Here is a 43408-nt window from a genome sequence, read left to right on the forward strand (position 1 = left end):
CAACCTCGGCAGCGGCAATCTCGGTGGTGGCAACATCGGATTCGGAAACCTCGGCACCGGCAATATCGGGTTCGGCAACAAGGGTAACGACAACATCGGCTTCGGGCTTACCGGCAACGGTCAAATTGGCTTCGGCGCGTTGAACTCCGGCAGTAACAACATCGGTTTATTCAATTCCGGTGACAACAATATCGGCTTCTTCAACTCCGGCAACAATAACATCGGCTGGATAAACTCCGGCAACGGAAATACCGGTTTCGGTAATGCTGGCGACTTCAATACCGGTTTCTGGAACGCGGGTAGCTCAAATACCGGCTTCGGCAGTGCGGGTAGCGGCAACTTCGGTATTTTTGACGCGGGGAACGGAAACTTCGGCAGCTTCAACGTAGGCACCCATAACACTGGCTTCGGAAATTCTGGTGCGGGAAATACCGGCTTTATGAACGCGGGCAACTCGAACACCGGTGCCTGGAACGCGGGTAATGTCAACACCGGCTCTTTCAACGGCGGCAACACCAACACCGGCGGCTTCAACGGCGGCAACCTCAACACCGGCTTCGCCAGCGCGGTAGACCAGCCGGTCTTGAACTCCGGATTCGGCAACCAAGGCGCCGGAAACTCGGGCAGCAACAACACCGGGGCAACCTTCGGAAGCTCGGGCAGCACCAATGCCGCGGCCGGGGGAAGTTCAGGCACCGGCAACAACGGCAGCGCCGGCAACTCCGGCTTCAACAACAATGGCAGCGGCGGGCAGTCCGGCACCGGAAACAACGGTGGCGCAGGGACTTCCGGCTCCAACAACAACGCCTCCGGCGGCAGCTCCGGCTCGGGCAATAACGGAACCGCCGGCAATTCGGGCCGGGACAACAACGGCAGCGGCGGTAACTCGGGCTTCAACAATAATGGCAGCGCGGGCAACTCGGGCACCGGCAACAATGCGGTGACCTTCGGGAGCTCGGGGACCGGCAACATCGCGGCGCAGGGCAGCTCGGGTTCGGGCAACTCGGGCACCGGCGGGGACTCGGGCAAGGACAACGCGGGAAGCGCGGGAAGTTCGGGCTTCAACAACAACGGATCAGCCGGCAGCTCGGGCCGCAGCAACATCGGCGGCGGCAATGCCGGCACCGGCAACATCGGCTTCGGCAGCTCCGGCACGACCAACATCGGGGCCGGCAGTTCGGGCACCAACAACCCGGGTGCCGGTAACGCGGGCACCGGCAACATCGGCGCCGGCAGCTCGGGCACCGACAACCCGGGCGCGGGCAGCTCCGGCAACCAGAACCTGGGCTTCGGCAGTTCCGGGAGCTACAACCCCGGCGCCGGAAACTCTGGGACGCTGAACCCGGGCGCGGGCAGCTCGGGGCTGCTCAACATCTACGCCGGGGACTCCGGCTACCTGGCGTTCGGCCTGGGCAACTCGGGGTTGCTGACGCCGGGTGCGGGCAACTCGGGCCTGTTGACACCGGGTGCGGGAAACTCGGGTGGCCTGCTGGCCGGTTTCGGGAACTCCGGAGCGCTGAGCCTGGGCGCAGGGGTTTCGGGCTTGCTGGACTTCGGTGCGACCAATTCCGGCCTGCTCAACTTCGGCACCTTGTTGTCCGGCGTCAAGAACCTCGGGATCTACACCTCGGGTACCGCGGACATCGGTTATGTGCCCCGCGCCCTCTACGTCGCCAACCTCATCTTCGGTACGCTGACGGGTCTGTGAATAAGCCGCACAACCGGTGCGCAGCCAGCCCAATTCCCTGTACTTTGGCGTAAGTGTCCGCGATGATGACCACGCTCGACGGATTTCCGGTTCCGGTAGCGGTATCGGGTCCGGCAACGGGCGTCGTCGTCACCATTCTGGGCGACGAACAGCGTGCGGTCGCGGCCTACGGCGCCATTTGTGAGCGCCTGCACACCGCATCGCTTCGGACCGTCGTTATCGGCGCTGACCCGCGGCTGACCGCCAAGTCCGTGATCGGCATCCTCGACGTCCTGGCTATCGGCTGGGCGGTGGTGGTCGGTGACCGGGCCGGCGGTGAGCTCGCTTGGGAACTGGCGGCGACCAGGCTGGGGCGGTTCGCCGGTCTGGTGGCCATCGATCGGGGGCATCCACGGGTGGCCGATGTCAACGGCGTGGTCCGTGACGACCACTGCCCACCGGTGGAGATCAGCACCACCGTGCTGGTGAGTTCTCCAGCCGCGCGCAAAGTTGCTCGCGACAGCCAGCGACTGGTCTACGCCGATTACCGCGTCGTGGACCTTCCGGCGAGGCGCAACGCACAAGACTCGACCGCGCAATTGGCCACCGAGATCGTGCTGCGCACCAGCGGCTGGTAGCGCGGCGTCGACCAGCGTGCCGTGACGCCGAGTTCGGCGCAAATGGTCGAGGTGCCCGGTGCAGCGGTCCGCCGGCGGTCCGGTTAGCATGTCCCACAATGCTTTCCGCTGACGTGCTCGCCACCGGCAGCCGAGCGGGCGGTTGTGTGGGTGTCTGCGGTGCCTGCCCCCGGGCTACACGGTAGGCCGGCAAGGATCCGTCGTGCACCACAATGCTCGGATGAAGCTCGCCGCATTTCACCGCGGCGGTGATCGATTGGGGAGCCAGCGTGGTTTCGAACAGCTCGTGGGGCCGGCGGCCGGTGATCGGACTAACGATGTATCGGGAACAGGTGCAGGCCGGAATCTGGGACGTACCCGCGAGCTACCTGCCCGCCGACTACTCCGACGCCATCATCATGGCCGGTGGTAACGCGGTACTGCTGCCGCCGCAGCCGGTGGACCCGGAGAATGCCGACCGAGTGCTCGATGGCCTGCATGCTTTGGTGATCACCGGCGGCTACGACATCGATCCCGCCACATACGGCCAGGACCCGCATCCGGCCACCGACCGGCCGCGAGCCGACCGCGACGCCTGGGAATTCGCGCTGTTGAAGGGTGCACTGGCCCGCGAGCTGCCGGTGTTGGGGATCTGTCGTGGCGTGCAGCTGCTCAACGTAGCGCTCGGCGGCACGCTGCATCAGCACCTTCCCGACGTCATCGGCCACGGCGGGCATTGCGCGGGCAACGCCGTTTTCACGCCGTTGCCGGTCCGCACCGTGCCGGGCACTCGGCTGGCCGGGCTGATCGGCGAGTCCGCCGACGTGCCGTGCTATCACCACCAGGCGGTCGGCGAAGTCGCTGCGGGCCTGGTGGTCAGTGCGACGGACGCCGACGGCGTGGTCGAAGCGCTGGAATTGCCGGGAAACGGATTTGTGCTTGCGGTGCAATGGCATCCGGAGAAGTCTCTGGACGACTTGCGGTTGTTCGCCGGACTGGTGGCGGCGGCCCGCGGGTACGCGGACCGGTAGCTGCCGGGACCGGTTTTCGCCCGCTGTCCGGGCTGCTATCCGGCGGCCGGGGGATGCACCATCACGGTTGGCCGGAACCCGTAGCGTGGGGCTTCGGCAAAGCTGCGCGCGCCCAGGCCGCTCAACGGCATCCCACCCAGCATGCTGGGCGTTGCTCCGGCAATTCCCGGTGCGGTGGCGGCGGCGTTCGGCAACGCCGACGCAGCGGCACCGAGCGACGACGTCGCGGTCCAGGTCGGCGGCACTGACAGCGGGCCGATCGTCGCCGCATTCCCCACTGTCGCCGACACGGCGCCACCGACTCCGCCCGCGGCGGCGCCGAGCTCGCTCGCGGCGGCTTCGGCGACGCCGGTAGCCGCCTCCTCGACCGCCTCGGCGCCTTGCAATCCGACAGCGTCGGCCAGCGTCCCCAAGAAGTTGCCGGGCGTATAGAAACCGGAAGACAGGGCGTTGAAGTAGACGCTGCTGAGCGCGACGCCAAGTGGCGACCCATCGGTTCCCGACAAGAAAGCGAGAATTCCCGCTGGGCTGGATAGGTCGGCTCCGCTGAGGCCGATCCAATCCTGGACGCCGGACCCCAGCAATCCGAACAGATCGGCACCGGTGGTGCTCGCCCCGGCGGGGGCGGCCAGGCCCTGCAGTGCGGTGGGGACGGTGTGCATGACTTGCGACAGCCCACCCTGGCTCGCCGCGCCGGTAGCCGAGCCGGCCTGGACCAGGGCGCCCGCGCCGGCGCTGGTGGTCATGGGTGCATCGGCGAACGGGTCCAATTGTGATGCCGCGGCCGAGGAGGCGGCGTAGCCGTACATGGCTGCGGCATCTTGGGCCCACATCTGGCCGTAGAGCGCCTCGGTGGCAGCGATCGCCGGGGTGTTTTGGCCGAGCAGATTGGTTGCGACTAGGGATGCCAACTGGGCGCGGTTGGCCGCGATCACCGCCGGGGGCACCGTCATGGCGAACGCAGCTTCGTATGCCGCCGCGGCGGCTGTGGCTTGGCCCGAGGCCTGAAGTGCCTGCGAAGCGGTGGTCGCCAGCCACCCGATATAGGGTTCGACGGCCGCGGCCATGGCGAAGGATGCCGGACCCCGCCACGGCCCGCTTGTCATGCCGGCGATAACTATTCCGTATTCCTTTGCAGCCGAGCTTAATTCACTGGACAAGCTGTCCCAGGCCCGGGCGGCGGCCAGCATCGGGCCGCCGCCCGGACCGGTGTACATGCGTGCCGAGTTGACTTCCGGTGGCAGCGCTGCGTAATCCATTGCGACACCTCCTCATGCGGCGGCGGCCGCGGTAACCCCGAGTGATTGCGTTGCTGCGGGCGGTGTTTCGGGTATCATGTGGGCGAATGGCATGGGTTGCTTCCTTCGAATGTGGTTCCGGTTCTTAGGGTGCCGGCGTCTGTGCGGACGGCTGGAGCGCACGGCTGTACGCACGACGATGACAGGTCGACGCGCGTGAAACATGACGCACTGAAAGATTTTTCAGCTCAGCAGGCAGTTGAGGCCAATTCATCCCGCGGCGGGGCGACGTGTCCGTTCAGCGGGTTTCTGCCTGAAAGTCCCTGGTGTGCAACGGTTGCCAGGCCAACCTGTCGTCAAACCGGCGACAGCGCGGTGGTGATCGCGGCTTGAGGCAGACCCAAGCCGTTTGGTCGACACCGCTCAGCCGGGGCGTCGGGACCAACCGGCGCGGTGGCTTACCCGTCGGCCCGCTCAAGCATCGGCATGGGCGCGGCGGGCGCCGGCGAAACGGAGCACCGGCCATGGCTTCACCTCAAGTGTCGGAAGCATGCTCTTAGAAAATACATAACTACAGTCGCCGTCCAGATGCAATCGGTTCGCAGGACAAATTTGCCAATGGTTGTCGCCAGGCGGTCAGACCCCGAAGGCGATCAGCGGGATGGCCGTCTCCGCGTCTGTCGCCGCACCGTGAAAACCGATGAGCCGAGCCGTTTCCGGAGGCTCGTGGGCGGTTGCCAGCACGGCCGTTTCGCCGCGGCAGATGACCACGATGTCGCCGATCCGCGGCAGGTGCCGCGGGGTCACCGGGCCGAACAGTCCCGTCGCCACCGCCTCCTGGCGGCTGTGCACGTCCGCCAGGCCGGCTAGTAATTCTCTCCAGGTGGCCAGCACATCGGCGGTGGCGCCGGGTTGGGTGTGCAGGTAGCGCACCCGCGGTTCGCCGGCCACCACCCGGATTCCCGCCGTCAGCCGCGGGTCGGCATCGAGGTCGAGCCGCGCACCCGCGGGCACGTTGAGCCCGCCATGGTCGGCGGTCACCAGCAGCGCCGCATCCGTGGGCAGCGCCTCGACCAGGCGGGTCAGCAGCTTGTCGACGTTGCTCGCCGCGGCGTGCCATTGCGTCGAACCGATGCCGAATAGGTGCGCCGCGGTATCGAGTTCGGCGGTGTAGCCGTAGACCAGCCCGGGCGCCGCGGCCAACTCACCGACAACCTGCTCGACGTAGTCGTGGTCCTGATGCGCGGCGCGAAGTTGCGCCCCCCGATACGCCGCGGCGGTCAGCCCGCTGCCGACAAACCACTGCGGCAACACGGCGCGCACCTCGACGCCGGCCCCGGTGAGTCGCTCGAACCAGGTCGGCAGCGGTTGCCATTGGGTGTGCGGCGGATCGTCGCGCCACCGGATGTGATTGAGCACCGTGCCGGTGCCCGGGATGTTGAGCGTGAAGCCCAGGATGCCATGTTCGCCGGGCTGGGCTCCGGTGGTCAAAGAGACCAGGTTGGTGGGTGTGGTGGACGGGAACGCGCAGTCGAGCCGGTGGAGCCGCCCGGCGGAACCGGCCAGGACGGCGGCCAGAAGTGGTGCGTCGCCGGCCAATTCGGGCAGCAGGTGCCAGCCCAACCCGTCGACGAGGATCACCAGGACGCGATCGACACGGCCGGCGCGGTCCACCAACCCCAGCTCGTCGATCGCCCCGGGGATCCCGAGCAGCGTGCCCGCGGCGGGCAGCACGTCGCAGATCGAACCGGTCGCCACGCTACACCGGCGCCAGGCGCCGGCTGGTCACCCGCAGTTGTCGGTCGGTGCTGTCGGCCAGCGCGCGCACCTGGTGCGGCCGCAGTCGCCCGCACAGCCGACCCCAGTGCACGGCGACGTCGTCACCGGCGGCGACGTCGGGCACCGCGCTGTACCCGTCCGCCCAGACGTCCAGCACCCGTGGCGAGGGTTCGGACAAACCCAGCGTCGCGCCGTCCCAAACCAGCTTTCGGCAGTGGATTTCGACGGCATCGCCGGTGTGGGAAAGGACTGTGCCCCAGGTGATCCGGCAGTTGTCCAAGACACTCACCGGGTGCTCGTCCATGCCCCGGCCCAGAAACCGGGTCCACGGATAGACGCCGAACACATGAAAGCAGTGATTGGCGGCGGCCTCGTCGGCCAGCTGCGGTGTGAGGTGCGACCAGTAGCGTCCCGCCTGCGGCCCGATGATGGCCAGCAGTTCCGCGAAGAACCGGGCGGGATCGAGTTCCGCGCCGACGCCGCCGCCGAGCCAATACGATTCAACCAGCCGGTAGTCCAGCGGGTCGGTGATGCCGGTCAGACGTGACAGCACCCGCAGGTACGGCCAAGCCCCGGAGAACTTCGTCGCCGCAACGCGCACGTCGTCGGCCGAGCCGTCTCGCAGGGTGGCTCCCAGAGGGGGACCGCAATAGCCCAGTGCGTTGGGGGCATAGGCGTACCGGGCGAACATCTCGGTGCCCGACTCGAGATCGCGGCTGATCGCGTCGGCCACCGTCACCCCCGCCCCGACGACCCCACCAGCTTGACGGCGTCACGGTGCATGCGACCGAAGTTGTAGTAGGCCGCACATGCTCCCTCCGGGGACACCATGCAGGTGCCGATCGGTGTCTCCGGGGTGCACGCGGTGCCGAAAACCTTGCATTCCCAAGGTTTGAGCACACCCTTGAGCACCTCACCGCACTGGCACGCCTTCGGGTCGGCCACCCGCACCCCGGGCATCGCGAACCGCAGCTCGGCGTCGAAGTCGGCGAAATCGTCGTGCAGCCGCAGCGCGCTTTGGGAGATGAAACCCAGCCCGCGCCATTCGAAGTGCGGACGCAATGCGAACACCTTGCCCATCAGCGCCAGTGCGGCCGGGTTGCCCTGCTCAGGCACCACCCGCTTGTACTGGTTTTCCACCTCACAACGGCCCTCACGGATCTGGCGCAGCAGCATCGCGACCGACGCCAGGATGTCCAACGGCTCAAACCCGGAGACCACCAACGGCTTTCCGTACACCTGCGGCACAAACCGGTATGGTCGGTTGCCGACGACGGTCGAAACATGGCCGGGGCCAATGAAACCCGACAGTCGCAGGTCCGGTGATTCCAGGATGGCCTTGATCGGCGGCACGATTGTCACATGGTTGCAGAACACAGTGAAGTTGGGCAACCCGAGGTCGCGGGCCCGCACCAGGGTGACCGCCGTCGACGGCGCCGTGGTCTCGAAGCCGATCGCGAAGAACACCACCTGCTTGTCCGGGTTGTCGACCGCGATCTTGAGCGCGTCCAACGGCGAATAGACGAAACGCACGTCGGCGCCACGAGCCTTGGCGTCCAGCAAGCTGCCGGCCGAGCCGGGCACTCGCATCATGTCGCCGAAGCAGGTGAAGACGACGTCGGGCTGGCCGGCCAGCCACATGGCGTCGTCGATACGGCCCATCGGGATCACGCACACCGGGCAGCCGGGGCCGTGCACCAGTTCGACGTTGTCGGGCAGCAGATGTTCGATCCCGTGCCGGTAGATGGTGTGGGTGTGCCCGCCGCACACCTCCATGAACTTGAAGTGTTCGGGGCCGGAGCCGGCCAGATGCTCGATCACCGTCAGCAGTTTGCGCGCCGCGGCCGGGTCGCGGAATTCGTCAACGAATTTCATGGTGTGGCACCCCTGTTCAGATGATCGCCGACGAATCGAAGGCTTCCATTTCGGTGGTGTAGGCGTCGCCCAGCTTCTGGATCGCGTCCAGGGTGAGCAGCGCCTCGGTCTCGTCGATCTTGGCCATCGCGAAACCGACGTGGATGAGCACCCAGTCGTCGGGTTCGGGCAGGTCGTCGTCGAGTAGTCGCACGCTGATCGTCCGCTGCACTCCGCTGACGTCGACTTTCGCCAGATAGTTTGCCGGGTCGGTGATCTCGACGATCCGCCCCGGAATGCCCAAGCACATATCGGCTCCTTCAGGTCAGCAGATTCGCGGCAACGGATCGCCGACCAGCATGTCGACAATCCGGGTACCGCCGAATCCGGTACGCAGTACTACGGTTTCGGCCGGTTCGGCGACGATTTCGCCTACTTCGGCCGCATCGGCGCCCAGCGGATGCGAGCGCACCGCGGCCAGCGCGGCTTCGGCTTCCGCCGGTGCGACGACGGCGACGAACTTGCCTTCGTTGGCGACGTAGAGCGGGTCAATGCCGAGCAGCTCGCACGCGCCGTTGACCATCGGCGCCACCGGAATCCGTTGTTCTTCCAGCAGCACCCCCAGCCCGCAGCCCTGGGCCAGTTCATTGCAGACGGTGCCCACTCCGCCGCGGGTGGCATCGCGCAGCCAGCGGGTCGACGGCGCGGCCGCCAGCAGCAATTCCACCAACGGGCTGAGCGAGGCGGTGTCGGAACGGATGTCGGCCTCGATCGCCAGATCGCCGCGGGCCAGCATGACGGCCATGCCGTGATCGCCCATCGACCCCGACAGCAACACCTTGTCGCCGGCGCGCACCGCGTCCGCGGACAGCCGCCGCCCGGCGGGAATGATCCCGGCTCCGGTGGTGGTGACGAACAGGCCGTCGGCGGCGCCCCTGGGCACCACCTTGGTGTCGCCGGTGACGATCTGCACCCCGGCCTTTGCGGCGGCGGCCGCCATGTCGGCGACGATTTCTTTGAGCTCGGCAATAGGGAAGCCCTCTTCGAGCACGAAGGCCACCGAGATCCAGGACGGCACGGCACCGGCCATCGCCAGGTCGTTGCAGGTTCCGTGCACGGCCAGCGCGCCGACCGAGCCACCGGGAAAACGCCTGGGCGCCACCACGAATGAATCGGTGGACATGGCAACCCGTTCGCCGCTAGGCAGCGGGAGCACCGCGGCGTCGCCCAGCGACTCCAGTGCCGGGTTGCGGAACGCCTCCACGAACACCGCATCGACCAGCGCCGCCGAGGCCTTGCCTCCGGCTCCGTGGGCCAGGGTGATGTGCTCGTCGAGCAGCCGGGGCCGTCGCCGGCGGAACGACTCGATGCGCTCGATGACCTCGCCCTCGGCGAAACGCGGCCCCGACGAACGGTATTCGCTTGCTGACGTGCTCATGCGGCCCCTCGATCCCGGCCGCCCCGTTCGTGGACCGCCACCCACAGTTGATAGCCCAGCAGCGCCTGCGATTCCTGGATCCGGTGCACGCTTTGGGACCGAACGATGAAGCAGGTATCCACATTGGGGTTGTCGGCGAAGGCGCCGCCGTCATATCCGGCGAAGCCGATGGTGTATAGGCCCCGTTGGCGCGCCTCGGCGAGCGCGGCCAGCAGGTTGGGCGAATTGCCGCTGGTCGACATGGCGATCGCGATGTCGCCGGCCTTCGCGCGGGCGATCAGCTGGCGGGCGAACACCAGGTCGAATCCGACGTCGTTGCCCAGGGCGGTCAGGATCGCCTGGTCGGCGGTCAACGACCAGGCCGGTAGCGGGGTGCCGATTGGCGGCCGGGCGAACAGCCGCGCCAGGGTGGTGGAATCGGTGCAGCTGCCGCCGTTTCCGAAGGTGAACAGTCGCCCGCCCGCCGCGAATCGGCGCGCCATTTCGGTGGCGGCCGCCGTCAGCAGGTCGGCGTTGGCGTCCAGGGTGGCGCGGCGCAGGGCCAGGCTTTCGGCGGCCTTCGCCCGCGCCGACGCGGCCAGGTCGGCCAGCAGCGATTCGGGGTTTTCCTCCTGTGCGTCGATGAACGGATACAGGAAGTTGGTCGGCTCGTCGCTCATCAGATGTGCTCCTCGAGCCGGCTGAGGGCCGTGCCGGCGTGCACCAGCACCAGATCGCCGGCCGCGACCGGGCCGACCAGCGTGGTCACCACATGCTCAACGCCGCGGGCGGTGCGCACGGCGGCCAGCCCCTCAGCCGAAGCGGTCACCACCTCGCCCAGGCGTCCCTCGTCGCTACAGGTGACGCAAACCTCTTCTGCGCATTCAGGTTTGAGTAGCCCTGGATGCTCGAAACATACATGGGTCAGTTCCCACAACACGTGGTAGAAGAGCACGAAGCCACCGGTTGCGGGCACCCGCGGGTCGGGGTCGTCAAGCCACAACACGTGATCGGCCGCACCGGCTTTCGGGCGCTCACCGCTACCGATCCACAGCGTGGTGGCACCCCAGGCCGGACTGCGTCGCATGATCGAGAGTACGTCGGGCTGGTCGGCGCCGGCGACCCCGACGACGATGTCGCCGGGCCGCACCGATACCCGCACCAGATCCACCAGGTCGGGTCCGGTCAGGGCCACCGCGGGCAGGGCGCGTTTGCCCATGATCACCGGATGGACGAACTCGACCGCGATGTGCAGGGCATGCGGTTCCCACGACGGCGCGATCGACCACAGGGTGGCTCCCGCGGCGAACCGCTTGGCCAGCGTGAACGCGGCGGCTGCCAGGTCGGCGGCCAACTCGGCAGTGAGTCCACGATCGATGCCGGTGGGAATGGTCATTGCTCGGCCGCCTCCGCTCCTATCAGCATCGAAATCACGGCCTGACCGAGCGCCAACCCACCGTCGTTCGGCGGCACTGTGTGGTGGGTCAGCACCTCGAAACCCTTGCGCTGCAACCGTTCCCGGCACGCACGCAGCAGCAGGACGTTCTGGAACACCCCACCGGTCAGGCCGACCAGGCGAACGCCGCCGGCCACTTGGGCGACCACCGTGGCGACGGCGTCGGCGACCGCCTGGTGGAAACATGCGGCCAGCAGCGCCGGTTGGGTGCCGGCACGCAGGGCCGACACCAGGGTTTGCACCATGGTGGCCGGATCGATGACCCCGTCGGCCCGTACCGTCAAGGGCAGCGAGGGCCCGGGCCGGTCACCGGCCGTCTCGGCCAGCGCTTCCAGTTCGATGGCGGCCTGGCCTTCGTAGTCGATCCGGTGACGCACCCCGAGTATCGACGCGACGGCGTCGAACAACCGGCCCATGCTCGAACACGGCACACAGCCGGTGCCGCTCTCCAATTGCGAACGGATGAGCCGCAATTCGTCGGGTGTCGCGGCGGCGACCGGCGCCAGATCCGGGGTCCAGTCGAGGTCGGCCAGCCACAGCTGCGACAGCGCCATCCGCCAGGGATTGCGCACCGCGGCGTCGCCTCCGGGCAGCGGCGCCGGCAACAGGTGCCCGGCCCGGACGAAGCGGTGGCTGTCGCGGCCGAGGACCAGGATCTCCCCGCCCCAGATGGTGGCATCGCAGCCGTAACCGGTGCCGTCGAAGGAGACTCCGACGACGGGTTCGCCGAGGCGCCGGTGGTCGGCCAGCAGCGACACCACGTGCGCATGGTGGTGCTGGATCAGATCGAGCGGCCGATCGCCGGCGTGCCGCTCCGCCCAACCCCGGGTGTGATACCCAGGATGCAGATCGGCGGCCAAACGCCTTGGCGCACCACGTATTTCGCTGAGCTGGCGCACCGCGCGCTCGAACGCGCACAGCGTCTCCCAGGTGCCCATGTCGCCGATGTGAGCGGACAGGTACGCGCGCCGGCCATCGGTGAGGCAGAACGTGTTCTTCAGTTCCCCGCCCACCGCCAGGACGGCCGGGCCGTCGCAGCGGAGCTCGACCGGCAGCGGCGCGTAGCCGCGGGAGCGGCGGATCGGCAGCTCGCGCCCGGACCCTCCCTCGCTGACCACCCGCACCACCGAGTCGTCACAGGGCACCTGGATGGGACGGTCATGGTCGAGCACCGCATCGCAGAGCGGCGAAAGTCGCTGTGCCGCATCGGTGTCGGTGAAACAGATGGGCTCGTCGGAGCGGTTGGCGCTGGTCAGCACCAGCGCGGTGGGCACCGGGCCGCCGCCACCGGGCACCGGCGCCAGCAGCAGGTGATGGATGGGGGAGTAGGGCAACATCAGCCCCAGCAGCGGACTGCCGGGCGCAACGGAATCGGCGACCGCGGCGGTGTCACGCCGGCGCAGCAACACGATGGGCCGGGCCGGGCCGGACAACACCGCCGCCTCGGTGTCGTCGACGTAGGCGTAGCGGCGGGCCACCTCCAGATCGCGCACCAGCATGGCAAACGGCTTGGCGCCCCGCGCCTTTCGTGACCGCAGCGAGCGCACCACCGCGTCGTCGTCGACCGCGCAGGCCAGGTGGTAGCCGCCGATCCCCTTGATGGCGACCACCGCTCCAGCTGCCAGCGCCTCGTGGGTGGCCGCCAGCGCCGCGTCGGAGCCGGTGACCCGCCCGGCCGCTGACCGGAACCACAGCGACGGCCCGCAGTCCGGGCAGGCGATCGGCTGTGCGTGGAACCGGCGATCGGAGGGGTCGTGATATTCGGCGGCGCAGCGCTCGCACATGGCGAACCCCGCCATGGTGGTACCCGGGCGGTCATAGGGCAGCGTGCGGATGACGGTGAACCGTGGCCCGCAGTTGGTGCAGGTGATGAACGGGTGCCGGTAGCGGCGGTCGTGCGGGTCGAACAATTCGGCGATGCAGTCGTCGCACACCGCGACATCGGGCGGAATCGGTGTCGTGGCACCGCCGACCGTCCGGCTGGCCACGATCCGAAATCCGGATGCGCTTGTCTCGGTTGCGATCTCGGTCACCGAGACCGAGCTGATCCGAGCCAGCGGCGGCGCCTGCGCACCCAACCGGCGGGCGAACTCGTCGAGCTGGGCGCGCCCACCCTGCACCTCCACGAAGACCGCGCCGGAATCGTTGCCGACGAACCCGGCCAGGCCGAGCTCGGTGGCCAGCACGTGGACGAACGGACGAAAACCGACCCCTTGGACCACACCGGTGACGGTGATGCGCCGCCGAAGGTCGTCGGAGCGCTGCAACAAGGGCGTGTCGGTCATGTCAATCGCCATCGGGATCGCGGCCCCGCCCCATCAGCTCCAGGCCGGCCATCGCCTGCTCGGCTCCGGCCCGGTCGGTCTTCTCGACCACGAAGCCCATGTGAATGATCACCCAGTCACCGGGTGCGAACGTCTCCTCCGGAAGCATGCCCACGTTGACTTTGCGCTGCTCGCCGGCGACATCGATCAGTGCCAGCTGCCCTTCATACCCGTCGAGCATCCTGATCACCTGACCGGGTATGCCCAGACACATGATCAGCACTCCTCTCGGATCGCTTCCGGGGCCGAGGTCGTTCGCAACGCCGCGACAATCTCCTCGACCGCGCGGGCGGCGCGGGGGACGGCCTTGGCGACGGGTTCGCTGAGCCCCATGCCTTCTTCGACGCTACCCGCCTCGCACCCGACGACGACGGTGTAGGGCGGCGTGCCCCCCAGCGCCCGCAGGTTGGCGAAGACGGTGGCCGGGTCCATGTTGTGCGCGTCCAGGCTCGTCGGGTCGGACCACCAGTCATGATCGGCCTGGAAGACGTGCAGGGCGCCCGGATTGCCGCGGCTGGGCACCGCGTCGACCAGCACCAGGGTGTCCCAGCCCTCGAGCAGGTCGTAGGCCAGATGCATGCCGCGGATGCCGTAGTCGACAACACGCACCTGCGAACCGTGCTGCGGAATCTCGGCGTGGCGCAGCACCTCGGAGCCGAAACCGTCGTCCCCCAGGAAGATGTTGCCGATTCCGGCGACCAGGATGCGCGCTGTCATGGGTTGACCGGGCCGGCTACATCCGCCGCAGCTTCAAGTAGCGGCGGGCATCTGGTAGTGATGTCACACCCAACGCCACCGCGACGGCCACCACCAGCGCGATGAGGGCAATGAACACCCAACCTAAGACGTCCATGGCGAACTCCTTTCACATGTTGTGAGTGTGCAGCGGTTCCACCTCGTCGGGGGAGAAGTACAGGTAGCGGCCGTACCACTCGTGCAGTTCGGCCGCCGGATCGTCGTCGACGACCACGGCGACGTGCGTGTTGCCGTCGACGTCCTGGTGCACCGACGCGACGCGGGCGGCCTTGCCGGCGACGAAGATGTCCTGCGCGTCGGCGTTGCGCCTCGGCCGTAACCGGACCCGGCTGCCCCGGGCGATCCGGACTCCGTTGACCAGCACCGCGTCGATCTCGGGACGCACCGCGTCGTCGGCCAGCGGATCCCACCAGTCGAGCCCCACGGGCACCTCCGGGACCAGCCCGGCAACCCCGTGCGGATCCCGCAGCACGCCGTGCAACCGGGCCATGTCCTGCGCCGACATGGCCTCGCACCGGTCGATGATCCGGGCGGCCCGCGGATCGGTGGCCCGCGCCTGAGCCTTTTCTTCGTCGGTCATGGTCATCACGCGCAGCGTCAGGATCTCGTCGATCTCGGTGCAGTCATACAGCTCGGTGCTGCTCTGTTCGGCGACTTCGGGGTGGTCGTAGAGGATGATCGGCGAAATCAGCAACAGGTCGTGGCTGCCCGGTGGCCCGGCCAGCACCGGGAAGCATCGGTGCTGGGTGCACCGCGACACCGCCCCGGATGCGGCCGGCGGTGGTTCGAGCAACGAAACAAACTGGCCGCCAACGACTTCGACGATAATATGAGTACCGATCAGCGACCGCGCCATCGCATCGTTCTTGTCGCAAGGGCTGGGACCGACGTTGGCGATATGTACCGAGACCCGGCGTAGCTCACCGTCGGGTTCGCTGCAGACGCTGAGCTCGCCACGCACCGCCCGGCGGTGGCGAACCAGACGGCCGCCGTCGACGGATTCGACGTCGGTCGCCTGCTGCGCCAGCACCGGCAGCGTCCACGGCTGGTCCTCGAATGCCAGCGGGCCGAAAGACCTTTCACATTCGACGGCTTCGTCCCAGGACAGCCACGATCCCGACGCCGTGGTCAGTTCGGCCACGGGTTCGAAGCCGCCGCCGGCACCTGCCCGCTCGGCGCGGCGGTGCTGCAGCTGCAGGAATCTCACCACCAGGGTGATCGCCCGGGCGCTGTCGACCAGGAACTGCGCCGCCATCGTGTCGTCTTCGCCCAGCCCGGCGCCGGCCGCCCCGGGTGGTCCCAGAACGCCGAACTGCCAACGGGATTGGTTTTTGCTCGACGTCCCGCGGTACGGGTAGAGCAGGTAGCCTTCGTAGAGCACTGCGTCGGCGACGGCGCGGGCGCGGTCCCAGCTGGAGGTCACGGGCTCGCCTCCCGTTGCGATGCCTCGGCCAATAGCGCGGTGAGAGCGTGGTCGAGGTCGAGCAGGCCGCGCTCCGACTTGTAGTGGGCCAGCGCGCTGATGGTGTCATGGCTGAGCCGCAGCCACCCGGTGTTCGGGTAGTGCTGGGCCATCAGCTCGCGCCAGACCGCGACCGGCATGTCGTAGCGGTCCTCGCAGTCCCAGGACACGTGCTGCACCGAGAAGCCGCGCTCAGATTTGACGAAAACCGTTCCACTGAACAGGAATTGGAGGGGGATGGCGCCGCCGCGCAGCGCGTGCAGGTACTTGGCCGCGGCCACCTCGAAGTCGTAGGTGCAATCCAAGGGCAGCGCCGCGGTGGTGTGGCCGGTGAAACCCGGAACCATGGCGGTGCAATGCTGCCACAGGAAGGTGCGTTGGGTGTGTGCCCAGCGTTCCCGGGGTCCGAACAAGTCGAGCAGTCCGGCGGCTTCGTCGTCGCAGTAGGAACGCCGCAGCGGTTCGATGCGGACCTGGCAGCGCAGCGCGATGGCGTGCACCGGGTCGTCGTAGCCGGCGGCGACGTCGATGCGGGCGGTGAGCACCGGGCTGACGGTGTACGGCTCCGGCGCCACGTCGAGTACGGCGAACATCAGGTCCATCGGCTGGGTCACCGCGGCGTCTCCCGTGCTTGCGCGGCGACCCGCTCGAAGAAGCCGTCGATGAATTCCCGCGCCTGCTGGCCGCCGTCGAAGCCGCGCCACAGCAACCGCAACCGGCCGACGAATTCATAGCAGGCGTCGATCGGCACCAGAAAGCTTTGCGGGGGGCCGGATTCGGGGACCCGCACCAAGAGCGCCTCCACATCGTCGGTCACTAGGCTGAGCCGGGGGTCGGCCCCGCCGAGGGCGTTCCAGGCGTCGAGGTCCAATTCCGATTCGGTGGCGCCGGCCGGACCCGGGTAGAAGGCGACGGTGCGGCCGAGGGCGGAGTTGGTGAAGAAGAAGGCCACCCCGACCGGAATCTGCAGGGCCTCCCAGGTGCGCCGGCCCAGCGCGAAATCGGGGAACGCCAGATACCGGTCGGGCACGGCGCGGTAGCGCAGCTCGGCTTCGGAGTCGGTGAACAGCAGATAGCAGCCGCGGCAGACGCACATCAGTTGTCGCCCAGCCACATTCACCACATGCTGATGCTCGTCGGGTATCGGCTCCGAACACATCTCGCATCGTTCGTCGGCCGGCTCGGGGGCCCGCTGATTGGTCCTGATCCGGGCCAGGACGTCATAGGGACTCGTCATGCCGGAGCTCCCATGGCTTCGGTCACCGCGCAGGGTAGTGCCACCGAGAGCACGCCGTCGCGGGGCAGCAGCGGCACCGGGTCGAGGTGGGCCCCGTTCGCACCGGCACCCGCGCGCACCACGTCGAATCCGGTGTCGCAGCGTGGGCAGCGCAGCAGTGCGTCGCACAGTTCCGCGCCGGCCAGCGTGTCGTCACACACCGGACAGTGGTCGCGATAGGCGAAGGTTTGGTCGCCGACCCGGCACGCCAGCAACGTGGTTCCGTCGACCAGGAAACCGCCGGCCTCGCCGGGCGCCAGGTCGTCCAGCTCCGGCACCGGGTGCCAGGAGGTGGCGTCATGGCCGTTGGAATGCACTCGCGCCAAGAGGGTTTCGGCCGCAATGACGGTGCCGGGCTTGGTGCTGGCGACCACCTCGATCGAGCAGATCTCCGGGGCGGCCGTCCGGATAGCGTCCTGCACTGCCAACTCGAGCGTCACCGCAGACGACGGGCAACTCTTGCAGCTCCCGGTGAACGCCAACCGGACGACGGTATCGGTGACCTCGAGCAGGTCGACGTCGCCACCGTGGGAACCCAGGTAGGGTCGCACCCGCTCCAGCGCGTCGGTCACCCGCCGGTGCACGTCATGCGGGTGCAGGCCGTGTACCAGGAGCAGGCTGGCCACCAGGTCGTCGGTGGCCAGCCGCTCGGCCGAACCGGGGTCGTCCAGCACGTGCATGATCCGCTCCAGCCCGGCTCCGTAAAGCCCGACCACCTCGCGGACCAGCTGTTGGGCGCGTTCGTGCGCGGCCGTCCCGCCCGCCGCGCACGAATCCAGCAAGGTCTGGATTCGATCGCCCGCGGTGCGCCAATGTGTGTCGTTGTCGGGGGTATCCGGGCGATCGGCCATGCGTCACTCCTTTTGATGGTGATGACCCGGCCCCCGCAAGCCGGAGGTGCCCCCAGCGCCCGGCTTCGCCGCGCTATCGATCATCGCGCCTCGATGGGTGACTGCGTCGGCGTGTGCAGTTTCTCCAGCGTCTTGCCCTTGCCCAGGTACATGTGCACGCCGCAGGGCAGGCACGGATCGAAACTGCGCACCGTGCGCATCACGTCGATGCCCTTGAAGTTCTCCCGGCTGTTCTCCTCGAAGATCGGCTGACCCTGCACCGCGTCTTCGTAGGGGCCCGGTGTGCCGTAGCTGTCGCGCGGGTTGGCGTTCCACGGGGTGGGCGGATACGGGTGATAGTTGGCGATCTTGCCGTCGCGGATCACCATGTGGTGGCTGAGCACGCCGCGCACCGCTTCGGTGAAGCCGCAGCCGATGGCCTCGTCGGGCACCTCGAAGCGCTCCCAGGTCTTGGTGCGTCCGGCGCGGATTTCCGCCAACGCCTTCTCGGCGAAGTGCAACGCGCACGCGGCGGCGTAGGCCTGGAAGTAGGTGCGCGCCCGGTCACGTTCGATGGTGTTGCTGCCGTGCCTGGGCACCTTCCACTCGAATTCGACCGGACCCTTCAGGGCGGTCTTGGGCAGGTTGATCTTGACGCTGTTGCCGGTCGCCTTGACGTAGCCGATGTCGACCAGGCCGGCCAGCGCCGTGGCCCACAGCCGGGCCAGCGGGCCGCCGCCGGTGTCCAGAGCCAGATGGTCCTTGCCGTCGAACCAGCGCGGCGACATCACCCAGCTGTACTTGCCGCCGTCCATATCCCGCTTCTGCGGATGGGGGTTGGTGTGCTGGTTCCACGGGTGGCGCCGGTCCACAGCGTTGCCCAGCGGGTCGGTCCTGACGAACATCTCCTGGTCGGTCCAGTCGTCGTAATACGAACTGCCCAACAGGATTCGGATGCCCAGGTTGATGTCCACCAGCGAGTGGGTGACCAGTTTGCCGTCGACCACCACGCCCGGGGTGACGAACATGGCGTTACCCCAACGCTCCATGTCCTTGTACGCGAAGTTGCACACCTCGGGATCCTGGAACGAGCCCCAGCAGCCCAGCAGCGTGCGGCGCAGGCCGACCTTCTCGTAGCCGGGCAGGGCGTCGTAGAAGAAGTCGAACAGGTCGTCGTGCATCGGTACGACCTTCTTCATGAACTCGACGTAGCGCATCAGCCGGGTCATGTAGTCGGTCATCAGCTGGACCGTGGCGGTGGTTCCGATGCCACCCGGGTACAGCGTCGACGGGTGTACGTGACGCCCCTCCATGAGGCAGAACATTTCGCGGGTCCAGCGGCTGACTTGCAGGGCCTCCCGGTAGAACTCGCCGCTGAACGGGTTGAGCGAGCGCATGATCTCGGCGATGGTCTGGTAGCCGTGCGCGTCAGCGTGCGGCGCCGCGGTTTTCTCCGCCTTGGCCAGCACCCCTGGATTGGTTTCGGCGACCATCTTCTCGCAGAAGTCCACGCCGACCAGGTTCTCCTGGAAGATGTTGTGGTCGAACATGTATTCGGCGGCCTCGCCGAGGTTGATCAGCCATTCACCGAGGTGCGGCGGCTTGACCCCGTAGGCCATGTTCTGGGTGTAGCAGGAGCAGGTGGCGTGGTTGTCGCCGCAGATGCCGCAGATGCGGCTGGTGATGAAGTGGGCGTCGCGGGGATCTTTGCCCTTCATAAATATCGAGTAGCCGCGGAAGATCGACGAGGTGCTGTGGCACTCGACGACTTCTTTGTTCTCGAAGTCGATCTTGGTGTAGATGCCGAGGCTGCCCACGATCCGGGTGATCGGATCCCAGGACATTTCGACGAGCTGGCCGGGTTCGCGCTTGGCGGTGGTCGGCTCGGGGACGATAGTGGTCATCGAAATCTCTCCGTCCGAGATGCTGAGTTGAGTTGCGGCGCCGCGCCTACCAGGTTCTCCGGGCTCCAGTGGTGAGTTGGGTGCCCTTGTGGCGCCAGCGTGGTTCCTTGTCGACGGTGCGCGCCGTGATACCCCTCAGGTTGCGAATCACGGTTCCGTACAGACCCGACGCGGTGGTGGACACCTTGCCGCCCGGCGGCTCGTCCATGAACGGCATAAACTTGTCCGGGAAGCCCGGCATCGTGCAGCCGATGCAGATGCCGCCGACGTTCGGGCACCCACCGACACCGTTGATCCAGCCGCGCTTGGGCACGTTGCATTTCACAACGGGACCCCAACACCCAAGCTTCACAATGCATTTCGGCGAACCGTATTCGGTGGCGAAGTCACCCTGCTCGTAGTAGCCGGCTCGGTCGCAGCCCTCGTGCACGGTTTGGCCGAACAACCACTTGGGCCGCAGCGCGTCGTCGAGCGGAATCATCGGCGCCTGGCCGGTGGCCATGTAGAGCAGGTAGGTCAGCGTCTCGGAGAGGTTGTCGGGATGGATCGGACAGCCGGGCACGCACACGATCGGGATACCGGCCTTGCTCTTCCAGTCCCAGCCGAGGTAGTCGGGAACACCCATCGCGCCGGTGGGGTTGCCGGCCATCGCGTGGATGCCGCCATAGGTGGCGCAGGTCCCGACGGCGACGACCGCGGTGGCCTTGGGTGCCAGCCGGTCGAGCCACTCGCTGGTGGTCATCGGCTGGCCGGTGGCCGGATCATTGCCGAACCCGCACCAATAGCCCTCGTCCTTGATCTTTTCGTTGGGTATCGACCCTTCGACAACGAGCACAAAGGGCTCCAACTCGCCGCGATCGGCTTTGAAGAACCAGGCGAGGAAGTCGTCGGCCCCGCCGGTCGGTCCGCATTCGAAATCGATCAGCGGCCAGTGGACGGCGACCTTGGGGAGGCCGGGAAGCGCTCCCAGGGCGATTTCCTCGACGCTGGGCTGGGTGGCGGCAGTCAACGCCACCGAATCGCCGTCACAGCTGAGACCTGCGTTGATCCACAGAACGTGAATCAACGTTTCTTCTGCTTTGACTGCTGCTTCTGTAGGCATAGTGCAGCTTTCCGGGGTGAGCTGAAGCCCCTGACGCTGCCGGAGTCGACCGTCGGCCCACTTGCGCAGCGCTATTTCTGGGTCTACTCCGTGTCGTTGTGCCTTGTCAATGGTTCGCAGGTGGCAACCGATTCGGCATTTGGTCGACGGCTGTTGCATAGCCTGTCTTTGTTCTTTACCGTCAGTGCCAGAACGGAATTCGCAATTCGGCTAGGCGCTTGATCGTTGCGAATAGTTTGCAGTTGACGATTCGTCAACGCGTTAGGCCATCCTCTCCAGGGGGCGCGCCGCGGGCGAACCGGCGTAGCCAACCGAACCAGGCGGCCATCCCCGCACCCGTGCGCGCACTGACCGGCAAGATCGCCGCGGTGGTATTCACTTGGCGAACATGGGCGATATAGGCCTCCACATCGGCGTCCAGGTAGGGCACCAGGTCAATCTTGTTGAGCAGCACCACATCCACCGAGCGAAACATCACCGGATACTTCAGCGGTTTGTCCTCGCCTTCGGTGACGGAGTAGACCATGGCCTTCGCGTGCTCGCCGACGTCGAATTCGGCAGGGCAGACCAGGTTGCCGACGTTTTCGATGATCACCAGGTCCAGGCCGGGCAGGTCCAGACCCGGCAGGGCGCGGTTGACCATGGGTGCGTCCAGATGGCATTCGCCGCCAAAACCGTTGCTGGTGTTGAGCAGTGACACCTGGGCGCCGCGGCCGCTGAGTTTGGCGGCATCCAGGTCGGTGGCGATGTCGCCCTCGATGATCCCGATTGCGAACTCGCCGGCGAGCTCGTCGAGCGTGGCCTGCAGCACGGTGGTCTTTCCCGACCCGGGGGAGCTCATGAGGTTGAGCGCGCGGATGCCGTTGCTGTCGAATGCCACCCGGTTGATAGTGGCGCGCGCGTCGTTCTCGGCGAAGATGTCTTCGAGGACGTCGATGCGTGCAGCGCCGGTCTGGTATCCGGTGTGGTCCCCGTGGTCATGGTCATGGTCATGGTCGCCGTGGTCATGCTCGTGGATGTGCACAGTGCCGTCGTCGTGGCGGTGAAATCTACCCATTTCCAACACCTTTCACGAGACATCGAGCGACGTCACCAGAAATTCGTTGCCGCGCACCACCTCGACGTCGGGACTGTCGCAGTGCGGGCACCAGATCGACCAGGCCGAGGTGATTTCCGACTGCCGGCCGCAGGCACCGCAGCGGACCTCGGCGGTGACACATTCCAGTTCCAGCTCGGCGTCCGGCATGTCCGCCGAGTCGCGGACCAGCGTCCAGCAAAACGACAGCGACTCCGGAACCACCTGCCGAAGCGCGCCGACTCGCACCCGGACGACGTCGACGTGGCGTCCGTCGGAATGCGTCTTGACCACGCCGGCGATCGCTTCGCACAGGGCGAGTTCATGCATGACCGTGCTCGGCGCAGCGTCGACGGGGGGGCCGAAGCACCACGGTGCTCATGAGCATGTTCTACACCGTCCACGGTCAATCAAGCTATCGCCAATGGCGAGGACCGGCTTTCAGATCGACGCTGACGCCGGAGCGACATCACGTACCGCAAAGGATTGCGCCTGGTCAATGACCTGCGAGGCCGTCTCGCCGAACCCCATCGATCCAATTATTCGTCTTCACTGCTTCTGATTGTGGTGTGGATCGTCTGTTCCGTTGTCTGCCTTAGCATTCCAGGTCCCGGGGATCATCGGCGTCCGTGCGCCGTCGCCGAGGCCGCTGCCGTCAAGCGTGGCGAAACCCGCCGCTTCGACGAGTGTCTGGGTGCGGGCGGTGCCGCGGGATCCCAGCGGCCCCGCACCCCACGCCGACTCACCCGAAACCTGCAGTTCGTCGGGTCGGGGAGCGGCCAGGTTCCCATCGAGCTCCATCTCGGCGAACTCGTCGCGATGTCCCCGTTCGTTGGTCGGTGTCCGTCGGCGCCGACGAGCGCGAGCCTCCCGCCGATCCGATGCCTGCGCGGCCGCGGCGGCCGCGGCCGAATCGGAAGCTGGCTCCTTCGTCTGGGCACGGGTCGAAAGTCGCGAATCTGACCCGATGGTCGGGCCGCCGACGACGAAGGGGGGAAACCCTTCGATACCGGCCGCTGGTGTCGGCGCAGGGGTCGACGCGGCGATGCCGGCAGGTGGCGCTGGCGCCGAGGCCGGAGCCGTTGCCGAGGCGGTGGCCGTCGGAAGCGTTGGAGCTATCCCGGCGACCGGCAATGTCATCGGTAGCATCAGCACCGGCTCCGGACCGGGTACCGGGATCGCGGCAACCTGGGTGGCAGCCAGGCCGGCAAGTCCGGCGAAGCCCGTTGCCGCCCCCAAGGTGGCGATGGTTTGGCCGAGGGCAACCGCCAACAGCTGCGGGGACTGGGCTAGCCAGGTGACGATCTGCATGATGTGCGTTGGCAAATCGAACACCAAGATACTGAACAGGAACTCAACCGCCGCCACCGGATTGGTGAAGAGGAGCCGCCAAAATTCCTCGCCGTCCTGAAAGAATTCGAGGGCGCGAGCTAACCACCAGATTGGTTGTCCGGGGTTCGTGTACGCGTCGTAGGGCAACCCGTTGAGGGTGCCGTTGGCGGGGTCCCAGATGATGCGGCCGCCGCTGATCACTTTCAGAATTTCGGCGATGAGGTTGTCTATCGGGGTGGCGTGGCCTGAGTCGCCGGCCTTCCCGGACTCCTGGGCCGGTGTGTTCGATTTCAGGATCGGCGGGGCGGGCCCAGTCTGTGGGATCGATGTCACCGCGCTTCCGGATATTGCTTGATAGGTCGCCATAGTCGTTGCGGCCTGAATCCACATACGCACATAGTCGGCCTCATTGAGCGCAATGGGGATGGTGTTGATCCCGAAGAAATTTGTCGCCACCAAACCTGCGTGGCTGACATGATTGGCGGCTAATTCAGGCAGAGTTGGCATGGCCGCCAATGCGGCCGTGTATGCCGCGGCCAGGGTCTGGTGGCGGGCGGCCGCTGTCGCGCTGTCGGCACTCGCCTGCGTCAACCAGGCCAGGTAGGGACCGTAGGCGGCCACGAATGCGTCGGCACTGGGCCCCCGCCACACCCCGGCCTGCACCGCGGCCAACAACGTTCCCAGTTCTGCTGCTACCGAGGCGTATTCGTCGCTCAGTGAGGACCATCCCGCCGCGGCCGTCAGCAACGGCTCTGGACCCGGGCCGCTATTCAGCAACGCTGAATGCACCTCCGGAGGAGAGGCCAGCCACACCGGCGCGGTCATAGTCCCGCGCTGAGGTAGGAGACGGCCGCCACCGTGTCGCCGGTTGCGTAAGTGGTAGCGGACTCGGCTACCGCGACACCTGAGCGGCCGAGATCCTCGACGCCCTGCGCCGCCACGGCAGCGTGTGCGCTGCCACGAACACCGGCCTCGACTGCGCTTTGCACCGACACCGGATCTGCAGCCGGCGCGGCCACCACGGTGATCAGCGGAACCGCGGCTGCATGCGCCGCTGCCAGCCGTGTGGTCAGTGCTTCGATGGCCGCGCTCGCGGCGATCAGCCCTTCCGGAACAACGCTCAACGTCACGACGTTCCCTCCATCTTCGCGCATCAACTTCGCGTAGCCTACTATTGAACATGAAAATCATTACCATATAGTTCCCGGGTTAGGCGGGCTCCGCGGTGGATCTGCGTTCCCCGATGCGGGACGCCGGCGAGCAGGACCACGGCAGGGTGAGCTGCGAGACGCACGGGGCCCAGCCGGGCCGCCGCGGGCGGCATGATGGCGCATCCGCCGGGGCGGACAGACCTTCCCATGGCCCAGGCGCAGGGTTTAACGAGTGGACACGTGGTGTTGCACCGACAAGACGGCGCTTGCCGTCAGTTTCCGAATCCCCAGGGTCCTACGACAGGCGTACAACGTTGGGTCGTAACTCGGGACGCCGTTTGCATGACGTTTACTCGGACTGGCCGCGGCGCCGCCGAGGCGCCACACTACGCACGGAATCACGTTGCGCTGCTGGCCGCGCGCTCGACCGCCGGCGCCCACTTTTCTTCGATGCGGCCGAGGCGCCATACCAGCAGAGCGACGGCCCAGGTGACCACGAACATGGCGACGACCGCGAAGCCCACCACGTTCAGGTCCAATCCGGCGATCCACCTCCAGAACGGGCCCCGCCAGCCGAATTCGTCGGCGACGAGGCCGAGCAGTTCGACGCTGCCGATCAGCAACGCGACCGCTACCGACAGTGCGGTGATGGTGATGTTGTAGTAGATCTTGCGCACCGGATTGGAGAATGCCCAGCCGTAGGCGAAGTTCATGAACGAACCGTCGATGGTGTCCAGCAGGCACATGCCCGCGGTGAACAACACCGGCAGGCACAGGATGGCGTACCAGGGCAACCCGGCTGCCGCGCTGGTGCTCGCCAGTACCAGCAGCGCGATTTCGGTGGCGGTGTCGAAGCCCAGCCCGAACAGCAACCCCACCGGATACATATGCCAGGACTTGGTAATCGCCTTGGTGAACCGCCCGAGGAATCGGTTGATCAGTCCTCGGCTGTCCAGCTGCTGCTCCAGCTCGGCTTCATTGAACTCGCCACGACGCAACCGGGCGAACACCCGCAGGATGCCGGCCAGGACAATGACGTTGAGCACGGCGATCAGATACAGGAACACTCCGGACACGCCGGTGCCGATCAGGCCGGTGTAGTGGTGCAACGACGACGAATCTTGCCGAACCGGTCCGACGATGGTCTTGACTCCGGTCGCCAGTAATACCGCCAGAGCGAAGACGACGGTGGAGTGGCCCAGCGAGAAGAAGAACCCCGCGGCCAGCGGCCGCTGCCCGTCGTTCATCAGCTTGCGGGTGGTGTTGTCGATGGCGGCGATGTGGTCGGCATCGAAAGCGTGCCGCATGCCGAGCATGTATGCAGTCAAGCCGATGCCAATGCCAAATGCCTTGCCGCCCAAGGCAAGTTGTGCGGGCTCCACCAAGGCGACGAGGGTGATCCAACCAACCAGGTGCAGTGCGACGATGACGGCCAACATCGATCCCAGGCGCCACCACTCCGCTGGCGCCAGTACGCCGAGCACCCGGGAAAAACCTGTCAACTGTGAGGGATGTGACGGGCCCCGGTCGAGTTCGCTACGGGCCATGTTGGTCCTTGCAACGGCGGGCGGAACGCAACAGGCACGACTGTAGGTGTCGCCCCGCCTTATTGCAAGTCACTTGCAGAAGCACCGGGGTGGTTGCCGGTGAAAAGCGCGGTGCGTGCTACGCGCTGGCTGCGCCGGTCCCAGATGCCGCGGCGCGGTGGTTGCGCCGGGCGGCGATGAACGCCGCCCAGGACTTCACCTCGGGGTGCTGCTTGAGGAGGGCACGTCGCTGGCGTTCTGTCATGCCGCCCCAGATCCCGTATTCGACGCGGTTGTCGAGAGCATCGGCCGCGCACTCGAGAATCACCGGGCAGTTCCGGCAGATCGTCGCCGCTTCCCGCTGGGCGGCGCCGCGCACGAACAATTCCTCCGGGTCGATGTCGCGGCACCGGGCTTTGGACACCCACGCGGCCCGGGCGTCGGCGTCCGAGCCGCAGGGAAGGCGGTGAACTGCAGTAATGGCGCCGGTTTGGGCGGCGTCGCTCCGGATTTTTGGCACGAGATTCCCCCAACGCTTGCGACCGGCGTCAACAGATGAACTTTTCGAACGGCCTGTTGTGCCCGCGACCAAGTGCGCGTCCGCGCCAGATTCGCCGACGACTCAACCCCTGTCATGCACGTCCCGCTGGTGCGGGGATAGAGCGGTGTCGAACAGGCGTTGTCGCGACACTATGAAAGGGCCGCAGGTAGCGCCTAGGGCCCATTGTCACCACCGGAGAGGCTTCAAATCCCTTGTGGCTGTGACCATCGTCCTTGCCTCGCGTCGGATCTGCCCCGCGGGCCCGGGTGCGCGGCCCCGCGAGATCGCCGGCCCCCGGCAGTCGGTGTCGGCATCGGGCCAAGCCGGGGCCGTGGTGGCGGTTCCGCCCGACGCGCGGGCGGTGTCGCGATCAGCTGACTCCTCGCCACCCCGAGCCGGACCGGATACTGGCGAACCCGGCCTTGCGGCGCGACACTGAACGGGTGACGTCAAAGCCGTCGGGCCTGGACCCGGCCGTCACTGAACGGATCGGTCGGCTCCTGCGTGCCCACGGCCTGCGGCGGATGCCCTCGCGGATTCAGGTGTTGGCCGTCCTCGAACCGGTCAACGGCCACCTGTCGGTGGCCGAGATTCATCAACGGCTGATCGCCTGCCTGCCCGCCGAGACCCAGCCGCCCGACCTGGCCACCGTCTACCGCACCGTGACCACCCTGGTCGACCAGGGAGTGTTGCACGCGTTGACCCTCGATGGCGGAGTAACCACCTACGGGCTGGCCACGGCGCCACACCACCATGCGGTGTGCACCCAGTGTGAGGCGATCATCGAAGTGCCCGCGCGGCAGCTGAGCTCGGCGCTGGAGCACGCGATGGCGGGCAGCTCGTTCGCGCTGTCGGAGCGGGCCGGTCTGACGTTGCGCGGTCTGTGCCCGGCGTGTCAGGACATCGTGCAGGATCTCGGCGACGCCACCGATCCGCGCCCTCCCCGGCGGCGCGATCCTGCGCAGCGCCGGCGCTGACGTCAGCGCAGGTTCAGCAATGCGTTTTCGACGACCTCGGGCAGCGCCGGGTGAATCCAGTACTGGCCGCGAGCCATTTGGGCTGCGGTGAGTCCGAAGCTCATCGCCTGGATCAGCGGCTGGATGATCGACGATGCTTGGTGGCCCATGATGTGAGCCCCCAGCAGGCGCCCGCTGCCGCGTTCGGCGATCAGCTTGAGGAACCCGGTGGTGTCTTCCATCGCCCAGCCATAACCGACGTCGCCGTAGTCCTGTATTGCGACGCAAATGTCGAAACCTCTTGCCACGGCTTCGTTTTCGGTCAATCCCACAGCAGCCAGCTGGGGATCGGTGAACACCGCCGCCGGTACGTAGCGATGGTCGGTAACGACCATCGACGCGGTATCGTCCCAGTCGCACAGCAGGTTATGTTGCACGACGCGGGCTTCGTGGTTGGCGACGTGCTTGAGCTGATAGGGCGACGAGACATCACCGAGCGCGAAGACATTACGAGCGGAAGTCCTTTGGTATTCGTCGACCACCACCCGGTCGTCGGCCACGTCGACGCCGGCCCGGTCGGCGTCCAACAGGTCGGCGTTGGACCTCCGGCCGGTCGCCACCAGCAGCAGATCCGCGTCGATGGTGGACCCGTCGTCGAGCGTGAGCGACAGGCCGGTTGCGCCATTTTCCCCGGCCACCACATTGCGATGGGTGCGCAGTTCCCATTTCGTCGACGCGATGCGGGTAAACCGTTCGCACAGCGTGTCGTCGCAATGCCGCAGCATGCAGCCGCCCCGGATCACCAAGGTGACGCGAACCCCGAACGCCGAGAAGACATGCGCGAATTCTGCTGCCACAAAACCACTTCCGACGATCACCAGATGCTTCGGCAACTCGGTGATGCGCATGACGGTGTCGCTGGTGTGGTACCTGACGCCGCAGGCCAGGATCGCCGGCGGAATCACCGGCCGCGAGCCGGCCGCGACCACCACCTGATCGGCGGTGAACTCGTCACCACCGTCGGTGCGCAACAGATAGCGCCCGTCGGCCTGGACACCGCCGAACCGGGTATGGGCGGGGTACACGTCGATGTTGCGCGCCGAGCGCCGATACTGCTCGCCGCCCATCGCGATCGGATCGATGCGCCCGAATACCCGGGAGACGATATCGTCCCAGCGCACCCCGTCGATGTGCGCGTCGACGCCGTACCGGCTGGCACCGCGGATGGTCTTGGCCACGTCTGCGGCGTAGACGAACATCTTGGTCGGTAGGCACCCGACGTTGAGGCAGGTGCCGCCGAAGGTGCCCTGCTCGCAGATCGCCACCCGTTTGTGCGCATAACGGTCGTCGAGAATGCTGTTGCCCGAACCGGTTCCGATGATCGCCAGGTCGTAGGTTTCCATTGAGGCGCTCACCCTTTCCCCGACGATGCCGAGGCGCCGGCGTCATCCAGTGTGCTGAGGTAGTGGTCCAACCAGTTGTCCAGGTGGCGATAGGCTAGCCGGCGCGGCTCCGGCAGCGACAAGAACACGTCGTGTTTGGCGTCCGGCACTGGAATGATGGTGCTGCGGTTGCCGATACAACCCGCCCAGCGTGCGATATGGGTGACGTCGAGCACCGCGTCGCCGCGTTGCAGGGCTGCCGGATCGGCGTTTTCGCGCACGGTGTGATCGGAACGAAGGATCAGGTTGGGCACACCGACGTCGAGCCCGCGATGTAGCCGTGCCTGGCCGCGACGGGTGGCATGGACCCAGCCAAAGGTGATCGGGAAGCCGCCCACGGGCTTCCACTGCAGGTTGTAGTCGAACTCACCGTCATAGTCGCGGTGCAGGGTGGTGCCGTATCCGCTCTCACGCGGTAGCCGGATCACCCTCTTGGGCCGCATCCGCGAGACGGCGGCGACCGCAGCCGCGGTGAGGCCCGAACGCAGGATCGCCGGCCCGTGCAGGTCGAGGAAGGGGCTGTTGAGTACCAGGCCACCGACCGCCGCGTGCGCTGTCGTGCTGCCCCGGCGCAACCGGTCCAGCCACAGCGAGACGATCAGCCCGCCGGCGGAATGTGCGTACACCAGAATCCGGGCGGTCCGCGTTTGCTCGCCGATGATCCGCAGGGCGTGCTCGAGTTCGGCGTCATAGTGAGCCAGATCGGTGGTGAAGTGCGGGGTCTGGCCGCCCTGGCGGGAGCGGCCGCACTTGCGGAGGTCCAGCGCATAAAAGGCGAAGCCGCGGCGCGCGAAGTGATCGGCCAGTTCGGTGTGGAAGAAGTAGTCGGTGTAGCCGTGCACGGCCAGGACAGCGTGATCGGTCTGGACGGGATCTCCGCGGCGGATCAGGGTCGCGACGACGTCGCCTTCACCGTCGGGGTCCGGTCCGAGCGGGATCGGGTGCTGCCAATAGCCGGGCAGGACGTCGGGCATCCAGCCAGTCACGGGGTCAGCTTAGAGCGTGGTCGGCCGAGATGTCGTGTGGCGCTGGACGGGACGGCGCGCCGGAGTTGCCCTCGCAGGTTGCTCCGGTCCCGGCCGCTCCGCACGCACCAGCCGCCGATACCGCCGCTGCCGCCCGCCCCACCATCGCCGGCCGTTCCCGGCATCCGCGGCACTCCCGTTCCGGCCGGGACCTGCGGAGGCTTTGCCGAACCGGTGGTGACCTCGGCTTGGCCGCCGCTGCCGGCGATTCCGCCGGAACCGAACCACCGGGCGTTGTCAGTTCCCCGCTCCCGGCGCTGCCACTGTTGACGTCGGGTCACCGCGGCCCCGCCGTGCCGCCGGCTTCGCCCGATGCCATCGAGCGCCCGCCGGAGCCGCCGGTGCCGCCGGCCGCGCTGATTTTCCCCCGCGGTTGCCGATCAACCCCGCGCGGCCGCCCGCGCCGGTGGCCTGGATAGGCCCGCCGCCTGGCGGTTTCGTCGGCGCCCTTACCCTTCAACGGCCGCCCCAATCAGCGCCCGGTGGGTGCGTTGACCGCGCCGAGCAGCTGCTGCTGACGAAGCGGCAACGGCGAGGGGCTCGTGCTTTCAGCGCTGGCATAGGCGCCTGCACCGGCGGCCAGGTTTGCATGGGCTGGTTGTCGAACGTCGTCGCCTGATCGGCCCTGGCCGGGTGCGTCACACGGCGGCGCGATGGCGGCCGAACTTCGTCAGCGCCGGCCGTGACCAGCTCCGTCGTTCGGGCCGCCTCCTCGGCGTTGGCGGCGGTGATCACCGACCCGATACTGGCGACGTCTCTTGCAGCGGCGTGACAATCACTTCCGCCGCGGCCGTCGGACCGACGGTTACGGCCAGCTCAACCGCGTGGTACAAGCGATGCCCTTTCCAAAAGTATTGGAGGTCAAGTGTTTTGGCTCATCTGGCGGAGTTGCGGTGCTACCGCGCCGCCTGTTCGTTGGTGGGTTATGCGGGGAGCTGGCCCGGAGTGCGGGCAAATCCCGGTATGCCGGCAACCTCGTGGTAGATCTTTCGATCCCTGCGCAGACCGGGACGCCGGGTAACGGTATGTCCTCCAAAATTCTTGCAGCGCAATGGCTTTCACGCGATCGAGGTCGCACCACGGCTTGGCGGCACGGGCCACGTCGTCACCGCATTGATCATCATTCGCAGCTTAGCTACGATCCGCTTACCGATCCGGTGAAAGGCGTGACATGCGAGGCATCTGGCTTCTCCCGGCGTTTGTTGCCGCATACTCCCGGCTTGCCGTTTTCAAGGCCAGTCCTGCCGGGACCGAGGGCGGCATGCGAATCTCCCGCAATAGTGATCGCCCGGCTGGTCCCGGACCGCAGAAATACTTCACCGGCGACGTCATCATGAAGCAGTTGTTCGGGCCGGTGGGCTCCTCGAACACGTTGGGTGGACAGATGACCTTCACCGCCTGTGCCCGGACCCTCTGGCACACTCATCCCGCCGGACAAACGCTGATCGTCACCTCCGGCACCGGTTGGGTGCAGGAATGGGGTGGCGCCAAACAGGAGATCCATGCGGGTGATGTGGTGTGGACCCCGCCGGGCGTCAAGCACTGGCATGGAGCCACCACCAGCGGCGAGATGACCCACATCGCCATCCAAGACATGGTCGACGGGCGCTTCATCGACTGCATGGAGCAGGTGAGTGACGAGCATTATCTGGGCTGATGTAGTTCGCGAACGAGTTGCTGCTCGCCACCCAATCGCTATCTGGCGGTAAGCAACCGGCTACAGCAGACCCCGGATACCATTCTGGCTGAACACCTGCCCACTGGCACCGGCGGCACCCGCCGCGGTGGCCACCAGCTCACCTTCGCCGCGGGTGCCCGCCGTATATGGCGCACTCATCCGGCCGGGCAGACACTGATTGTCACCTCCATCACCGGCTGGGTGCAGCAACAGGGCGGCGTTAGGCAACACATCGATCCCGGCGATGTGATCTGGACGCCGCCGGGAGTCAAACACTGGCATGGAGCTACCCCAAGCGTTGAGATGACCCACATCTCTTTGATGGGGCCATTCAAGAGGAAGTCGATGGGCGCTTCGTCGACTGGCTCGAGAAGGTAAGCGACGAACAATATCTAACTTGATTAGCGGGTTGATCGCCTCTTGCTGTTCTACACTGGCGTCCGGTCCGCTTGTCTTTGGGATAACCGTCCAACCGCGCGAGGTGAGGATCACCGCTTGTGACTGTGTTCACCGACGTCGAGATCGACTATCTGGCCAGCCAGCGGCTCGGCAGGCTTGCGACGCTTGCCCCCAAAGGATCACCCCAGGTGCGGCCGGTCCGCTTCCAGTACAACGCGGAGCTGGACACCATCGACATCGGCGGACGCGCGATGGCCGGCAGCCGCAAGCTTCGCAACGTCGAGAACGATCCCAGGGTGTCCTTCGTCATCGATGACCTCGCCTCCATCGATCCGTGGCGCCCTCGAGGGATCGAGATTCGCGGGCGGGCCGAGGCGCTGTCGGTGGACGGCGCGCAGGAGGGAGCCGGCGGTGCAATGATTCGCGTTCATCCCCGGCGGATCCTGGTGTGGGGACTGGATAGCGAATCCCCGGCTCTGCACGCACGCAACGTGACGAAAGACTGACCAACCCGGCTAGCCGGACCGGCGCACGGCATTCCGGCGAACGTCGTGCGCGGCGATGAGTGCGTTTCCGGCCACGATGCCAGGTGGCTCCCGTCGCCGGACGGAGGGGACGTCGGTGAGCCCGGCCGTCGGGATAACCTTGGGACCAGCACACCCGAGGGAAGGACCGACAATCCGGTGGCAAAGCTGGCCAGGGCTACTGATGTCGTGCTGGTGGGCGCGGGCATCATGAGCGCGACGCTGGGGGCGTTGCTCAAACGACTGGAACCCGATTGGTCGATCACCGTGATCGAACGGCTCGACGCCGTTGGTGCCGAGAGCAGCAGTCCGTGGAACAATGCCGGCACCGGCCATGCGGGACTGTGCGAAATGAACTACACCCCGGTCGGTCCTGGCGGCGCCATCGACGTCAGCAAAGCGGTCCTGATCAACGAGCAATTCCAGGTCACCCGACAGTTCTGGGCCTACGCCGCGGATAACGGCGTGTTGACCGACGTACGCGGCTTTCTCAATCCCGTCCCGCACGTGAGTTTCGTGCATGGCGCCGACGGCGTGGATTACCTGCGGCGCCGCCACGATGCGCTTGCCGGTAACCCGTTATTCTCCGGCGCCGAACTGATCGAGGACCCAGACGAGTTCGCCGGCCGGCTGCCCTTCATGGCCGCACAACGTGACTTCTCCGAGCCGGTCGCGCTCAACTGGGCTCGGGACGGCACTGACGTCGACTTTGGTGCACTGTCTCGCCAGCTCATCGCCTATTGCGTACGCAACGGCACCGCCGCGCTGTTCGGCCACGAGGTCCGTGACCTTCACCGCCAGCACGACGGCAGCTGGACATTGACAGTCAGCAACCGCCGTAGCGGCCAAAAGCACTTGTTGAACGCCAGATTCGTCTTCGTCGGGGCCGGCGGGGACGCGCTGTTGTTGTTACAGAGGTCGGGCATCACGGAGATCAAGGGCTTCGCTGGTTTTCCCATCGGAGGCCGCTTCCTGCGCAGCGACAATCCAGCGCTCACCGCCGCGCACCGGGCCAAAGTCTATGGGTTTCCGTCGCCGGGCGCGCCGCCTCTGGGAGCGCTGCACCTCGACCTGAGGTTCGTCAACGGTACGCCCTGGCTGGTGTTCGGGCCGTACCCGGGCTGGTCGCCAAAGTTCTTGAAACACGGCCGCTTCAGCGATCTACTCCGGTCGATCCGGCGCGACAATCTGCTGTCGCTGCTCGGCGTCGGCGTGACCGAACTGACCTTGCTGAACTATCTGCTCGGTCAGCTGCTGCTCTCGGCACCGGACCGCATCGACGCGCTACGTGAATTCGCCCCCAGCGCAGCGGATTCCGAATGGGAGCTGACGGTAGCCGGTCAGCGGGTGCAGGTGATCCGGCGCGACAAGCGCAAAGGTGGGGTGGTCGAGTTCAACACCACACTGGTCTGCGCCGCCGACGGGAGCATCGCCGGGCTGCTGGGAGGTTCGCCGGGTGCCTCGACGGCAGTGCCCATCATGTTCGAGGTTCTGCAGCGCTGCTTTGGCCACCGGTATCAATCGTGGCTGCCCACCCTCAAAGAGATGGTGCCGTCACTGGGAGCCAAGCTCTCCCAAGAGCCCGCGCTGTATGACGAAGTGTGGTCCTGGACCACCAAGGCGCTGCAGCTGGACGCCGCATGATCCACGCCGGCGGGGTAGGGCAACGCTTATGAGCGAGGCGCTGCGCCGAGCCTGGGCCAAAGACCTTGATGCACGAACCCTTTACGAGCTGCTCAAGCTGCGGGTGGAGGTTTTCGTGGTCGAGCAGGCCTGTCCATATCCCGAGCTGGACGGCCGCGATCTGCTCGCCGAGACCCGGCACTTCTGGCTGGAAATCCCTGACGGCGAGGTGATCTGCACCTTACGGCTGATGGAGGAGCACGCCGGAGGCGAGAAGACGTTCCGGATCGGCCGGCTATGTACCAGACGTGACGCGCGCGGTCAGGGGCATACCACCCGGCTGCTGCGTGCCGCTTTGGCCGAGGTTGGTGACTACCCGTGTCGGATCGACGCCCAGGTCTATCTGGCAGATATGTACGCGCAGCACGGATTTGTCCGCGACGGTGATGATTTCATCGACGACGGTATCCCGCATGTGCCGATGCTGCGGCCCGCATCCGGTCCGGCGGCGCACTCGTGAAGCCGTATCCGTTCAGCGCGATCGTCGGACATGACCACATGCGTCGTGCGTTGCTGTTGTGCGCCGTTCGCCCGGAGATCGGCGGGGTTCTTATCCGTGGGGAGAAGGGCACCGCGAAATCGACGGCCGTGCGCGGGCTTGCGGCGCTGCTTTCGGCGGCGACCGGGGGCGCCGGCGCCGGGCTCGTCGAGATGCCGTTGGGCGCCACCGAGGACCGCGTGGTGGGTTCACTGGACTTGCAGCGGGTCCTGCGTGACGGTGAGCACGCGTTTTCACCGGGCCTGCTGGCCCGTGCCCATGGCGGCGTGCTCTACGTCGACGAGGTCAATCTGCTGCATGACCATTTGGTCGACATTTTGCTCGACGCCGCCGCGATGGGACGGGTACATGTCGAACGCGACGGCATATCGCATTCGCATGAGTCCCGCTTCGTCCTGATCGGCACCATGAACCCCGAAGAGGGCGAACTTCGTCCGCAGCTGCTGGACCGGTTCGGTCTCACCGTTGACGTGCAGGCGTCGCGAGACGTCGACGTGCGCGTGGAGGTGATCCGGCAGCGGATGGCATACGAGGCCGATCCCGACGCGTTCGCCGAACGCTACGTCGAAGCCGACGCCGAACTAGCCCGCCAGATCGCTGCGGCGCGCGCTCTCGTCGACAAGGTTATGTTGCCGGACAACGAGTTACGGCGCATCGCGGCATTGTGTGCTGCCTTCGACGTCGACGGCATGCGCGCCGATCTGGTGGTGGCTCGCACGGCAGTCGCGCACGCGGCCTGGCGCGGTGCAGGCACTGTCGCGGAACAGGACATCCGGGTGGCCGCCGAACTGGCATTGCCGCATCGACGCCGTCGAGACCCCTTCGACGATCACGGTCTCGACCGCGACCAGCTCGATGAGGCGCTGGCGCTGGGGGCGCCACCCGCGAGCGGGGAAGCCGGTGTCGATCCCGAACCCGAGCCTGACCCGCCCGGTGGTGGTCAGTCCACCAACAACTCCGCGTCCCAACCGAATTCGAACGCAGCGCCAAAGCCGCCAAAGCCCAGCGCACCACCGTCGAAAATTTTCCGTACTCGCGCGCTGACTGTTCCGGGTGTCGGCGAGGGCGCACCCGGACGACGATCGCGGGCCCGCAACGCATCTGGCAGTGTGGTCGCAGCCGCCGATGGCAGCCACGCCGGCGGCCATGGATTGCATCTGTTTGCCACCGTGTTGTCGGCCGCAGAGCATGCGTCGAGCGCGGGGCCATTGCGGCTGCAGCCGGACGACGTGCGCCGCGCGGTCCGCGAGGGACGCGAGGGCAACCTGGTGATCTTCGTCGTCGACGCTTCGGGATCGATGGCCGCCCGCGATCGCATGGCCGCGGTCAGCGGCGCCACCATGTCGCTGCTGCGCGACGCCTATCAGCGGCGTGACAAGGTCGCCGTGATCACGTTTCGCCAGCACGCGGCCGGGTTGTTGCTGCCGCCAACGTCGTCGGCGCACATCGCCGGCCGGCGGCTGGCCCGGTTCGACACCGGCGGCAAAACCCCGCTCGCGGAAGGTCTGTTGGCCGCGCGCGAGCTCGTCGTCCGGGAGAAGGCCCGTGACCTCGCTCGCCGCGCCCTGGTGGTGGTGCTCACCGACGGACGGGCTACATCCGGGCTGGACCCGTTGGGCCGCAGTCGAATTGCCGCGGCTCGACTGGCCGCTGAGGGCGTGGCCGCCGTGGTCGTCGACTGTGAAACATCCTACGTACGGCTCGGATTGGCCGGGCAGCTGGCCCGTCAGCTGGGAGCGCCGGCGATTCGGCTCGAGCAGCTGCACGCCGAAAACTTGACGCGGGCCGTCCGTAACGTGGCTTGAAGCCGGGACTTGAGGCTGGAAAGGTAACCGCTTATGCCGCAGGGAAATCCGACTTTTGTCCCCGATGACGGTCTGACCACCAGGGCCCGGCGCAATCTGCCGGTGCTGGCGGTACATACCGGTGACGGCAAGGGAAAATCAACGGCAGCCTTCGGAATGGCGCTGCGCGCGTGGAACGTCGGGCTCGACGTCGCGGTATTCCAGTTCGTCAAGAGCGCCAAATGGAAAGTGCGCGAAGAAGCGGCGTTCCATCAGCTCGGTCGGCTCCACGACGAACAAGGGATCGGCGGAGCCGTCGAATGGCACAAGATGGGAGCGGGCTGGTCGTGGACGCGCAAATCGCGCATGGCCGGCAGCGACGTTGATCACGCCGCCGCGGCGGCGGACGGTTGGGCCGAAATCGCACGCCGGCTCGCGGAGCAACGCCACAACTTCTATGTGCTGGATGAGTTCACCTACCCGTTGAAGTGGGGTTGGCTTGACGTCGTCGATGTGGTGGAGGTGTTGCTGGCACGGCCCGGCCACCAACATGTCGTGATCACCGGTCGCGACGCACCACCTCGATTGATCGAGGCGGCCGATTTGGTGACCGAGATGACAAAGGTCAAACACCCGATGGATGTTGGCCGTAAGGGTCAGCAGGGCATCGAGTGGTGAAACCGTGACCCCGACACCGGCCCTGGTGATCGCCGCACCCGCCTCGGGCAGCGGAAAGACTACCATCGCAACGGGTTTGATGGGGGCCCTACGCCAAGGCGGTCACCGGGTCGCGCCCTTCAAGGTCGGTCCCGACTTCATCGATCCCGGTTACCACACCCTCGCCTCAGGGCGGGTCGGCCGCAACCTGGACCCGGTATTGGTGGGGGAGCAGCTCATCGGCCCGCTCTACGCGCACGGCACCGTCGGCGCCGACATCGCGGTGGTCGAAGGTGTGATGGGCCTGTTCGACGGGCGCACCGGTGAAGCGGTGAGCGGCCCGGCGGCGGGCTCCACCGCACACGTCGCAGGCTTGCTGGCGGCGCCGGTGGTCCTGGTGGTCGACGCGCGCGGCCAGAGCCACAGCATTGCCGCGCTGGTGCACGGCTTCACCACCTTCGACTCAGCGACCCGGATTGCCGGCGTCATCCTCAACCGGGTCGGGACGGCCAGGCATGAGCGTGTGCTGCGACAGGCGTGCGAGCAGGCCGGTGTCCCCGTGCTGGGCGCCATCCCCCGCATCGCTGAATTGGAGCTTCCGACAAGGTATCTGGGTCTCGTGACCGCCGTTGAGTATGGTCGCCAGGCCCGGCTGGCAGTCGAGGCGATGACGGCATTGGTCGCTCGGCACATCGATCTGAGCGCAATGGTCGCGGCCGCCGCAAGCCGCGTCGTCGCACCGCCGTGGGACCCGGTGTCGGCCGTCGGCGGGCCAGTGGATGGGCGCCCGACCGTTGCGATGGCGGCGGGCAAGGCCTTCAGCTTCGCCTACGCCGAACATGCCGAGCTGTTGCGGGCCGTCGGGGCCGATGTCGTCGAGTTCGACCCGCTCAATCAGGCACTGCCGGAAGGAACGAACGCCGTGCTGCTGCCGGGTGGATTCCCGGAGCAATTCGCGGCAGAGCTCTCCGCCAACGAGCTGGTCCGCGGCCAGCTCCAACACCTGGCGGCCGCGGGCGCCCCGGTACACGCCGAATGCGCCGGACTGATTTATCTGGTATCCGAACTGGATGGATACCCGATGTGCGGCGTGCTGGCCGGTTCGGCACGCTTTACCCAGCGCCTCACCCTGGGATACCGCGACGCCGTCGCGGTCGCCGATTCGCCGCTGTACTCGGTAGGCCGGCGGGTAGCCGGACACGAATTCCACCGCACCACCGTCACGTTCGCCGACAGCTACCAGCCGGCGTGGGTCTATCGGGGCTCCGGGCTTGACGATCACCCCGTGCGAGACGGCGTCGTGCATGGCGGTGTGCACGCGTCCTACCTGCACACGCATCCGGCTGCGACGCCGGAAGCAGTAGCGCGCTTCGTCGCACATGCCGCCGCCCGATCGTAGACGCCCGGCAAGATCCGCTGTGCCCGGCTCCGCCGGGCTGGCGATCACCACGGTGTTCGACGGGTGGTGATCCGCTGTGCCCGGCTCCGCCGGGCTGGCGATCACCACTAAGCTTGGCGGGTGACCGAGAGCCCTTACCTCGTCGGATTGCGACTGGCCGGCAAGAAGGTGGTCGTGGTCGGCGGGGGCAGTGTCGCCCAACGCCGTCTACCCCTTCTCATCGCGAGCGGCGCGGACGTGCACGTGATTTCCCGTAGCTTCACCCGCGCCGTCGAGGCGATGGAAGGCATCACGTTGGCGCTGCGCGAATACCGCGACGGCGACCTCGAAGAGGCCTGGTACGCGATAGCGGCCACCGACGACCCGGAGGTGAATGCGAGCGTCGTCGCCGAGGCCGATCGTCGGCAGATCTTCTGCGTCCGTGCCGACATCGCCGTCGAAGGAAGTGCAGTCACCCCGGCGACATTCAGCTATGCGGGCCTGTCGGTGGGCGTGCTGGCCGGCGGCGAACACCGCCGTTCGGCTGCTATCCGGTCTGCGATCCGCGAGGCGTTGCAACGCGGCGTCATCACCGTGGAAAGCCCCGTCAGCTCCGACGTCGTCCGCGGCGGGGTAGCGCTGGTCGGTGGCGGACCCGGCGACCCCGAATTGATCACCGTCCGGGGTCGTCGGCTGCTTGCCCAGGCAGATGTCGTGATCGCCGACCGCCTGGCGCCACCGGAGCTGCTCGCCGAGCTTCCCCCGCATGTGGAAGTCATCGACGCCGCCAAGATCCCCTACGGCCGGGCCATGGCCCAAGACGCAATCCACGCCACCATGATCGAACGGGCCAAGTCGGGCAGCTTTGTCGTCCGCCTCAAGGGCGGCGACCCGTTCGTGTTCGCCCGGGGCTATGAGGAAGTACTGGCATGCGCCGATGCCGGCATTCCGGTGACTGTGGTACCAGGTGTGACGAGCGCCATAGCAGTGCCTGCTTCCGCGGGTGTTCCGGTCACGCATCGGGCCACAAACCACGAGTTTGTCGTGGTCAGCGGCCATCTCCCGCCCGGTCACCCCGAATCGTTAGTGAATTGGAATGCTTTGGCAGCATTGTCCGGCACCATTGTTTTGCTGATGGCGGTGGAACGCATCGAGCTTTTCGTCGACGCGCTATTGAAAGGCGGCCGACCTGCGGAAACGCCGGTGCTGGTGGTTCAGCACGGAACGACGCCGGCTCAGCACACGTTGCGGGCGACCCTCGCCGACACGCCGGAAATGGTCCGCGCGGAGGGGATCCGACCTCCCGCGATCGTCGTCATCGGGGCTGTAGCAGCGTTCGGGGTTTAAACAATTCTTAAGATTACTGTAAGGTAACCCGTTATGACGGCTCTCAACGACACAGAGCGGGCTGCCCACAATTGGACGTCCGGACGGCAGGAGCGTCCGGCGTCGGCTCGCCCGGCGCGCTCGGCGGAGACCGCCTCGCAGCGCATCACCAGGTATTACCCAACCTGGCTGCCCTCCCGTCGCTTCATTGCCGCTGTCATCGCCATCGGCGGGATGCAGCTCTTGGCGACCATGGACAGCACCGTCGCCATCGTCGCGCTTCCTAAGATCCAGAACGAACTCAGCCTGTCCGACGCCGGCCGTAGCTGGGTGATCACCGCTTACGTGCTGACCTTCGGCGGGTTGATGCTGCTCGGCGGGCGCCTCGGCGACACCATCGGGCGCAAGCGGACCTTCATCGTCGGCGTCGCGCTGTTCACCATCTCCTCGGTGCTGTGCGCGGTCGCCTGGGACGAGGCCACGATGGTCATCGCTCGACTGTCTCAGGGCGTGGGGTCGGCCATCGCCTCACCGACCGGTCTGGCGCTGGTGGCGACCACGTTCCCGAAGGGACCGGCGCGTAACGCCGCCACGGCGGTGTTCGCGGCGATGACGGCGATCGGTTCGGTGATGGGCCTGGTGGTCGGCGGAGCGCTGACCGAGGTTTCGTGGCGGCTGGCGTTTCTGGTGAATGTGCCGATCGGCCTGGTGATGATCTACCTGGCCCGCACCGCACTGCGGGAAACCAACCGTGAGCGGATGAAGCTCGACGCGGCCGGCGCGATGCTGGCGACGCTGGCATGCACCGCTGCGGTCTTCGCCTTCTCGATGGGGCCGGAGAAGGGCTGGATCTCGGTGACCACCATCGGTTCGGGCGCGGTGGCTCTGGCTGCCGCACTCGCGTTCATCGTGGTGGAACGCACCGCCGAGAACCCCGTCGTGCCGTTTCACCTGTTCCGCGACCGCAACCGGTTGGTCACCTTCATCGCGATCTTCCTGGCCGGCGGAGTCATGTTCACGCTGACGGTGTGCATTGGCCTGTACGTGCAGGACATCCTGGGCTACAGCGCGCTGCGCGCCGGGGTCGGCTTCATCCCGTTCGTCATCGCGATGGGTATCGGCCTGGGCATTTCCTCGCAATTGGTGTCGCGGTTTTCGCCCCGGGTGCTGACGATCGCCGGGGGATACCTGCTAGTTCTGGCCATGCTGTACGGCTGGTTGTTCATGCACCGTGGCGTGGCGTACTTCCCCAACCTGGTAGTGCCCATCGTCGTGGGTGGGGTCGGCATCGGCATGGCGGTCGTCCCGCTGACCCTGTCGGCGATCGCCGGCGTGGGTTTCGACCAGATCGGCCCGGTATCGGCGATGACTCTGATGCTGCAGAGCTTGGGCGGGCCGCTGGTGCTGGCCGTCGTCCAGGCCGTGATCACGTCGCGCACGCTGTACCTGGGCGGTACCACCGGCCCGGTGAAGTTCATGAACGACGCGCAGCTGGCTGCGCTCGACCATGGCTACACCTATGGCCTGCTGTGGATCGCCGGAGCGGCCGTCATCGTCGGCGGGGCTGCGGTGTTGATCGGCTACACCCCGGCGCAGGTCGCCCACGCTCAAGAGGTCAAGGAAGCCATCGACGCCGGAGAGCTCTGACTCTGCCAACGTCAGCGCAGCGGCCACACGAGCTGGCGCAGATAGCCGTCAGGTTGGTCATCGTCGATGCCGTACTCGGCGGGCCAACGGCCCGTTGGTAGGTACAGAGTGCCGAACAGCGCGTCGATGATCGGGAATTCCGCGGCATAGTTGGTGTTGTAAGCCTGGGGCTGGCGTGCGTGGTGCCAGTGGTGGAACTGTGGGGTGGCAATAAGCCATCGCAGTGGGCCGCACGTCATTCGCAGGTTGGCGTGGATGAAGATGTCTTGAAACGTCAGCAGGATGACGATCGCGCCGAGGCTGACCCGACCGAACCCGAACGGGTACAGCGGCACCACCGCGGCCGAACGGATGGCTATCTGGTCGAGGGGGTGCAGGTGACCGGCGGCAAGCCAGTCCATCTCACGGACGCTGTGGTGGACGCGGTGGAATCGCCACAGCACCGGAACCTCGTGCATGGCGCGATGCCCCGCGTAGCCGCCAACGGCGGTAATCCCCAGGGCCGCAACGATTTGTACCCAACCCGGAGCCGCGGCAACGTTGCCGCGAAAGGCTGCCGGTACCAGGGCCTGCAGGACGGTGCCGACCACCGCGACCGCGCCGACGAGGCCAACCTTGCGCGCGGCCCCATTGACCAGATAGTGCACCACATCGGTGCGCCATCCCCGGCGCAGCACGTGGAGCGGGCGAAGTGCGAACAGCCGCTCGAGCGGGATGAAGATAATCGCCAGGATTGCCAGCTTGACCGCCATTTCACTGCGCACGCTCAATGCGACCAGCACCAGCGTCGAGGTGACCAGCATCAAAGCAATGCCGCCGGGACTAACTCCGTCTGATCCACGATCCTCAGCGGGGGGGACCGACGCGGAATTAGCGGCGCTCGCGACGATGGCCGGGCGGTCGGCCACGGCTACTGGCCATCCAATCCTGGCCAGCCTGCCCCACCCAACCAGGACGCCGGCCGACACGATGACAGCGGGCACTCCCAGGATCGGTCGTACGGTGGCGACCGCTATCGCGGTGATCAGAATCGCCGACTGAAGCGCCATGCCGGTCACCGTCAGCACGCGCGCACCCTGCAGCAGGCGGATCGCGTGCCAGCCAGCCACGGCCGCCGCCGCCACGAGAACTACCGCAAGCACCGTCGTACCGCGGTCAAGGTGCTCATGCCCGAATTTGGCGACGAAGGCTGCGGCGCCAACGAGCCCGATTAGTTCGGCGGAGTACAGCATTCCCAGTGCCGCCACCACCGGCCCGTCCCGATACTCGGGCTCAGTCCTGGTCAGCGCCGCGTTCATGCGCGACAAAGTATCTCTTGCAGCTGAGGAATAACTGAATCTTTCAGTCAGCGGAACGGCCGTCTCGACCGCGCCGGGGTTTGCCCCGCGGACAAAGTCGGCGATCGGTTCGGGAGGAAACCTTCCAGTGTGATCTGGATCTCAATACAATTGCTGGTCTGACAGTGCGCGTGGCGACGGGTCTGGGCGCCGGATGACCGGGATGCAGAGGTGGCCTGCGATGTCGTTTTTGATTGCGACTCCAGAGATGCTAGCTGCGGCGGCTTCGGACTTGTCGGGTATCAGTGGGGCGATCAATGCCGCCAACGCGGCGGCGGCTGGCCAGACCCTGGGAATACTGGCGGCCGGCGCCGACGAGGTGTCGGCGGCCGTTGCGGCCCTGTTCGGGGCGTATGCCCAGCAATATCAGGCGCTGAGCGCCCAGGCGACAAATTTTCATGACCAATTTGTGCAGGCTTTGAGCGCTGGCGGGCTCTCTTATGTCGCCGCCGAGGCCGCCAACGCTCAGCAAGCTTTGCTCACTGTGGTCAATGCGCCCACCCAGACGTTGTTGGGGCGGCCGTTGATTGGCGAGGGCACCGCTGGGGCGCTGGGTCAGCCGGGTGGAGCTGGCGGTTTGTTGTGGGGCAATGGCGGTGCCGGTGGGGCCGGTGTGGCGGGCCAGGCCGGCGGCCGCGGCGGGGACGCGGGGTTATGGGGCAGTGGTGGAGTTGGCGGCGCCGGCGGTAGCGGCGCGGCCGGCGGAGCGGGCGGG

43 protein-coding genes are annotated in these 43408 nt (G+C 66.8%); 14 read left to right on the forward strand and 29 right to left on the reverse strand.

Annotation, left to right across the window (positions count from 1 at the left end; translation table 11 throughout):
• The 3 genes from BST40_RS14690 to BST40_RS14700 all read left to right on the forward strand — a co-directional run.
• On the forward strand, positions 1-1708 hold a 1708-nt coding region (locus tag BST40_RS14690), incomplete at its 5' end, for a beta strand repeat-containing protein (protein WP_425270698.1).
• A 62-nt stretch (positions 1709-1770) separates the two neighbouring features.
• On the forward strand, positions 1771-2325 hold the full coding sequence (locus BST40_RS14695) for an alpha/beta hydrolase (RefSeq protein WP_075548530.1): 555 nt from the start codon (positions 1771-1773) through the stop codon (positions 2323-2325).
• A gap of 248 nt (positions 2326-2573) precedes the next feature.
• Positions 2574-3335 (forward strand): gamma-glutamyl-gamma-aminobutyrate hydrolase family protein, encoded by a 762-nt coding sequence (locus BST40_RS14700; protein WP_075548531.1) that lies wholly within the window; start codon positions 2574-2576, stop codon positions 3333-3335.
• A gap of 35 nt (positions 3336-3370) precedes the next feature.
• Here BST40_RS14700 and BST40_RS14705 read toward each other — a convergent pair whose 3' ends face one another.
• From BST40_RS14705 to BST40_RS14815, 24 genes are all read right to left on the reverse strand, one after another.
• Positions 3371-4594: a PPE family protein gene (locus tag BST40_RS14705; RefSeq protein WP_083154588.1), complete on the reverse strand. Its 1224-nt coding sequence runs from the start codon at positions 4592-4594 to the stop codon at positions 3371-3373.
• 615 nt (positions 4595-5209) lie between these two features.
• Entirely contained in the window at positions 5210-6331 is a 1122-nt protein-coding gene (locus BST40_RS14710; RefSeq protein ID WP_083154590.1) for an alkaline phosphatase family protein, read from the reverse strand.
• A gap of 1 nt (position 6332) precedes the next feature.
• Complete coding sequence (locus BST40_RS14715; RefSeq protein WP_422121026.1) at positions 6333-7085, reverse strand: DUF6390 family protein; 753 nt, start codon at positions 7083-7085, stop codon at positions 6333-6335.
• Between the two features lie 2 nt (positions 7086-7087).
• Positions 7088-8227, reverse strand: a complete 1140-nt coding sequence (gene hypD / locus BST40_RS14720; protein ID WP_075548534.1) for a hydrogenase formation protein HypD — start codon at positions 8225-8227, stop codon at positions 7088-7090.
• A gap of 16 nt (positions 8228-8243) precedes the next feature.
• Positions 8244-8516 (reverse strand): HypC/HybG/HupF family hydrogenase formation chaperone, encoded by a 273-nt coding sequence (locus BST40_RS14725; protein WP_075548535.1) that lies wholly within the window; start codon positions 8514-8516, stop codon positions 8244-8246.
• A gap of 15 nt (positions 8517-8531) precedes the next feature.
• The gene (gene hypE, locus BST40_RS14730) at positions 8532-9644 is read right to left on the reverse strand and encodes a hydrogenase expression/formation protein HypE (protein WP_082275552.1); all 1113 of its coding nucleotides are present in this window, start codon (positions 9642-9644) and stop codon (positions 8532-8534) included.
• On the reverse strand, positions 9641-10303 hold the full coding sequence (locus BST40_RS14735) for a D-sedoheptulose-7-phosphate isomerase (protein ID WP_075548536.1): 663 nt from the start codon (positions 10301-10303) through the stop codon (positions 9641-9643). The genes hypE and BST40_RS14735 overlap by 4 nt, the downstream gene beginning before the upstream one ends.
• The gene (locus BST40_RS14740; protein WP_075548537.1) at positions 10303-11019 is read right to left on the reverse strand and encodes a HypC/HybG/HupF family hydrogenase formation chaperone; all 717 of its coding nucleotides are present in this window, start codon (positions 11017-11019) and stop codon (positions 10303-10305) included. The genes BST40_RS14735 and BST40_RS14740 overlap by 1 nt, the downstream gene beginning before the upstream one ends.
• Complete coding sequence (gene hypF, locus BST40_RS14745; protein WP_083154592.1) at positions 11016-13364, reverse strand: carbamoyltransferase HypF; 2349 nt, start codon at positions 13362-13364, stop codon at positions 11016-11018. The genes BST40_RS14740 and hypF overlap by 4 nt, the downstream gene beginning before the upstream one ends.
• Position 13365: 1 nt before the next feature.
• Positions 13366-13617 carry a HypC/HybG/HupF family hydrogenase formation chaperone gene (locus tag BST40_RS14750; protein WP_083154604.1) on the reverse strand — a complete coding sequence of 84 codons (252 nt, stop codon included), beginning with the start codon at positions 13615-13617 and terminating at the stop codon, positions 13366-13368.
• A gap of 2 nt (positions 13618-13619) precedes the next feature.
• Positions 13620-14120 (reverse strand): hydrogenase maturation protease, encoded by a 501-nt coding sequence (locus BST40_RS14755; RefSeq protein WP_075548539.1) that lies wholly within the window; start codon positions 14118-14120, stop codon positions 13620-13622.
• 16 nt (positions 14121-14136) lie between these two features.
• Positions 14137-14256 carry a DUF6893 family small protein gene (locus BST40_RS33270; protein WP_089025157.1) on the reverse strand — a complete coding sequence of 40 codons (120 nt, stop codon included), beginning with the start codon at positions 14254-14256 and terminating at the stop codon, positions 14137-14139.
• 12 nt (positions 14257-14268) lie between these two features.
• Positions 14269-15582, reverse strand: coding sequence for a hypothetical protein (locus tag BST40_RS14760; RefSeq protein ID WP_075548540.1), 1314 nt, complete (start codon positions 15580-15582; stop codon positions 14269-14271).
• The gene (locus BST40_RS14765) at positions 15579-16223 is read right to left on the reverse strand and encodes a DUF6084 family protein (protein ID WP_075548566.1); all 645 of its coding nucleotides are present in this window, start codon (positions 16221-16223) and stop codon (positions 15579-15581) included. Before BST40_RS14765 ends, BST40_RS14760 begins: the two co-directional genes overlap by 4 nt.
• A gap of 8 nt (positions 16224-16231) precedes the next feature.
• The gene (locus BST40_RS14770; protein ID WP_075548541.1) at positions 16232-16858 is read right to left on the reverse strand and encodes a DUF5947 family protein; all 627 of its coding nucleotides are present in this window, start codon (positions 16856-16858) and stop codon (positions 16232-16234) included.
• Positions 16855-17748: a NifU family protein gene (locus tag BST40_RS14775; RefSeq protein ID WP_075548542.1), complete on the reverse strand. Its 894-nt coding sequence runs from the start codon at positions 17746-17748 to the stop codon at positions 16855-16857. Before BST40_RS14775 ends, BST40_RS14770 begins: the two co-directional genes overlap by 4 nt.
• 80 nt (positions 17749-17828) lie before the next feature.
• The gene (locus BST40_RS14780) at positions 17829-19631 is read right to left on the reverse strand and encodes a nickel-dependent hydrogenase large subunit (protein WP_075548543.1); all 1803 of its coding nucleotides are present in this window, start codon (positions 19629-19631) and stop codon (positions 17829-17831) included.
• A gap of 46 nt (positions 19632-19677) precedes the next feature.
• Positions 19678-20733, reverse strand: a complete 1056-nt coding sequence (locus tag BST40_RS14785) for an NADH-quinone oxidoreductase subunit B family protein (protein WP_083154594.1) — start codon at positions 20731-20733, stop codon at positions 19678-19680.
• A 253-nt stretch (positions 20734-20986) separates the two neighbouring features.
• Entirely contained in the window at positions 20987-21790 is an 804-nt protein-coding gene (gene hypB, locus BST40_RS14790; RefSeq protein ID WP_075548545.1) for a hydrogenase nickel incorporation protein HypB, read from the reverse strand.
• 12 nt (positions 21791-21802) lie between these two features.
• Positions 21803-22138 (reverse strand): hydrogenase maturation nickel metallochaperone HypA, encoded by a 336-nt coding sequence (locus BST40_RS14795; protein WP_075548546.1) that lies wholly within the window; start codon positions 22136-22138, stop codon positions 21803-21805.
• A 219-nt stretch (positions 22139-22357) separates the two neighbouring features.
• Entirely contained in the window at positions 22358-23965 is a 1608-nt protein-coding gene (locus BST40_RS14800) for a PPE family protein (RefSeq protein WP_083154596.1), read from the reverse strand.
• Entirely contained in the window at positions 23962-24270 is a 309-nt protein-coding gene (locus BST40_RS14805) for a PE family protein (protein ID WP_075548548.1), read from the reverse strand. The genes BST40_RS14800 and BST40_RS14805 overlap by 4 nt, the downstream gene beginning before the upstream one ends.
• 419 nt (positions 24271-24689) lie before the next feature.
• Positions 24690-25838: a Nickel transporter NicT gene (nicT, locus tag BST40_RS14810; protein WP_075548549.1), complete on the reverse strand. Its 1149-nt coding sequence runs from the start codon at positions 25836-25838 to the stop codon at positions 24690-24692.
• Between the two features lie 118 nt (positions 25839-25956).
• Positions 25957-26298: a WhiB family transcriptional regulator gene (locus BST40_RS14815; protein ID WP_075548567.1), complete on the reverse strand. Its 342-nt coding sequence runs from the start codon at positions 26296-26298 to the stop codon at positions 25957-25959.
• A 503-nt stretch (positions 26299-26801) separates the two neighbouring features.
• On the opposite strand from BST40_RS14815, the gene BST40_RS14820 reads away from it, so the two are divergent.
• Positions 26802-27335: a Fur family transcriptional regulator gene (locus tag BST40_RS14820; RefSeq protein ID WP_075548550.1), complete on the forward strand. Its 534-nt coding sequence runs from the start codon at positions 26802-26804 to the stop codon at positions 27333-27335.
• 2 nt (positions 27336-27337) lie between these two features.
• On the opposite strand, the gene mtr is transcribed toward BST40_RS14820, so the two are convergent.
• From mtr to BST40_RS33275, 3 genes are all read right to left on the reverse strand, one after another.
• Positions 27338-28717 (reverse strand): mycothione reductase, encoded by a 1380-nt coding sequence (gene mtr, locus BST40_RS14825; protein ID WP_075548551.1) that lies wholly within the window; start codon positions 28715-28717, stop codon positions 27338-27340.
• 8 nt (positions 28718-28725) lie between these two features.
• Positions 28726-29742: an alpha/beta hydrolase gene (locus tag BST40_RS14830; protein ID WP_089025159.1), complete on the reverse strand. Its 1017-nt coding sequence runs from the start codon at positions 29740-29742 to the stop codon at positions 28726-28728.
• Positions 29743-30237: 495 nt separating this feature from the next.
• Entirely contained in the window at positions 30238-30516 is a 279-nt protein-coding gene (locus tag BST40_RS33275) for a hypothetical protein (RefSeq protein ID WP_158006372.1), read from the reverse strand.
• Positions 30517-30952: 436 nt separating this feature from the next.
• Here BST40_RS33275 and BST40_RS14845 point away from each other — a divergent pair, with 436 nt between their 5' ends.
• Positions 30953-31438, forward strand: coding sequence for a (R)-mandelonitrile lyase (locus tag BST40_RS14845; protein ID WP_198929542.1), 486 nt, complete (start codon positions 30953-30955; stop codon positions 31436-31438).
• Between the two features lie 60 nt (positions 31439-31498).
• Here the strand turns inward: BST40_RS14845 and BST40_RS14850 are convergent, their stop codons facing one another.
• Complete coding sequence (locus BST40_RS14850; protein ID WP_131808338.1) at positions 31499-31741, reverse strand: hypothetical protein; 243 nt, start codon at positions 31739-31741, stop codon at positions 31499-31501.
• A 215-nt stretch (positions 31742-31956) separates the two neighbouring features.
• On the opposite strand from BST40_RS14850, the gene BST40_RS14855 reads away from it, so the two are divergent.
• The 8 genes from BST40_RS14855 to BST40_RS14890 all read left to right on the forward strand — a co-directional run bounded on the left by BST40_RS14855 (position 31957) and on the right by BST40_RS14890 (position 41356).
• The gene (locus BST40_RS14855) at positions 31957-32364 is read left to right on the forward strand and encodes a PPOX class F420-dependent oxidoreductase (RefSeq protein ID WP_075548555.1); all 408 of its coding nucleotides are present in this window, start codon (positions 31957-31959) and stop codon (positions 32362-32364) included.
• A 177-nt stretch (positions 32365-32541) separates the two neighbouring features.
• Positions 32542-34026, forward strand: a complete 1485-nt coding sequence (mqo, locus tag BST40_RS14860) for a malate dehydrogenase (quinone) (RefSeq protein ID WP_075548556.1) — start codon at positions 32542-32544, stop codon at positions 34024-34026.
• 28 nt (positions 34027-34054) lie between these two features.
• Positions 34055-34525 carry a GNAT family N-acetyltransferase gene (locus BST40_RS14865; protein WP_075548557.1) on the forward strand — a complete coding sequence of 157 codons (471 nt, stop codon included), beginning with the start codon at positions 34055-34057 and terminating at the stop codon, positions 34523-34525.
• Positions 34522-36369, forward strand: coding sequence for a magnesium chelatase subunit D family protein (locus BST40_RS14870; protein WP_075548558.1), 1848 nt, complete (start codon positions 34522-34524; stop codon positions 36367-36369). The genes BST40_RS14865 and BST40_RS14870 overlap by 4 nt, the downstream gene beginning before the upstream one ends.
• A gap of 33 nt (positions 36370-36402) precedes the next feature.
• A complete protein-coding gene (gene cobO / locus BST40_RS14875; protein WP_083154600.1) occupies positions 36403-37026 on the forward strand; it encodes a cob(I)yrinic acid a,c-diamide adenosyltransferase in 624 nt (207 codons plus the stop codon).
• A gap of 4 nt (positions 37027-37030) precedes the next feature.
• Positions 37031-38404, forward strand: a complete 1374-nt coding sequence (locus BST40_RS14880; protein WP_240316615.1) for a cobyrinic acid a,c-diamide synthase CobB — start codon at positions 37031-37033, stop codon at positions 38402-38404.
• A gap of 120 nt (positions 38405-38524) precedes the next feature.
• Positions 38525-39730, forward strand: coding sequence for a uroporphyrinogen-III C-methyltransferase (gene cobA, locus BST40_RS14885; protein ID WP_075548561.1), 1206 nt, complete (start codon positions 38525-38527; stop codon positions 39728-39730).
• Between the two features lie 33 nt (positions 39731-39763).
• Positions 39764-41356, forward strand: a complete 1593-nt coding sequence (locus tag BST40_RS14890; RefSeq protein WP_075548562.1) for an MFS transporter — start codon at positions 39764-39766, stop codon at positions 41354-41356.
• An 11-nt stretch (positions 41357-41367) separates the two neighbouring features.
• On the opposite strand, the gene BST40_RS14895 is transcribed toward BST40_RS14890, so the two are convergent.
• Positions 41368-42654, reverse strand: coding sequence for a sterol desaturase family protein (locus tag BST40_RS14895; protein ID WP_083154602.1), 1287 nt, complete (start codon positions 42652-42654; stop codon positions 41368-41370).
• A gap of 220 nt (positions 42655-42874) precedes the next feature.
• On the opposite strand from BST40_RS14895, the gene BST40_RS14900 reads away from it, so the two are divergent.
• On the forward strand, positions 42875-43408 hold a 534-nt coding region (locus BST40_RS14900), incomplete at its 3' end, for a PE family protein (RefSeq protein WP_083154605.1).

It is taken from the genome of Mycobacterium persicum (genome assembly GCF_002086675.1).
GTDB classification, from domain to species: Bacteria; Actinomycetota; Actinomycetes; order Mycobacteriales; family Mycobacteriaceae; genus Mycobacterium; species Mycobacterium persicum.

Bases quoted from the DNA above. Each gene is read 5' to 3' on its own strand.
- BST40_RS14695 (WP_075548530.1), top strand. From the start codon at position 1,771: ATGATGACCACGCTCGACGGATTTCCGGTTCCGGTAGCGGTATCGGGT.
- BST40_RS14705 (WP_083154588.1), bottom strand. From the start codon at position 4,594: ATGGATTACGCAGCGCTGCCACCGGAAGTCAACTCGGCACGCATGTAC.
- hypD (WP_075548534.1), bottom strand. From the start codon at position 8,227: ATGAAATTCGTTGACGAATTCCGCGACCCGGCCGCGGCGCGCAAACTG.
- BST40_RS14725 (WP_075548535.1), bottom strand. From the start codon at position 8,516: ATGTGCTTGGGCATTCCGGGGCGGATCGTCGAGATCACCGACCCGGCA.
- hypE (WP_082275552.1), bottom strand. From the start codon at position 9,644: ATGAGCACGTCAGCAAGCGAATACCGTTCGTCGGGGCCGCGTTTCGCC.
- BST40_RS14735 (WP_075548536.1), bottom strand. From the start codon at position 10,303: ATGAGCGACGAGCCGACCAACTTCCTGTATCCGTTCATCGACGCACAG.
- BST40_RS14740 (WP_075548537.1), bottom strand. From the start codon at position 11,019: ATGACCATTCCCACCGGCATCGATCGTGGACTCACTGCCGAGTTGGCC.
- hypF (WP_083154592.1), bottom strand. From the start codon at position 13,364: ATGACCGACACGCCCTTGTTGCAGCGCTCCGACGACCTTCGGCGGCGC.
- BST40_RS14750 (WP_083154604.1), bottom strand. From the start codon at position 13,617: ATGTGTCTGGGCATACCCGGTCAGGTGATCAGGATGCTCGACGGGTAT.
- BST40_RS14755 (WP_075548539.1), bottom strand. From the start codon at position 14,120: ATGACAGCGCGCATCCTGGTCGCCGGAATCGGCAACATCTTCCTGGGG.
- BST40_RS33270 (WP_089025157.1), bottom strand. From the start codon at position 14,256: ATGGACGTCTTAGGTTGGGTGTTCATTGCCCTCATCGCGCTGGTGGTG.
- BST40_RS14765 (WP_075548566.1), bottom strand. From the start codon at position 16,223: ATGGACCTGATGTTCGCCGTACTCGACGTGGCGCCGGAGCCGTACACC.
- BST40_RS14770 (WP_075548541.1), bottom strand. From the start codon at position 16,858: ATGACGAGTCCCTATGACGTCCTGGCCCGGATCAGGACCAATCAGCGG.
- BST40_RS14775 (WP_075548542.1), bottom strand. From the start codon at position 17,748: ATGGCCGATCGCCCGGATACCCCCGACAACGACACACATTGGCGCACC.
- BST40_RS14780 (WP_075548543.1), bottom strand. From the start codon at position 19,631: ATGACCACTATCGTCCCCGAGCCGACCACCGCCAAGCGCGAACCCGGC.
- BST40_RS14785 (WP_083154594.1), bottom strand. From the start codon at position 20,733: ATGCCTACAGAAGCAGCAGTCAAAGCAGAAGAAACGTTGATTCACGTT.
- hypB (WP_075548545.1), bottom strand. From the start codon at position 21,790: ATGGGTAGATTTCACCGCCACGACGACGGCACTGTGCACATCCACGAG.
- BST40_RS14795 (WP_075548546.1), bottom strand. From the start codon at position 22,138: ATGCATGAACTCGCCCTGTGCGAAGCGATCGCCGGCGTGGTCAAGACG.
- BST40_RS14800 (WP_083154596.1), bottom strand. From the start codon at position 23,965: ATGACCGCGCCGGTGTGGCTGGCCTCTCCTCCGGAGGTGCATTCAGCG.
- nicT (WP_075548549.1), bottom strand. From the start codon at position 25,838: ATGGCCCGTAGCGAACTCGACCGGGGCCCGTCACATCCCTCACAGTTG.
- mtr (WP_075548551.1), bottom strand. From the start codon at position 28,717: ATGGAAACCTACGACCTGGCGATCATCGGAACCGGTTCGGGCAACAGC.
- BST40_RS14845 (WP_198929542.1), top strand. From the start codon at position 30,953: ATGCGAGGCATCTGGCTTCTCCCGGCGTTTGTTGCCGCATACTCCCGG.
- BST40_RS14850 (WP_131808338.1), bottom strand. From the start codon at position 31,741: ATGCCAGTGTTTGACTCCCGGCGGCGTCCAGATCACATCGCCGGGATC.
- BST40_RS14865 (WP_075548557.1), top strand. From the start codon at position 34,055: ATGAGCGAGGCGCTGCGCCGAGCCTGGGCCAAAGACCTTGATGCACGA.
- cobO (WP_083154600.1), top strand. From the start codon at position 36,403: ATGCCGCAGGGAAATCCGACTTTTGTCCCCGATGACGGTCTGACCACC.
- BST40_RS14890 (WP_075548562.1), top strand. From the start codon at position 39,764: ATGACGGCTCTCAACGACACAGAGCGGGCTGCCCACAATTGGACGTCC.
- BST40_RS14895 (WP_083154602.1), bottom strand. From the start codon at position 42,654: ATGAACGCGGCGCTGACCAGGACTGAGCCCGAGTATCGGGACGGGCCG.